54 protein-coding genes (1 of these 54 cut by a window edge) are annotated in these 56,685 nt (G+C 67.8%); 19 read left to right on the plus strand and 35 right to left on the minus strand.

Annotation, left to right across the window (positions count from 1 at the left end):
* Positions 1-356 precede the first annotated feature (356 nt).
* Together H512_RS0110625 and H512_RS0110630 are read left to right on the plus strand one after the other, a co-directional pair.
* The gene (locus H512_RS0110625) at positions 357-3,068 is read left to right on the plus strand and encodes an Rne/Rng family ribonuclease (RefSeq protein ID WP_026783436.1); all 2,712 of its coding nucleotides are present in this window, start codon (positions 357-359) and stop codon (positions 3,066-3,068) included.
* 103 nt (positions 3,069-3,171) lie between these two features.
* On the plus strand, positions 3,172-3,513 hold the full coding sequence (locus tag H512_RS0110630) for a gamma-glutamylcyclotransferase family protein (protein WP_026783437.1): 342 nt from the start codon (positions 3,172-3,174) through the stop codon (positions 3,511-3,513).
* 4 nt (positions 3,514-3,517) lie between these two features.
* On the opposite strand, the gene H512_RS0110640 is transcribed toward H512_RS0110630, so the two are convergent.
* Positions 3,518-4,666, minus strand: a complete 1,149-nt coding sequence (locus H512_RS0110640) for an aminotransferase class I/II-fold pyridoxal phosphate-dependent enzyme (RefSeq protein ID WP_210162679.1) — start codon at positions 4,664-4,666, stop codon at positions 3,518-3,520.
* Between the two features lie 135 nt (positions 4,667-4,801).
* On the opposite strand from H512_RS0110640, the gene H512_RS0110645 reads away from it, so the two are divergent.
* From H512_RS0110645 to accC, 5 genes are all read left to right on the plus strand, one after another.
* Positions 4,802-6,175: a M48 family metalloprotease gene (locus tag H512_RS0110645; protein ID WP_245585389.1), complete on the plus strand. Its 1,374-nt coding sequence runs from the start codon at positions 4,802-4,804 to the stop codon at positions 6,173-6,175.
* A gap of 35 nt (positions 6,176-6,210) precedes the next feature.
* Positions 6,211-6,975: a DsbA family protein gene (locus tag H512_RS0110650; RefSeq protein WP_026783439.1), complete on the plus strand. Its 765-nt coding sequence runs from the start codon at positions 6,211-6,213 to the stop codon at positions 6,973-6,975.
* Positions 6,976-7,133: 158 nt separating this feature from the next.
* On the plus strand, positions 7,134-7,577 hold the full coding sequence (aroQ, locus tag H512_RS0110655; protein WP_026783440.1) for a type II 3-dehydroquinate dehydratase: 444 nt from the start codon (positions 7,134-7,136) through the stop codon (positions 7,575-7,577).
* A 26-nt stretch (positions 7,578-7,603) separates the two neighbouring features.
* The gene (gene accB / locus H512_RS0110660) at positions 7,604-8,080 is read left to right on the plus strand and encodes an acetyl-CoA carboxylase biotin carboxyl carrier protein (protein WP_026783441.1); all 477 of its coding nucleotides are present in this window, start codon (positions 7,604-7,606) and stop codon (positions 8,078-8,080) included.
* An 8-nt stretch (positions 8,081-8,088) separates the two neighbouring features.
* Positions 8,089-9,441: an acetyl-CoA carboxylase biotin carboxylase subunit gene (accC, locus tag H512_RS0110665; protein ID WP_026783442.1), complete on the plus strand. Its 1,353-nt coding sequence runs from the start codon at positions 8,089-8,091 to the stop codon at positions 9,439-9,441.
* Between the two features lie 293 nt (positions 9,442-9,734).
* Here accC and pncB read toward each other — a convergent pair whose 3' ends face one another.
* The 6 genes from pncB to H512_RS23535 all read right to left on the minus strand — a co-directional run bounded on the left by pncB (position 9,735) and on the right by H512_RS23535 (position 16,797).
* Complete coding sequence (pncB, locus tag H512_RS0110670; RefSeq protein ID WP_026783443.1) at positions 9,735-11,039, minus strand: nicotinate phosphoribosyltransferase; 1,305 nt, start codon at positions 11,037-11,039, stop codon at positions 9,735-9,737.
* A gap of 230 nt (positions 11,040-11,269) precedes the next feature.
* Complete coding sequence (locus tag H512_RS0110675; protein WP_026783444.1) at positions 11,270-11,992, minus strand: TerC family protein; 723 nt, start codon at positions 11,990-11,992, stop codon at positions 11,270-11,272.
* A 65-nt stretch (positions 11,993-12,057) separates the two neighbouring features.
* Positions 12,058-12,783, minus strand: coding sequence for a CDP-alcohol phosphatidyltransferase family protein (locus tag H512_RS23520; RefSeq protein ID WP_169507146.1), 726 nt, complete (start codon positions 12,781-12,783; stop codon positions 12,058-12,060).
* A gap of 158 nt (positions 12,784-12,941) precedes the next feature.
* Positions 12,942-13,682, minus strand: a complete 741-nt coding sequence (locus tag H512_RS23525) for a DUF2182 domain-containing protein (RefSeq protein ID WP_053239759.1) — start codon at positions 13,680-13,682, stop codon at positions 12,942-12,944.
* A gap of 116 nt (positions 13,683-13,798) precedes the next feature.
* Positions 13,799-15,670, minus strand: coding sequence for an OmpA family protein (locus H512_RS23530; RefSeq protein WP_053239760.1), 1,872 nt, complete (start codon positions 15,668-15,670; stop codon positions 13,799-13,801).
* 224 nt (positions 15,671-15,894) lie between these two features.
* The gene (locus tag H512_RS23535; RefSeq protein WP_036791230.1) at positions 15,895-16,797 is read right to left on the minus strand and encodes an LpxL/LpxP family acyltransferase; all 903 of its coding nucleotides are present in this window, start codon (positions 16,795-16,797) and stop codon (positions 15,895-15,897) included.
* Positions 16,798-17,031: 234 nt separating this feature from the next.
* On the opposite strand from H512_RS23535, the gene H512_RS0110700 reads away from it, so the two are divergent.
* Positions 17,032-17,991: an AEC family transporter gene (locus H512_RS0110700; protein WP_026783445.1), complete on the plus strand. Its 960-nt coding sequence runs from the start codon at positions 17,032-17,034 to the stop codon at positions 17,989-17,991.
* A gap of 6 nt (positions 17,992-17,997) precedes the next feature.
* Here H512_RS0110700 and H512_RS0110705 read toward each other — a convergent pair whose 3' ends face one another.
* From H512_RS0110705 to H512_RS0110790, 18 genes are all read right to left on the minus strand, one after another.
* Complete coding sequence (locus H512_RS0110705) at positions 17,998-19,221, minus strand: pilus assembly protein TadG-related protein (RefSeq protein ID WP_245585391.1); 1,224 nt, start codon at positions 19,219-19,221, stop codon at positions 17,998-18,000.
* A gap of 157 nt (positions 19,222-19,378) precedes the next feature.
* Complete coding sequence (locus H512_RS0110710) at positions 19,379-20,995, minus strand: ribonuclease J (RefSeq protein WP_053239769.1); 1,617 nt, start codon at positions 20,993-20,995, stop codon at positions 19,379-19,381.
* A gap of 220 nt (positions 20,996-21,215) precedes the next feature.
* Positions 21,216-21,977, minus strand: a complete 762-nt coding sequence (locus H512_RS0110715; RefSeq protein WP_026783448.1) for a biotin--[acetyl-CoA-carboxylase] ligase — start codon at positions 21,975-21,977, stop codon at positions 21,216-21,218.
* Positions 21,978-21,984: 7 nt separating this feature from the next.
* A complete protein-coding gene (nuoN, locus tag H512_RS0110720; protein ID WP_156899460.1) occupies positions 21,985-23,412 on the minus strand; it encodes an NADH-quinone oxidoreductase subunit NuoN in 1,428 nt (475 codons plus the stop codon).
* Positions 23,413-23,423: 11 nt separating this feature from the next.
* Complete coding sequence (locus H512_RS0110725; protein WP_026783450.1) at positions 23,424-24,950, minus strand: NADH-quinone oxidoreductase subunit M; 1,527 nt, start codon at positions 24,948-24,950, stop codon at positions 23,424-23,426.
* Positions 24,951-24,952: 2 nt separating this feature from the next.
* Positions 24,953-27,049, minus strand: a complete 2,097-nt coding sequence (nuoL, locus tag H512_RS0110730) for an NADH-quinone oxidoreductase subunit L (protein WP_026783451.1) — start codon at positions 27,047-27,049, stop codon at positions 24,953-24,955.
* Position 27,050: 1 nt separating this feature from the next.
* Positions 27,051-27,359, minus strand: coding sequence for an NADH-quinone oxidoreductase subunit NuoK (gene nuoK, locus H512_RS0110735; RefSeq protein ID WP_026783452.1), 309 nt, complete (start codon positions 27,357-27,359; stop codon positions 27,051-27,053).
* A 46-nt stretch (positions 27,360-27,405) separates the two neighbouring features.
* Positions 27,406-28,017 carry an NADH-quinone oxidoreductase subunit J gene (locus tag H512_RS0110740; protein WP_026783453.1) on the minus strand — a complete coding sequence of 204 codons (612 nt, stop codon included), beginning with the start codon at positions 28,015-28,017 and terminating at the stop codon, positions 27,406-27,408.
* Between the two features lie 57 nt (positions 28,018-28,074).
* Positions 28,075-28,563 (minus strand): NADH-quinone oxidoreductase subunit NuoI, encoded by a 489-nt coding sequence (gene nuoI, locus H512_RS0110745; protein WP_026783454.1) that lies wholly within the window; start codon positions 28,561-28,563, stop codon positions 28,075-28,077.
* 76 nt (positions 28,564-28,639) lie between these two features.
* Complete coding sequence (locus tag H512_RS0110750) at positions 28,640-28,882, minus strand: hypothetical protein (RefSeq protein ID WP_026783455.1); 243 nt, start codon at positions 28,880-28,882, stop codon at positions 28,640-28,642.
* 11 nt (positions 28,883-28,893) lie between these two features.
* Positions 28,894-29,940 (minus strand): NADH-quinone oxidoreductase subunit NuoH, encoded by a 1,047-nt coding sequence (gene nuoH, locus H512_RS0110755; RefSeq protein ID WP_026783456.1) that lies wholly within the window; start codon positions 29,938-29,940, stop codon positions 28,894-28,896.
* Positions 29,941-29,950: 10 nt separating this feature from the next.
* Complete coding sequence (gene nuoG / locus H512_RS0110760; RefSeq protein WP_026783457.1) at positions 29,951-32,047, minus strand: NADH-quinone oxidoreductase subunit NuoG; 2,097 nt, start codon at positions 32,045-32,047, stop codon at positions 29,951-29,953.
* 73 nt (positions 32,048-32,120) lie between these two features.
* Positions 32,121-33,410 (minus strand): NADH-quinone oxidoreductase subunit NuoF, encoded by a 1,290-nt coding sequence (gene nuoF, locus H512_RS0110765; RefSeq protein WP_026783458.1) that lies wholly within the window; start codon positions 33,408-33,410, stop codon positions 32,121-32,123.
* Positions 33,411-33,440: 30 nt separating this feature from the next.
* Entirely contained in the window at positions 33,441-34,520 is a 1,080-nt protein-coding gene (nuoE, locus tag H512_RS0110770) for an NADH-quinone oxidoreductase subunit NuoE (RefSeq protein ID WP_026783459.1), read from the minus strand.
* On the minus strand, positions 34,520-35,704 hold the full coding sequence (locus H512_RS0110775) for an NADH-quinone oxidoreductase subunit D (RefSeq protein ID WP_026783460.1): 1,185 nt from the start codon (positions 35,702-35,704) through the stop codon (positions 34,520-34,522). The genes nuoE and H512_RS0110775 overlap by 1 nt, the downstream gene beginning before the upstream one ends.
* 12 nt (positions 35,705-35,716) lie before the next feature.
* Complete coding sequence (locus H512_RS0110780) at positions 35,717-36,370, minus strand: NADH-quinone oxidoreductase subunit C (RefSeq protein ID WP_084798415.1); 654 nt, start codon at positions 36,368-36,370, stop codon at positions 35,717-35,719.
* 21 nt (positions 36,371-36,391) lie between these two features.
* Positions 36,392-36,991, minus strand: coding sequence for a NuoB/complex I 20 kDa subunit family protein (locus tag H512_RS0110785; RefSeq protein WP_156899453.1), 600 nt, complete (start codon positions 36,989-36,991; stop codon positions 36,392-36,394).
* The gene (locus H512_RS0110790; protein ID WP_026783463.1) at positions 36,961-37,326 is read right to left on the minus strand and encodes an NADH-quinone oxidoreductase subunit A; all 366 of its coding nucleotides are present in this window, start codon (positions 37,324-37,326) and stop codon (positions 36,961-36,963) included. The genes H512_RS0110785 and H512_RS0110790 overlap by 31 nt, the downstream gene beginning before the upstream one ends.
* A gap of 269 nt (positions 37,327-37,595) precedes the next feature.
* On the opposite strand from H512_RS0110790, the gene H512_RS0110795 reads away from it, so the two are divergent.
* From H512_RS0110795 to sseA, 6 genes are all read left to right on the plus strand, one after another.
* Positions 37,596-38,822 (plus strand): threonine ammonia-lyase, encoded by a 1,227-nt coding sequence (locus H512_RS0110795; protein ID WP_026783464.1) that lies wholly within the window; start codon positions 37,596-37,598, stop codon positions 38,820-38,822.
* An 80-nt stretch (positions 38,823-38,902) separates the two neighbouring features.
* On the plus strand, positions 38,903-39,376 hold the full coding sequence (locus H512_RS0110800; RefSeq protein WP_026783465.1) for an RDD family protein: 474 nt from the start codon (positions 38,903-38,905) through the stop codon (positions 39,374-39,376).
* A gap of 115 nt (positions 39,377-39,491) precedes the next feature.
* Complete coding sequence (locus tag H512_RS0110805) at positions 39,492-40,268, plus strand: arginyltransferase (RefSeq protein WP_026783466.1); 777 nt, start codon at positions 39,492-39,494, stop codon at positions 40,266-40,268.
* 58 nt (positions 40,269-40,326) lie between these two features.
* Positions 40,327-41,358, plus strand: a complete 1,032-nt coding sequence (locus H512_RS0110810; protein WP_026783467.1) for a cysteine synthase A — start codon at positions 40,327-40,329, stop codon at positions 41,356-41,358.
* 13 nt (positions 41,359-41,371) lie between these two features.
* Positions 41,372-42,106: an alanyl-tRNA editing protein gene (locus tag H512_RS0110815; protein ID WP_026783468.1), complete on the plus strand. Its 735-nt coding sequence runs from the start codon at positions 41,372-41,374 to the stop codon at positions 42,104-42,106.
* A 23-nt stretch (positions 42,107-42,129) separates the two neighbouring features.
* The gene (sseA, locus tag H512_RS0110820) at positions 42,130-42,990 is read left to right on the plus strand and encodes a 3-mercaptopyruvate sulfurtransferase (protein ID WP_026783469.1); all 861 of its coding nucleotides are present in this window, start codon (positions 42,130-42,132) and stop codon (positions 42,988-42,990) included.
* Here sseA and H512_RS23540 read toward each other — a convergent pair.
* Positions 42,915-43,646, minus strand: a complete 732-nt coding sequence (locus H512_RS23540; RefSeq protein WP_169507148.1) for a DUF502 domain-containing protein — start codon at positions 43,644-43,646, stop codon at positions 42,915-42,917. The genes sseA and H512_RS23540 overlap by 76 nt on opposite strands.
* Positions 43,647-43,892: 246 nt before the next feature.
* Between H512_RS23540 and H512_RS0110830 the strand changes: the two genes are divergently transcribed.
* Positions 43,893-44,663, plus strand: a complete 771-nt coding sequence (locus H512_RS0110830; RefSeq protein WP_026783470.1) for a hypothetical protein — start codon at positions 43,893-43,895, stop codon at positions 44,661-44,663.
* Between the two features lie 21 nt (positions 44,664-44,684).
* On the opposite strand, the gene H512_RS0110835 is transcribed toward H512_RS0110830, so the two are convergent.
* Entirely contained in the window at positions 44,685-45,074 is a 390-nt protein-coding gene (locus H512_RS0110835) for a hypothetical protein (RefSeq protein WP_026783471.1), read from the minus strand.
* 213 nt (positions 45,075-45,287) lie between these two features.
* Between H512_RS0110835 and rimO the strand changes: the two genes are divergently transcribed.
* Complete coding sequence (gene rimO / locus H512_RS0110840) at positions 45,288-46,622, plus strand: 30S ribosomal protein S12 methylthiotransferase RimO (protein WP_026783472.1); 1,335 nt, start codon at positions 45,288-45,290, stop codon at positions 46,620-46,622.
* 52 nt (positions 46,623-46,674) lie between these two features.
* Here rimO and H512_RS0110845 read toward each other — a convergent pair whose 3' ends face one another.
* The 5 genes from H512_RS0110845 to nrdR are packed head-to-tail and all read right to left on the minus strand — an operon-like array spanning position 46,675 to position 51,364.
* Positions 46,675-47,889, minus strand: coding sequence for an ArgE/DapE family deacylase (locus tag H512_RS0110845; RefSeq protein ID WP_026783473.1), 1,215 nt, complete (start codon positions 47,887-47,889; stop codon positions 46,675-46,677).
* Entirely contained in the window at positions 47,886-49,145 is a 1,260-nt protein-coding gene (locus H512_RS0110850; protein ID WP_026783474.1) for an allantoate amidohydrolase, read from the minus strand. The genes H512_RS0110845 and H512_RS0110850 overlap by 4 nt, the downstream gene beginning before the upstream one ends.
* Positions 49,142-49,651 carry a 2-oxo-4-hydroxy-4-carboxy-5-ureidoimidazoline decarboxylase gene (uraD, locus tag H512_RS0110855; protein ID WP_026783475.1) on the minus strand — a complete coding sequence of 170 codons (510 nt, stop codon included), beginning with the start codon at positions 49,649-49,651 and terminating at the stop codon, positions 49,142-49,144. Before uraD ends, H512_RS0110850 begins: the two co-directional genes overlap by 4 nt.
* 52 nt (positions 49,652-49,703) lie before the next feature.
* Positions 49,704-50,909, minus strand: coding sequence for a bifunctional diaminohydroxyphosphoribosylaminopyrimidine deaminase/5-amino-6-(5-phosphoribosylamino)uracil reductase RibD (ribD, locus tag H512_RS23545; protein ID WP_156899454.1), 1,206 nt, complete (start codon positions 50,907-50,909; stop codon positions 49,704-49,706).
* The gene (gene nrdR / locus H512_RS0110865; protein ID WP_026783476.1) at positions 50,906-51,364 is read right to left on the minus strand and encodes a transcriptional regulator NrdR; all 459 of its coding nucleotides are present in this window, start codon (positions 51,362-51,364) and stop codon (positions 50,906-50,908) included. The genes ribD and nrdR overlap by 4 nt, the downstream gene beginning before the upstream one ends.
* 57 nt (positions 51,365-51,421) lie before the next feature.
* Between nrdR and H512_RS23550 the strand changes: the two genes are divergently transcribed.
* The gene (locus tag H512_RS23550) at positions 51,422-51,976 is read left to right on the plus strand and encodes a GNAT family N-acetyltransferase (protein ID WP_036791154.1); all 555 of its coding nucleotides are present in this window, start codon (positions 51,422-51,424) and stop codon (positions 51,974-51,976) included.
* Positions 51,977-52,038: 62 nt separating this feature from the next.
* Here H512_RS23550 and wrbA read toward each other — a convergent pair whose 3' ends face one another.
* Positions 52,039-52,638, minus strand: coding sequence for an NAD(P)H:quinone oxidoreductase (wrbA, locus tag H512_RS0110875; protein ID WP_026783477.1), 600 nt, complete (start codon positions 52,636-52,638; stop codon positions 52,039-52,041).
* 199 nt (positions 52,639-52,837) lie between these two features.
* On the opposite strand from wrbA, the gene H512_RS0110880 reads away from it, so the two are divergent.
* Together H512_RS0110880 and H512_RS0110885 are read left to right on the plus strand one after the other, a co-directional pair.
* Positions 52,838-53,866: an LLM class flavin-dependent oxidoreductase gene (locus H512_RS0110880; protein WP_026783478.1), complete on the plus strand. Its 1,029-nt coding sequence runs from the start codon at positions 52,838-52,840 to the stop codon at positions 53,864-53,866.
* A 144-nt stretch (positions 53,867-54,010) separates the two neighbouring features.
* The gene (locus tag H512_RS0110885) at positions 54,011-54,199 is read left to right on the plus strand and encodes a hypothetical protein (RefSeq protein WP_026783479.1); all 189 of its coding nucleotides are present in this window, start codon (positions 54,011-54,013) and stop codon (positions 54,197-54,199) included.
* Between the two features lie 91 nt (positions 54,200-54,290).
* Here H512_RS0110885 and H512_RS0110890 read toward each other — a convergent pair whose 3' ends face one another.
* On the minus strand, positions 54,291-55,469 hold the full coding sequence (locus H512_RS0110890; RefSeq protein ID WP_026783480.1) for an NAD(P)/FAD-dependent oxidoreductase: 1,179 nt from the start codon (positions 55,467-55,469) through the stop codon (positions 54,291-54,293).
* Positions 55,470-55,683: 214 nt separating this feature from the next.
* A protein-coding gene (gene metG / locus H512_RS0110895) for a methionine--tRNA ligase (RefSeq protein WP_026783481.1) crosses the window boundary here: on the minus strand, positions 55,684-56,685 show its 3' portion. Its footprint extends 543 nt past the window's final position; only the last 1,002 of its 1,545 coding nucleotides appear in the window; the start codon falls outside the window, past its right edge — the gene reads right to left on this strand; its stop codon occupies positions 55,684-55,686.

The following is a 56,685-nucleotide window of genomic DNA, read 5'->3' on the forward strand; positions in this document are numbered from 1 at the left end:
CGGGGCTCCGGCGCGCGGCCGCAAGGCCGCCCGACACACGCATTCGTCGCCGTTCCCCCGTACTGGCTGTGGCCGGGCGGGTCTTTTCGGAACGACGGTGTTGAAAAGAAAGAACGTGCCGGACGTGAAAGTCATGGGGCCACAGAAAATCGGCGAGGGGGCAGGATCGCGTCAAGCGTCGGCCCTTCTCCGGTTTGCGGTCTTGGTCGGTCCGGCGCTTTTCCCCATTCCCTTCCCCCTTATCGACGGCCGATCCCGATCCTTCCCGCCTGCGGCGACCCCACGGAGGGCTCCACGGAGCTTCCTGCCAGGGTTGCGGCGGTGCCGGAGGCGGATACGGCCGGGAGTCAGTCTTTATGGCCAACAAGATGCTGATCGATGCCACCCACCCGGAGGAGACCCGGGTGGTTGTGGTGCGTGGACACCGCGTTGAGGAGTTCGATTTCGAGTCGGCGACAAGGAAGCAGCTCAGAGGCAACATCTATCTCGCCAAGGTGACGCGCGTCGAGCCGTCGCTGCAGGCGGCCTTCGTCGAGTATGGCGGCAATCGCCACGGCTTCCTCGCCTTTTCCGAGATCCATCCCGACTACTACCAGATCCCCCAGGCCGACCGGCAGGCGCTGATCGAGGCCGAGGAGGCCGAGGAGCGCGAGGAGGCCGAACGGCGTGCCCGCGCCCACCGCGACCGGCAGGCCCGCGCCCAGGCGTCGAGGGCGGCCGCCCGGCCGGCCGACAGCGTCAGCGAGGCGCCCGCCGAAGGTGAGGCGACCGAGGGCGAGGCGCCGCAGCCGGCCTTCGAGGCTACGGCCGGCGAAGCCCCCTTCTTCAGCGAGCATTCCGACGACGAGGTGCCGACCCCCGAGACCGGCGGCGTCATCGACATCCACGACGACCAGTCGGTCGAGACCATCAACGACGATGGCGAGGACCAGGGCGGCGACGACGAGGAAGAGCACGTCGAGAGCGTCGGCGCCGAGGACGCGCTGGAAGAGGTGCCGGAGCGCCGGTCGCGCCGGGCCCGCCAGTATCGCATCCAGGAAGTGATCAAGCGCCGGCAGGTGCTGCTGGTCCAGGTCGTCAAGGAGGAGCGCGGCACCAAGGGCGCGGCGCTGACCACCTATCTGTCGCTGGCCGGCCGCTATTCGGTGCTGATGCCCAACTCCGGCCGGGGCGGCGGCATCTCGCGCAAGATCACCAACGTGCAGGACCGCAAGCGCCTCAAGGAGATCGCCCACGAACTGGACGTGCCGGAAGGCATGGGCGTCATCCTCAGGACGGCCGGCGCCGCCCGCACCAAGACCGAGATCAAGCGCGACTTCGAGTATCTGCTGCGCCTGTGGGAGAACGTGCGTGAACTGACGCTGCGCTCCACGGCGCCAAGCCTCGTCTATGAGGAGGGCTCGCTGGTCAAACGGTCGATCCGCGACCTCTACAACAAGGACATCGACGAGGTTCTGGTGGCCGGCGACGAGTCCTACCGCGAAGCCAAGGACTTCATGCGCATGCTCATGCCGAGCCATGCCAAGAACGTCCAGCCCTACCGCGATCCGATTCCGATCTTCGGCCGCTTCGGCGTCGAGCCGCAGCTCGACGCGATGTTCTCGCCGCAGGTGACGCTGAAGTCGGGCGGCTATCTGGTCATCAACCAGACCGAGGCGCTGGTCGCCATCGACGTCAACTCCGGCCGTTCGACGCGCGAGCACAACATCGAGGACACGGCGCTCGCCACCAACCTCGAAGCCGCCGAGGAAGTGGCCCGCCAGCTGCGCCTGCGCGACCTTGCCGGCCTCATCGTGATCGACTTCATCGACATGGAGGAGGCCAAGAACAACAAGTCGGTGGAGCGCAAGCTCAAGGATTGCCTGAAGAACGATCGCGCCCGCATCCAGGTTGGCCGCATCTCGCACTTCGGCCTGATGGAGATGAGCCGCCAGCGCATCCGCACCGGCGTCTTGGAAGGCTCGACCGAGCTGTGCCCGCACTGCCTCGGCGCCGGCATCGTCCGTTCCACCGAAAGCGTGGCGCTGCACGTGCTGCGCTCGCTGGAAGACCTGCTGATCAAGGGCGTGACGCACCACCTCACCGTCCGCACCCGGTCGTCGGTGGCGCTCTACATCCTCAACCAGAAGCGCAAGCACCTGTCCGACCTCGAGGCGCGCTTCGGGCTGACCATCACCATTTCCGCCGACGAGCACCTCGGCTCCCAGCATTTCGTCGTCGAGCGCGGCGAAATCATCCTCAATCCTGCCCCGCCGCCGCCCGCGCCGACGCTGACGCCCGAGAGCGTGCAGCCCTACGACCTGGAGATCGACGAGGAGATCGAGGAAGAGGACGAGGAAGACGAGGAGATCGAGAAGCCGCGGTCGACGCGCGACGAGCGCAACGGCGACAGCGACAGCCGCCGCAAGCGTCGCCGGCGCCGTCGCCGGCGGACCGAGAATGGCGAGGGTGCCAACGGCGAGGGCCAGGACGAGGTGGCCGCCGAGGGCGGCGAGCCGTCGGTGATCGAAGGCGCTGACGCCGACGACGAAGGCGCCGACGACAATGGCGAGGCGCGCGCCGAAGGCGAGAGCGAAGCCGAAAGCGAGCGTCGCCGTTCGCGCCGTCGCGGCCGCCGTGGCGGACGCCGCCGGCACCAGCTCGAGGAGGACATCGGTTCCGAATCGACCGCCGGAGCGGAAGCCGCCGTGACGGAAGAAGGCGAGGCGTCCACCGAGACCGACGATGAACCGGTGGCTGACGCCGGCGATGCCGGAGCGAGCGCCGGAACGTCGAGCGAGCTGCTCGACGAGCCGGTGGAAACGCAGGCGGCAGCGGCCGAAGAGGCTGCCGAGGCACCGGAGGAGATGACCGAAGACTCCACCGAGGACGCCGGGACGCCGGACGAGACCGTCGAAGTGTCCGAGGAGCCGGTCTTCCATCCGCCGCTGGAAAGCGTCGCCGAACTGGTCGAGAAATCGGTGGAAGCCAACGAGCCGGCGTCGCAGCCGGAACCCGAGCCGGAGCCGGAACCCGACGACAACCGTCCGAAGAAGTCCGGCTGGTGGCAGCGCCGCTCGTTCTTCTGAGGAACGACCGGGCAGATATCGATCGAGGCCGCCCCGGAACCCCTGGGGCGGCCTCGTCGCATCGGGCGCTGCGGCGCCGGCACCGGCAACGAGGAGACCCGCCATGTCCGAGTCCGTGCTGCTGTTTTCCTACGGAACGCTGCAACTCAAATCGGTGCAGCTCGCCAATTTCGGGCGTGAGCTGAAGGGCCGGCCCGACGCCATGGTCGGCTGGCGGCGCGATCTCGTCGAGATCACCGATCCCGAGGTGCTCAGGCAATCGGGCGAGACGCATCATCCGATCGTCTCGGAGAGCGGCGATGCCGCCGACGAGGTGCCGGGCGTGGTCTTCGAGATCACGCCGGACGAGTTGGTCGCCGCCGACGGCTACGAGGTCGCCGATTACAAGCGCGTGTTGGTGACGCTGAAATCAGGCGCCGTGGCCTGGGTCTACGTCAAGGCGTGAGGGCCTATTTCAGCCAGCGGCCGAGCCGGTCGCAGGCCTCGGCGATCGCCTCGGTGCGGCCGGCGAAGGAGAAGCGCACGTAGGAGGCGCCGCGGCCGGTGTCGAAGTCGAGGCCCGGCGTGGCGGCGATGCCCGCCTCGTTGAGCATACGGCGGCAGAAGTCGAGGCTGTCGTTGGTGTAGCGGCTGACATCGGCATAGAAATAGAAAGCGCCGTCGACCGGCAGGAAGCGGTCGAGGCCGATCCGGGGCATTCTCTCCAAGAGAAGACGACGGCTCGCCGCGTAGCCGGCCTTCACCGCTTCCAGTTCCTCGCCCGCCTCGAAGGCGCCCAGGGCGGCGCGCTGCGACAATTCGGACGGCGAGATGAACAGGTTCTGGGCGAGGCGCTCCACCGGCCGCACCAGCCGCTCCGGCAGCACCATCCAGCCGACGCGCCAGCCGGTCATGCAGAAGTATTTCGAGAAGGAATTGACCACCACGACGTCGTCGGAGAATTCCAGCGCCGTCACCTCGTCGCCGTCATGGACGAGGCCGTGGTAGATCTCGTCCATGACCAGCGCGATCTTCATGTCGCGGCAGGCGTCGACCAGCGAGACGAGACCGGCGCGGGTCAGCATGGTGCCGGAGGGATTGTTGGGGCTGGCGACGACGACGCCGGCCAGCGGCTTCTCGGCATGCGCCGCTTCGATGGCGGCGGCGCTCGCCTGCCAGCGGGCGTCGGCGGTGGTGGGGATCTCCACCACGTCGAGGCCGAGCGCCGTCAGGATGTTGCGATAGGCCGGATAGCCGGGGGTCGGCAGGCCGACGCGGTCGCCGACGTCGAACATGGCGAGGAAAGCCAGGTTGAAGGCGCCGGACGAGCCGCCGGTGACCGCCACCCGCGACGCCGGCACGTCGACGCCGTAGCGGTCGGCATAAAGGCGGGCGATGCGGGCGCGCAGTTCGGGAATTCCGAGGGCCTCGGTATAGCCGACGCGGCCGCGGGCGAGCGCTGCCTCGGCGGCGGCGCGCACGGCGGCTGGTACCGGCGCGCCGGGCTCGCCAAGCTCCATGTGGACGATGTCGCGGCCCTGACGGGCCAGGCGGTTGGCGTCCGACAGCACGTCCATGGCCAGGAAGGGCGCCACGTCACTCCGCCGCGAAACCAGCATGTCCCCTTCCCTCCACGATTTCGCCCGAGATGGCCGGCAGTCTGGGGCCCAATCCAGCTGACTGGGGATTTTTCCGTTGCGCCGGCCCCGCGTTCTGCCCTTTATCAGGCCAAGGGCACCCTGACGAGACTTCCGATGGTGAATCGCGCCATGATGAAGAGCTTCTGCCGTACCTCCGTCGCCGTCCTCACGGCGGCGGCAATTGCCGTCTCGTCCTCGCTGCCGGCCTTAGCTGCCGAGCGTGGCCGCAGCATCTCGCTGTTGCGCGACGCCGAGGCGGAGGCGCTGATCACCGACTACACGCGGCCGCTGCTCAAGGCGGCCGGCCTCGGCGCGGCCACGGTCGAGGTCAAGCTGGTCAACGACGACACCTTCAACGCCTTCGTCGCCGACAGCCGGCACATCTTCGTCAACGCCGGCGCCATCATCGATTCCACCACGCCCAACGAGTTGATCGGCGTGCTGGCGCACGAGATCGGTCATCTCGCCGCCAACCACCTCTCCCAGCTTCGCGCGGAGATCCGGCGGATGCAGATCCTGTCGGCGCTGGCGGTGATCGGCGGCGTCGCGGCCGGCGCGGCCGGCGGCGGCGGCGCGGCGGCCGGGGCGCTCGCCACCGGCGGCCTGCAGTTCGGCCAGCGCGGCCTGCTGATGTATGCGCGCGAGAACGAGACGGCGGCCGACCAGCTGGCGCTGAAGTATCTCGCCGCCACCGGCCAGTCGGCCAAGGGCATGCTGGACACCTTCAAGCGCTTCGCCGACCAGCAGATGTTCATGTCGGCGCATATCGATCCCTATATCCAGAGCCATCCGCTGGCCGCCGACCGCATCGCCATGATCGAGGAGCAGGCGCGGAAGTCGAAGTTCTTCGACAAGCCCGACGATCCCGCGCTGAAGGCGCGGCACGACCTGGTGCGCGCCAAGTTCGCCGCCTTCACCCGCAACGCCCAGAGCGTGATGCGGCTCTATCCGCCATCCGATACCAGCCTTGCCGCCGATTACGCCCGCGCCATCGTCGCCTATCGCTTCGCAGATCCGAAGTCGGCGCTCGCCCGGCTCGACGCGCTGATCAAGCGGTCGCCGGGCGACGCCTATTTCTGGGAGCTGAAGGGCCAGATCATGCTGGAAACCGGCGATCCGCGCGGCGCCATAGCGCCGCTCCGCAAGGCGGTGTCGCTCGCCCCCAATGCCGGCCTCATCCGTGTCATGCTCGGTCAGGCGCTGGTCGGCACGGGCGACGGGAAGCTCACCGACGAAGCGATCGCCGCGCTCACCAAGGGCATCGGCGACGATCCCGACCAGCCGCTCGGCTACCGCCAGCTGGCCATCGCCTATGCCCGCAAGAACAATATCCCGCTGGCCGACCTCGCCTCGGCGCAGGGCAGCTTTGCCGCCGGCGACATCGACACCGCCAAGAAATACGCCATCCGCGCCCAGGAGAAGCTGAAGACCGGCTCGCCGGCCTGGCTGCGCGCCGACGACATCATCACCTACAAGGCATCGAAATGACCGGCCGCGCCGCGCCCGGCACAAGGAGCAGACGCATGTTCGCCCACTTCAGGAAAACGCTGTCGGCCGCGCTGGCCGCGACGGCCCTCTTCACCGCCGCCGCCGTGGCCGACGAGTTCACCGACAGCCAGAAGGCGGCGATCGGCGACGTGGTCAAGGCCTATCTCATGGATCATCCGGAGGTGATCACCGAGGCGTTGCAGGCGCTCGACGCCAAAAGCAAGGCGGCCGAAGAACAGGGGCGGACCGACGCCATCAAGGCCAATCAGGCGGCCATCTTCTCCTCGCCCCACCAGGCGGTGCTCGGCGACCCCAACGCCAAGATCGCCCTGGTCGAGTTCTTCGACTACAACTGCGGTTACTGCAAGAAGGCCCTCTCCGACACGCGCGCCATCCTCGACAAGGAGAAGGACGTCAAGATCGTCCTGAAGGAGTTCCCGATCCTCAGCCAGGGCTCGGTCGAGGCGGCCAAAGTGGCGGCCGCCGTCAACATCCTCGACCCAAGCGCCTACGAAGCCTTCCACTTCGAGCTGATGGGGATCCGCGGCCAGGCCGATGGCGACCGCGCGCTGGCGGCGGCGGTCAAGGCCGGCCTCGACGCGGCCAAGGTGAAGGAGACGGCCGATACGCCGGAGGTGGCCGAGGTGATCACCCATTCCTACGACCTTGCCCACAAGCTCGGCATCAACGGCACGCCGGCCTATGTCATCGGCGACGAACTGGTCTACGGTGCCGTCGGCTTTGCCGAGCTGAACCGCAAGATCGAGGCGATGCGCACCTGCGGCAAGACCGCCTGCTGATCTTTGGTCGGAGCCGCCGGCCCTCCGGCGCCGACGGACGGGGATGAATTGGCGCTGCCTCTTTTTTTCGGCGCGGCATGTGCCTATAAGGAAGCCGGTCGCGGCCCGCCATGCGGGTGCGGCCACTCCTGTCCCCGGCCTGAAAGGGAACCGACCGATTGCCCATTGAAGCGTTCATCCTCAACGGACCGAACCTCAATCTTCTCGGAACGCGGGAACCGGGCATCTACGGATCGCTGACCCTCGCCGACATCGAGGCAAATTGCCGCGAGAAGGCCATCGCGCTGGGTTTTTCCACCGTCGAGTTCCGCCAGTCCAACCATGAAGGCGTGCTCGTCGACTGGATCCAGGAGGCCGCTCGGCGCGGCGCCGGCGTGGTGATGAACCCCGGCGCCTACACGCACACGTCGATCGCCCTCCACGACGCGATCAAGGGAACCGGCGTTCCCCTGATCGAGGTCCACATCTCCAACGTCCATGCCCGCGAGAGTTTCCGGCATCGGTCCTTTGTGTCGCCCGTGGCGGCCGGAGTGATCGTCGGCCTCGGCCCCCTCGGCTACACGCTCGCGCTCGAAGCCCTCGCCGGTCTCCTGAAAGGGTGACCGCCGTCCCAATCCGGTGAGAACCGATGCCCCAGACCTTTGACTACGAACTGATCCGCCAGCTTGCCAACATCCTCGACGAGACCAATCTCACCGAGATCGAGGTGGAGCAGGAGAAGCTGAAGATCCGCGTGGCTCGGACGGCGGCGCCGGTCACCATCACCCAGGGCGGCGGCTGGGCTGCGCCGTCGATGCCCGCCATGGCCGCCCCTGCCGCGGCGGTCGCTGCCTCGGCCGAGGCGCCGAAGGCGGCCGATCCGGCCGCCAACCCCGGCGCCGTGCCCTCCCCGATGGTCGGCACCGCCTATGTGGCGCCCGAGCCCGGCTCGCGCGCCTTCGTCGAGGTCGGCGACACGGTGAAGGAAGGCCAGACGGTGATGATCATCGAGGCGATGAAACACCTCAACCACATTCCGGCGCCGCGCGCCGGCCGCGTCACCGCCGTGCTCGTCGAAAACGGCCAGCCGGTCGAATTCGGCGAACCGCTGCTGATCATCGAGTGACCGGACCCATGTTCGAGAAGATCCTCATCGCCAATCGCGGCGAAATCGCCCTCCGGGTGCTGCGCGCCTGCAAGGAGCTGGGCATCGGCACCGTCGCCGTCCATTCGACGGCCGACGCCAATGCCATGCACGTCCGGCTCGCCGACGAAAGCGTGTGCATCGGCCCGGCGCCGGTGCGCGACAGCTACCTCAACATCCCCAACATCGTCGCCGCCTGCGAGATCACCGGCGCCGAGGCGGTGCATCCGGGCTACGGCTTCCTCAGCGAGAACGCCCGCTTCGCCGACATTCTGGCCGCCCACAACATCGCCTTCATCGGCCCCTCGGCCGACCACATCCGCATTATGGGCGACAAGATCGAGGCCAAGGCGACGGCCCGGCGCCTCGGCATCCCCGTGGTGCCGGGCTCGGACGGTGCCGTCGAATCCGAGGAGGACGCGCTCCGCATCGCCGCCGAGATCGGCTATCCGGTGCTGGTCAAGGCGTCGGCCGGCGGCGGCGGCCGTGGCATGCGCGTCGCCATGACCGAGGCTGAACTGCCGTCGGCCATGTCGGCCGCCAAGACCGAGGCCAAGAACGCCTTCGGCGACGACGCGGTCTACATCGAGAAGTATCTCCTGAAGCCGCGCCATATCGAATTGCAGGTGCTGGGCGACGGCCAGGGCAACGCCGTCCACCTCGGCGAACGCGATTGCTCGCTTCAGCGCCGCCACCAGAAGGTGATGGAGGAGGCCCGCTCGCCGGCCCTCAACGACGACGAGCGGGCGAGAATCGGCGCCATCGTCGCCAACGCCATGGCCGAGCTGAACTACTCGGGCGCCGGCACCATCGAGTTCCTCTACGAGAACGGCGAGTTCTATTTCATCGAAATGAACACCCGCCTGCAGGTGGAGCATCCGGTGACCGAGATGATCACCGGCATCGACCTCGTCAACGAGCAGATCAAGGTGGCCTCGGGGCAGGCGCTGAGCTTCCGCCAGTCGGACGTGCACTTCAACGGCCACGCCATCGAGTGCCGCATCAACGCCGAGAACGCCGCCACCTTCGCGCCGTCGCCGGGCAAGATCACCTACTGGCATCCGCCGGGCGGCCTCGGGGTGCGTGTCGACAGCGGCGTCTATCAGGGCTACACGATCCCGCCCTACTACGACAGCATGATCGGCAAGCTGATCGTCCACGGCCGCAACCGCGTCGAGTGCCTGATGCGGCTGCGCCGCTGCCTCGACGAATTCGTCGTGGACGGCATCGACTCGACGATCCCGCTGTTCAACAACATGCTGAAGAACGCCGACATCATCGACGGCGCCTACGACATCCACTGGCTGGAGAAGTGGCTCGCCACCAAGCCGTTCGAGGCTTGACCAGTAAAGTAAGTAAATACTTACTTATTTTTGGCGCGCCGCCCTTCGGGCGGCGCTGCCGTTTCCAGGATTGCTTTGAATAGGCCCCTCACTTGCGAGAGGCCCGATATCTGCCTCTTGCCCGACCTGCCCGACCTGCCCGAGATCCTCCGCCTTCGCGGAGGAGGACAAGTTATGTATATGTTTTATATATATAATTCTCCGCCATGGTCCGCGAAAGCGGACCATCTCGTACAGGAAGGGGCGCCTCGGCGAATATCCTGCCCATCGGCATGTACTGGATGCCCTGCCGCCTACACCAGCACCGGCCGCTTGATCCGCCCGGCCTCGCCGAAGACGCGCAGGTAGCGGGCGATCTCGGCCGGGTCGCCGGTCGCCTTCTCCGGGTTGTCGGAGAGTTTCACCGCCGGCCGGCCGTTCACCTGCGTCACCTTGCAGACCAGCGATATCGCGTCGAAGTCGTCGGTCGGCTGCGGCGCGCAGTCCTGGAAGTCGTTGGTGAGGTTGGTGCCCCAGCCGAAGCTCATGTGCACGCGGCCGCGGAAGTGGGTGTAGACGCGCTCGATCTCCTCGACGTCGAGGCCATCGGAGAAGACGATCAGCTTGTCGCGCGGATCGCGGCCCTTCGACTTCCACCAGGCGATGATCTCCTCGCCACCTTCCACCGGCTCGGCGCTGTCGGGGCGGAAGCCCTTCCAGTCGGCCACCCAGTCCGGCGCGTCGCGCAGGAAGGAGGCGGTGCCGAAGGCGTCGGGCAGCACGACCAGCAGGTTGCCGTCGTAAAGCTCCTGCCAGTCGAGCAGCACCCGGTAGGGCGCCTGGCGCATCTCGTCCTCGGTGTCGGCCAGCGCCGCCATGGCCATCGGCAGCTCGTGGGCGTTGGTGCCGATCGCCTCGAGATCGCTCTTCATGGCCATCAGCACGTTGGAGGTGCCGATGAAGGCCGGTCCGAGCCCTTCCTTCAGCGCGTTGACACACCAGTCCTGCCAGAGATGCGAGTGGCGGCGGCGGGTACCGAAATCGGCGATCTTGATGTCCGGGAAGGCGCGCAGCCGCTCCACCTTGCTCCACAGCTTGGCCTTGGCGCGAGCATACAGAACGTCCAGCTCGAAGCGGCGCATGGTCTTCATCACCGAGCGCGACCGCAGCTCGTTGATGATGGCGAGAGCCGGGATTTCCCACATGGTGGTGTGGGTCCAGGGACCGTGGAATTCGAGCTGATACTGGCCCTCGGCCTTGGACAACTCATAGGGCGGCAGCTGGAAGTCGCGCAGGAATTCCAGATATCCCGGCTCGAAGATCTGCCGCTTGCCGTAGAAGGTGTTACCGGCCAGCCATATCCACTCCTTGTTGCCGAGCTTCAGCGAGCGGGCGTAGTCGAGTTGCGCCCGAAGCTCATCCTCGTCGATATCGTCGGCGAGGCGGATGCGGTTCGCCCGGTTGATCAGCGAGAAGGTGACGTCGACGTCGCGATAGCGCTTCCAGATCAGCTGCTGCATCAGGAACTTGTAGATGTCCGTGTCGAGCAGGCTGCGGATGATCGGGTCGAGTTTCCAATTGTGGTCGTGAACGCGTTTGGCGATATCGGTGGTGCTCATCGGTCCAGCTATCCGTGATGAAGCGAGGCGACCCATGGACGTCGAAAAACGCGGACGAGGCGCCACCTGTCAGAGGTGGTAGCCTGAAACGATCTATATCCCAAGCGAAATCCGTAGAAACACCGATGGCGCGGATCAAGTTTTGGCGACCGTTCGCATATGCAAAGAGAGCGGCGGATCGCCTCCGCCGCCCTCTTCCCGGCCCACTGGGCAATCGGTCGTTTACCGGTTCATTCCTTGGCCTTGCGCCGCCGGCGGCTGGCCATGATGTTGACCGCCTCGACGCCGGCCGAGAAGGCCATGGCAAAGTAGATGTAGGCTCGCGGCACGTGGAAGCCGACGCCGTCGGCGACCAGCGACACGCCGATCAGCAGCAGGAAGGACAGCGCCAGCATCTTGGTGGTCGGGTGGTTGTGGATGAAGCGCGAGATCGGCTCCGACGCCACGAACATGATGATCATGGCGATGACCACGGCGAGAATCATCACCGGCACGTGCTCGGCCATGCCAATCGCCGTGATGATGCTGTCGATCGAGAAAACGATGTCGATGGCGATGATCTGCGCCACCGTGGCGCCGAAGGCGGCGTGCACGACATTGCCGCTCGCGTCCTCCTCGCCCTCGATGCCCTTGTGGATCTCGTGCGTCGCCTTGTAGAGCAGGAACAGGCCGCCGGCCAGGAGGATCAGGTCGCGCCAGGAAAAGCCGTGGCCGAACAGCGTGAACAGCGGCGCCGTCAGCCCGATCAGCCAGGACAGGGCGACCAGCAGCAGGATGCGGAAGATCAGCGCCAGCGAGAGGCCGACGGCGCGGGCCTTACGGGCCTGATCGATCGGCAGGCGGCTGGTCAGCACTGAAATGAAGACGAGATTGTCGATGCCGAGCACGATCTCCATCACCGTCAGGGTAAGGAGGCTGGCCCAGGCATTGGCATTGAAAATGAGATCGAGCATGAATACGGCATCCCCCAGATGCGATCGTCAGATAACGTCCGAATCTGGAGTGTTCCGTCAACCGTTCAACCCGTCAGGCGGGCCTTGCGCGAAAGAAATATGTCGATGAGCTGCTGCACGGCGGCCACCAGTGCCAGATAGGCGGTGGCGAGCGCCAGACCGATCTTGATGGTGAGCGGCGGGTTGAGGTCCCAGGCGAGCGCCGCGCCGGCGAGCAGGAACCAGGCGAGCGTCACGACGAGGGTCAGCGGCCGCCACTTCACCACCCGCGTCGGATGGACGAAGGCGATCGGCGCGAAGGTCAGCACCGACAGGGCAAGGGTGATGCCGATGACGGCGAACTGATTGAGTTCGAACACGAAATAGAGGAACACCACGCCGTTCCAGACGACGGGGAAGCCGCGGAAGGCGTTGTTCTTCATCTTCATGCGCGTGTCGCCGTAATACATCGCCGATGTGAAGACGATGATGCCGGCCAGCGCGAGCGCGATGGGGATGGAGGTAAAGCCGGCCGTCGCCACGGCCAGAGCCGGCAGGAAGACGTAGGTGACGTAGTCGACCACGAAATCGAGCGCCGCGCCGGAGAAGGTCGGCAGGCGGCTTTCGACGCCGACCTTGCGGGCGATCGGGCCGTCGACGCCGTCGACCACCAGCGCCAGCCCCAGCCACATGAAGAAGGCCGGCCAGTTGAGACTGTAGGCAGCGAAGGCGGCGAGCATGGCCAGAACGATACCGCTCGCCGTGAAGGCGTGCACGGCAAGGGCGATCAACGCATTCTGATGTCTGCTCACAAGCGTCAGTTCCGTCATCACGCGCCGCTCCTCTCGTCCGAACCGACGGCCGGGCCGCAAGCCATCATGAACGGACGCGACACGCCGTCCGACGGAGTTCCAGAGATCATCGCCCAAAACCTTACCAATCCTGCCGGATGGTTACATCTGGCGACAATCTACCCGATGACAAGGCCGCTCGCCAAGATGACACCGGCAAGAATGAGCGAAACCCCGAGGAAATACGTCAGCCCGAGGCCGGAAACCAGCTTCTCGACGCCCATCAGCACGCCGAGGAAGGCCATGGCGGCGAGATTCATCAGGCCGGCGGCGAACATCACCGCCATCATCGCCCAGCAGCAGCCAAGGCAGGCGAGCCCTTCCTCGACGCCGATGCGGAAGGCGGCGATGGCTTCGCCGTCCAGATCGGCGACGCGCGGGTTGCGGCAACGCACCAGGCAGGCCCATTTCAGCGGCGTGAACTGGTAGATGCCGGCAGCGAGCAGGATCGAAGCCGACAGCGCCGTACCGGCCGGCGCCATATGCGGCGACAGCGCGCCGAGGCGGACGAGCCAGGCCTGCCCGGCAGCGGCAACGACGGCGACGGCCAGCCAGACGGCGGTGTAGCCGGCGACCAGCGCCAGCGTGGCGGCACCCGCCCGGCCGGCATAGGCGCGGAAGGTCGGCGCCGCCGTCGGCAGCATCATGGCGAACACCATGGCCGCCCACATGCCGAACACCAGGGCGATGTCGCCGGCGTCCCAGTCGGCGGCCATCGACGGCATCAGCGCGCCCTGCATGTCGTCGTCAAGGGCGGCGAGGACCAGCCACAGCCAGCCGATGGCGGCCATCACCAGGACGGCGGCCATGACCAGCCGACGCGGGTGATTGCCGACGGCAAGGGCGAAGCGGTTCAGCAAAACGGTGATCCCGAAACGAAAGCCCCGTCCGCGAGGGGACGGGGCTTCTTTCTAGCGGAGAAGCATGGCGATCCGCAATCGCCGCCGGCGATTGCTTTTCGGATGCCTCAATCGCCTCACTGCTGGCTGCTGGTGGAGAGCAGCGGCGTGATGCGACGCACGGTGACGCGACGGTTGGCACGCTCCGGCCCGTCCGTCTGCACCTTGAGGTAGCTCTCGCCGTAGCCCTGGGTGACCAGATTCTCCGGCGGGATGTCGTAGTGGTCGGTCAGCACATTCGCCACCGCCTCGGCGCGACGGTCGGACAGCGACAGGTTGTCGACCACCGAACCGACGGCGTCGGTGTAGCCCTCGACCAGGAACACCTCGTTGGGGTTGCGTCGCAGCGCCGCATCGATGCCGCGCGCCACGGCCTCGAGGCTGGGGATCTCGCTACCCTCGATCGTCCAGGCACCGGTCGAGAAGGTGATGCTGTCGAGATCGACCGACCGCACCCGCGCCCTCAGATCCGGGCTGTAGATCACCTGATCGAGCGTGTACTGCGGCTGCACCTCGACCAGCGGCGGCGCGGTCAACGCCTCCTCGACGTAGCGCGGCGGTGCCGACCGCATCTCGACGCGGTAGCGATCGCGCGGCATGTCGATCCGCGGCGGCGGCAAGCGGACGATCGGCTGCCAGCCCGGCTCGTCGACCGGCCCCGGCCCATAGCCGCGGTTGTCGAACAGCACGTAGCTGCGGCCGTCGTCGTCGAGACGCTCGCGCAGCACCATCATGCCGTTACGGTCATAGAGCGTCCGCACGCGACCGCCATCGCGGGTATCGACGATCACCTCGCGGCCGCCGTCACGGGTCGGACGGTCGGAGACGTCACGGCCGTGGCGGTCGAAGCGGGCGCGGTCGTCGTGGCGGATCACCGCCTCATCGCCGCTCTGGACGATGATGCGGCCGCCCGGCTCCACCGTGACGCGCAGGCCGTTGTCGTTGCTGATCACCCGGCGCTCGCGCTGGATATCGCGGATGTTGCCGGCCTTCTGGTCGACGCTCCGGTCGATCGCCTCGGCGGCACCGGCGCCGGGATTGCCGAGCTTCTCGATGAGGGCCGGCGGCGGCGGGGCTTCGGGGCCGGCGCCAGCGGCGGGCGGCGGAGGTGGCTCGCCGCCCGGCTGGGCCGGCGGCATCGGCGGACGACCGTCAGGCTGGGCCGGCGGCCGGGGAGGCTCGCCCTGCGGCCGCCGGTTGCCATCGTCAGGCCGGCCTTCCGGCTGCGGCGCCGGACGTTCAGGCTGAGCTTCGGGCTTGGGCGGCGCCGGCGGCTCGGGCTGAGCTTCGGGCTTGGGCGGCGCCGGCGGCTCGGGCTGGGCTTCGGGCTTGGGTGCCGGCGGCTCGGGCTGGGCTTCGGGCTTGGGCGCCGGACGTTCAGGCTGAGCCTCGGGTTGCGGCATCGGCCGCTCGGGCTGCGCCTCAGGCTGAGGAGCGGGACGCTCCGGCCGGGTCTTGGGCTTCGATTCACGAGCCGGCGGCTCGGCTTCCTGCTTCGGAGCCGGCGCTTCAGGCTGAGCCTCGGGCTGGGGAGCGGGACGCTCGGGCTGCATCTCCGGCTCGGGCGCGCGGCGCTCCGGTCGGGCCTTGCGCTCGGATTCGCGCGGCGGCGGCGCGGTTTCCTGCTTGGGAGCGGGCGCCTCGGGCTGGGCCTGGGGCTGCGGAGCGGGACGCTCGGGCTGCGCCTCCGGCTCAGGCTGGCGCGGCGGCGGCGCGGCTTCTTCCTTCGGGGGTGGCGGCGGTGCGGCCTCCTCCTTCGGCGGCTGCGCCTCGGGCTCCTTCTGACGCGGGGCCACCTTTTCGGGCGGCACGCAATTGGGATCGTCCGGCTGGCAGGCCGGATCCGCCTGAGCGAGGAGGAGTCCCTCAGCGCTCGCAGCAGTCGGCAGCGCCATCTGCGACAACGGTACGATGGCGCAGGCCAACAACAGTGTCTTCAATCGGTTCATGAAAATTCCTCCGCCTTCGTCTGCGCCGCGACGCGGCATTGTGCCCGAACGGGCGGCCCGAGGCCGCAAGTGTTCGCCGGCCAAGTCCGCCGTAGAAACAGACACCGGCGGCCTTCGGTTCCGAACCTTGCCCGGCCAATGCGGCATCAATCGGAAAAAGTGCGGCGAAACCCCGTCATTTCAACGATTTGACATGAATGCTGGATGAACGGCCGTCGGCCCGGTCACATCCCCTTGGGGTCGACCTCTCCCCACTTGCGCGTCGCCCACATCCACTGTCCCGGCTCGCTGCGGATCCAGCTCTCGAAGAGGTCATGCAGGGCGCGCGTTCCCTTGTCGACGTCGGCATCGACGTCCGAGGTCTGCGGCAGGTCGATGCGGCCGCCCTCGATGCAGAAATACGCCCCGTCCGTCCGGCGGCAGCGCGCCGCCAGCAGGGGCAGGCCGAGATGACGGGCCAGCGTGACCGGCAGCTTCGACAAGGACGAGGGATGGCCGAAGAATGGCGCCAGGATGCCGGTGCCGTCGGGCAAGTCGGCCATCATGGCGACGCCGGCACCGCCGCGGGCGATCGAGCGCAGGCGCAGCACGGCGGCGGGGCCGGCCACCACCAGTCCCGCCGGATAGGCTTCCTGCCGCCGCGAGCGGAAATAGGCTTCCGTCAGCGGATTGTTGAGGCGGCGGTAGACGCCGGCCAGCGGCTTGCCCTGGGCGGCGCTGCCGATCGCCAGCAGTTCCCAGTTGCCCTGATGCAGCGAGCAGAAGATGGCGCCGCCGTCGCCCAATGCCCGGATGTCGGCGGCGAGCCCGTCGCTCACCACGACCCGCTCCGGCCGGCGGGACACCTCGGGCAGCAGCAGCCCCTCGGCAAAGGTGCGGCCGAGGTTCTCCCACATATCCGACAGGATTGCCGACCGCTGGGATTCCGTCAGCTCGGGCATGGCAAAGGCAAGATGCCGCCCGGCCCGACGATGACGCGGGTTGAAGGGCGCGAACCATCGCCAGAGCCGGCCCATCAGCGCCGACGCGGCATCAACGCCAAGGAGGCACAGGAGGGCAACCACGGCACGCAGCGCCGCGTATTCGAGCCAGAACCGGGCCGCCCTCGCGGCCTTTCGTTGCTTCAACGCGCCAAGCCTCTCTGTCGACGGCTGCGACATGTCGGTATCCGCCGCGCCGCCTGAAATCGTGCGACGAGCAGTTATCGCATTTCGCGGCTTCGCTCCACCCCCGTCTCGGACGAACCACCACGGGCGATGCGGCGTTTACCGGAGTATTCCGGAGGCGCCGCCGGAGCTATTCGGAAGACGCCCGACGGCTTCTCCCTTGCCGCCCCGGGCGGGGAGCCCATTGGGTCATACATGATCGAGGTCATCACCCTCGCGCTGCCGTTCTTCGGCATCATCTTTCTCGGCTTCCTGTCGGGAAAGCTCGCCCGCCTGCCGCGCACAGGCCTCGCCTGGCTCGACTTCTATTTGATCTATGTCGCCCTGCCGGCCCTGTTTTTCGACATCCTGTCCAGGACGCCGCTTCACGAGCTGATGCGCGGCTCGTTCGCGCTTGCCACCACCACCTCGACCTTCCTCACCTTCCTCATCGCCGTGGCCGTCGGCCGGGCGCTGACCGGCGCGCACTTCCGCACCGCCACCTTGCAGGGCCTGATCGGCTCCTATGCCAATGTCGGCTACATGGGGCCGGCGCTGACGCTCTCCGCCCTCGGCAGCGCCGCCGCCGCGCCGACGGCGCTGATCTTCTGCTTCGACGTGGTGCTGATCTTCACGCTGCTGCCAACGCTGATGGCGGTGTTCGGCGACGGGGATCAGCCGGTCGGCGCCACGGTGGCGCTCGTCTTGCGCCGCATCCTGACGCATCCGTTCATTCTCGGCAGCCTCGCCGGCGTGCTGGGCTCGGCGTCGGGCGTCGAACTGCCCCAGGGCATCGCCACCACCATCGGCATGCTGCGCGCCTCGGCGGCGCCGGCCGCCCTGTTCTCGATCGGCGTCACCGTGGCGCTGCAACCGGTCGACCGGCCCTATCGCGAACTGCCGGCGCTGGTCGCCGTCAAGCTCGTGGTGCATCCGCTGATGGCCTGGACGATGGTGACGCTGGTCGGCGGCTTTCCGCCGGTATGGCTCCACGCGGCGGTGCTGATGGCCTGCCTGCCGCCGGCCGCCACCTGCTACGCCGCCGCCCAGCAATACCGCCTCTATGTCGACGAGACGGCCACCGGCATCCTGATCGGAACAGCCGCCTCGATAATGACGGTGACCGCGACGCTCTATCTGGTGACGCACGGCCTCGTGCCGGTGCTCAATCCCTGAGGCGACCTACTGGGCGATGCGCAGCGCCGACAGCTTGTCGCCGATGGCGCCGAAGCTGGTGATGATCTGGTCGGCCGACGAGGCGTTGAAATAGTTGTCGGCCGAGCTGGCGCAGTTCTTCAGGACGGATTCCGTGCCTTCGATCACCAGCACGGTGTAGACGATCACGCCGTCGGCCTTGGCCGCCGCGCAAACCTTCGACATGCGATCGTCCACCGCCGTTGTGTGGGAGGTTCCGTCGCCGGCAAAGCGGTTCATGGTGTTCTCGCCGTCGGACAGCAGGATGATCACATCCTGATAGTCGTAGTTGGCTTCCTTGGCGGGCGCGTTGAGCGGCGAGGTCGACTTCAGCGACTGCCACGCCCAGACGAGACCGATCGTCTGGTTGGTGGCGCCGGTCGGCGTCATGGCGTCAACCGCCGTAGTCAGCATCGTCCAGTCGTTGGTCATCGGGGTGAGCGCCTTGCCGCAGTCGGCATAGTTTTCAGCCGGGTAGTAGTTCGACAAGGCGGTCGGAACGGAAACCGAAATATCGTATTCCTGAGTCCTGTCGGCGACACATCCCTGCCAGGTGGACTTGGCCTTGCCCTGCGTCCAGAGATAACCGTCGGCGCAGTCATAGCGCCCCCGCCAGCTGTTCCATGAGCATAGCCGGCCGGTCTGGCCCCAGTCCACGTAAGACGACAGGTTCGTGCCGATATTGACATCCTTGTTGAAGGGAACAATGGAGACGTAGATATCGCCGGCCGTGCTCGACTGTCCCTTCAGCTTGTCGATGAGGTTCTTGGTCGCCGTCTTGAGCGCGGTCATCTTGCCGGAGTAGGCCATCGACCCCGTATTATCGAGCGCCAGCGCCACGCGCAGCCGCTTCGACGACCAGGCGGATTTCGAGGTCACCGAGATGTCCTTGGAGGTGATGCCGACGAGATTCATGAAGGTCATCGGCACGCTGCCGCTGGCGGACGCGGAGATCACGGCGCCGCTGGTCTTCGTATAGGTGGCGGCAACGGTAACGCCGGTGGCGGTGCTGGCCGGAAAATTGACGTTGAACACCTGCCCGGCGCGGGTGTTGAGCGCTGCCGCGGTGAGCTTCGGCGCCTCGGAGGAAAGGGCGAGCACGGTGGCGTCCAGCGAGTGCTGCATGGTCTCGCGCGCATCGGCCAGCCGCGAATAATCGACCGCTGCCCCGATGCCGACCAGAAGCGGCACCAGACAGACGGCGAAGATCATCGCCACGTTGCCATCCCGATCGTGCAAAAACCGACGAATGCCCATGGTCCCTCCAGGGGGCAGAGCATATCGCCGGTGGCACTAACAACAGATTGCCGCGATACCGCGTTTTTTCGACCATCTGCCGATTCCGCGCGTCGTCCGTCGCGGATGGGTCTCAGTCCACCCTGAGTACCGTCACCTCGGTGATCGGCTTCTTGCCCCAGCGCTGGTTGGCGGCGGCGCGGATCGACCGCCGCACCGCCTCGGCCACCAGGTCCTCGTCTTTGCGGCGGGCCTTGGGGATGGAGACCAGGCAACCATCGACGGCGGCGGCCAGCACGTCCTCGAAGTCCTCGCCCTTGTCGTCGGTCTCCGGCAGACCGAAGCAGTTGAGGCCGTATTCGCCGAGGATTTCGCCGCGGCCATTCATCAGCAACGTGCAGACAATGACGCCGGCAAAGCTCATCTTGCGCCGCTCGACGACGCCCGATCCCTCGGGATCGCGAACCAGAGTGCCGTCCTTGACCAGCACCCCGAATGGCACGTGGCCGACCGCCTGCGGCTCGTCGCCGGGCAGCAGGCGCAGCATCTCGCCGTTCCTGGTGCGGGCGACGCGCGGCACGCCTGCCTCGCGGGCCAGCGTTTCGTGGGCGGCGAGGTGGACGGCTTCGCCGTGCACCGGCACCGCCACCTTCGGCTTGACCAGCCGGTAGAGTTCCATCATCTCGTCGCGGCGCGGGTGACCGGAGGTGTGGACCAGCGCGTCGCCGTCGGAGACGATCTCGACGCCCTGCTCCACCAGCTTGTTCTTGATGGCGCCGACCGCCTTCTCGTTGCCGGGAATGGTGCGCGAGGAGAAGATCACCATGTCGCCGCGATCGAGCGTGATGTTGCGATGGTCGCCGGCGGCGATCTTAGCCATGGCGGCGCGCGCCTCGCCCTGGCTGCCGGTGACGATGGCCACCACCTTGTCGGGCGGCAGGTAGCCGTAGGCTTCCTCGTCGCGGAAAGGCGGCAGACCCTCCAGCATGCCGAGTTCGCCGGCCACGTCGAGCACGCGGCGGATGGCCCGGCCGACCACCACCACCTCGCGGTCGTTCTTGGCGGCGGCCTCGGCGATCGAGCGGATGCGGCCGAGGTTGGAAGCGAAGATGGTGACGGCAACGCGCTTCTTGGCGCGCGCCACCACCTCCGACAGGCCGCGCGCCACCTCGCCCTCCGAGGGGCTGCGGCCGGCGCGCACGGCATTGGTGGAATCGCAGACCATGGCGTCGACGCCCTCGCCGCCGATCTCGGCCAGGCGGACCATATCGATCGGTCGGCCGACGCGCGGGTCGTGGTCGATCTTCCAGTCGCCGGTGTGCAGCACGTTGCCGAGCGGCGTGCGTATCAGCACCGCCGTCGGCTCGGGCAGCGAATGCGACATGGCAATCAGTTCAAGGTCGAACGGGCCGATGGAAAAGCGCTGGCCCTGCTGGACGACGCTGGTCGGCACGCGCGGCGCGCCCGGCTCCATCTCGCGCTTGGCGGCGTGCAGCGCGGCGGCGAAGGGCGTCATGTAGACCGGCACGCCTAGGCGCGGCCACAGGTCGTAGACGGCGCCGTAATGGTCCTCGTGGGCGTGGGTGATCAGGATGCCGACGAGGTCGTCCTTGTAGGCTTCGATATAGGAAATGTCGGGCAGCAAGAGGTCGACGCCCGGCAGATCCGGGCCGGCGAAGGATACGCCGCAGTCGACCATCAGCCACTTGCGGTCGGCCTCGGAACCGAGGCCGTAGAGGGCGAGATTCATGCCGATTTCGCCAACGCCGCCCAGCGGCAGGAAAATGACCTCGTCGGCCCCGCTCTTCTTTTTCGTCACGTAAAGTCTCCAGTCGCCGGCCCCTGCCGGCGCGCATTCGTACATCTTTGTTCGATGGGTTCTACGTGGACGCGAAAGGCGGCCGCGTCAAGAAAACTCTCGGAAAGAAGACGTCGAGACCGGAGCATGCACGTCAGTGTGACCGAAGGCGTCAGGAGCGGGCGAAGAACACGTCGCCGGCCGAGATCGTCTCGAGGCCGCCGTCATGGCGCAGCAGGAGGCGGCCGTCCTCGTCGAGGCCGGTGAAGACGCCGGAAACCTCGCGGGCCGGCAGGCGGACGGTGATCGCCTCGCCGATGCCGCGGGCGCGGGCCAGCCAGGCGTCGCGCAAGCCGGAGAAGTCGCGCGTCCGCCATTCGGCGAGGCGGCGGGCCATCGCGGCGGCCAGCAGCGCGAACAGCGCCTCGGGATCGGTGGGATAGCCGGCCTCCCCGAGATCGGTGGCGCGATAGAGCGTGTCGGCCGGGTGATGGGCGCAGTTGATACCGATGCCGGCCACCACCACCCTGCCCCCGGCCTGGCTCGCCGCCTCGATCAGGATGCCGCAAAGCTTGGCACCGCCGTAGAGGACGTCGTTCGGCCACTTGATGGCGAGATCGCCGCGCGTGAACGGCGGCAGCGCCGCCGCCACGGCGTCGTGTACGGCGAGCGCCACGACCAGCGGCAGCTCGCCGAGCCGCGCCTCCTCGATGGGATCGCGCAGCAGCAGCGAGGCATAGAGGTTGCCCGGTTCCGACGTCCAGAGGCGGCCGCGCCGGCCGCGACCGGCCGTCTGGCGGCGGGCGACCACCCAGAGGCCGGAGGCGGCGCCCTGCCCGGCCCGCGCGAAAGCCTCGGCATTGGTGGAGCCGACCGCGTCGAGATGGACGGCCGCGTATCCCTCAGGGCAGACGAGCCCCGCACCCTCGCTCATCGGCGCCTCAGAACAGCGTCTTGGCGGCGGCCAGCGCCGCGTCGCCCAGCGGCCCCAGCACCAGCGCGAAGGCGGCGACGAACAGGCCGGTGACGCCGAGCACCGCCTTCATCTCGCCGCCCATCGGCTCGAAGGCGGCGGCCGGCTCGTCGAGGAACATGATCTTGACGATGCGCAGATAGTAGTAGGCGCCGACCACCGAGGACAGGATGCCGATCACCGCCAGCCAGTAGAGGCCGGCATTGATCGCCGCCGCGAAGACGAAGTACTTGCCGAAGAAGCCGGCGAACGGCGGGATGCCGGCCAGCGAGAACAGGATGATGCCGAGCAGGTAGGCGACGGCGGGATTGGTGCGGGAGAGGCCGGCGAGGCTGTCGATGTCCTCGGTCATCACGCCGTCGCGCCGCATCGACAGGATCACCGCGAAGGCGCCGGCCGTCATGGCGAGATAGGTGACGAGGTAGATCAGGATGCCGTAGACGCCCGCCTCCGAGCCGGCGGCGAGGCCGACCAGCGCGAAGCCCATGTGGCCGATCGACGAATAGGCCATCAGTCGCTTGATGTTGCGCTGGCCGATGGCGGCAAAGGCGCCGAGCACCATCGAGGCCAGCGACATGAAGGCGACGATCTGTTGCCATTCGACGTGGGCCGGCCCCAGGGCCTCCAGCACGACGCGGACGAACATCGCCATGGCGGCGATCTTCGGGGCGGCGGCGAAGAAGGCGGTGACCGGCGTCGGCGCGCCCTCGTAGACGTCGGGCGTCCACATATGGAAGGGCACGGCCGACACCTTGAAGGCGATGCCGGCGGCGACGAAGACAATGCCGAAGGTGAGACCCAGCGACGAGCCGCCGGCTGTGGCGGCGGCGGCGATGCCGGCAAAGCCGGTGTGGCCGGTGAAGCCGTAGAGCAGCGAGGCGCCGTAAAGCAGCATGCCCGATGACAGCGCGCCCAGCACGAAATACTTGAGGCCGGCCTCGGTCGAGCGGCCGTCGTCGCGGTGGAAGGCGGCGACGACGTAGAGCGCCAGCGATTGCAATTCGAGGCCGAGGTAGACACCGATCAGGTCATTGGCCGAGATCATCAGCATCATGCCGATGGTGGCGATGACGATCAGCACCGGCAGCTCGAAATTGAAGAACTTCTCGGCGACGGCGAAGCGTTGCGTCATCACCACGGCCAGCGCCGAGCCGATCAGCACCAGTACCTTGACGAAGCGGGCGAAGCCGTCGACCACGAAAGCGCCGTCGAAGGTGGTACCCTCGCGGCCGAGCATCACCGCCACGGCAGCGACGACGAGCAGCAACGCGGACAGGCCGGAGACGAGGCCGGCCCGCCGCTCGCCGCCGTAGGCGCCGAGCATCAGCAGCACCAGGGCGCCGGCAGCCAGCAGGATTTCCGGTCCGGCGAGGGCGAAGTCGGGAAGTGCGGTCATCATCTGTGCCCTCAGCGGATCAGCGGCAACGAACCGGCCGACGCGGTCGCGTTGGCGGCATCGATCGCCGCATGGACGGAACGGAGAAGCGCCTCGACCGACGCGGCCGTGGCGTCGAGCACCGGCAGCGGATAGACGCCGAACAGGATCACCAGCACGACGAGCGGCGCCAGGATGGCCACCTCACGCGGGGAGAGATCCATCATCGCCTTGAGGTTCGCCTTGGTCAGCGCGCCCCAGACGACGCGGCGGAACAGCCAGAGGGCGTAGGCCGCCGACAGGATGACGCCGAGCGCCGCGAAGGCGGCCACCCAGGTGTTGACCTGGAAGGCGGCCGACAGCGTCAGGAACTCGCCGATGAAGCCCGACGTGCCGGGCAGGCCGACGTTGGCCATGGTCATCACCATGAACACCGTGGCATAGGCCGGCATGCGGTTGACGAGGCCGCCGTAGGCAGCGATCTCGCGGGTGTGCAGGCGGTCGTAGACGACGCCGACGCAGAGGAACAGCGCGCCCGACACGAGGCCGTGGCTGAACATCTGGAACACCGCGCCCTGCAACCCTTGCGTGTTCAGCGTGAAGATGCCCATCGTCACATAGCCCATGTGGGCGACCGACGAATAGGCGATCAGCTTCTTCATGTCCTCCTGCACCAGCGCCACCAGCGAGGTGTAGACGATGGCGACGACGGACAGCGTGAAGATGAAGGGCGCGAGGTCATAGGAGGCCAGCGGGAACATCGGCAGCGAGAAGCGCAGGAAGCCGTAGCCGCCCATCTTCAGCAGGATGGCGGCGAGCAGCACCGAGCCGGCGGTCGGCGCCTCGACGTGGGCGTCCGGCAGCCAGGTATGCACCGGCCACATCGGCATCTTCACCGCGAAGGAGGCGAAGAAGGCGAACCACAGCCACCACTGCATCGAGGCCGGGAACGGATGGTTGACCAGCTCGGTGATGTCGGTGGTGCCGCTCTCCCAGTACATCGCCATCACCGCCAGCATCATCAGCACCGAGCCGGCCAGCGTGTAGAGGAAGAACTTGTAGGAGGCGTAGACGCGGCGCTGGCCGCCCCAGATGCCGATGATCAGGAACATCGGGATCAGGCCGCCCTCGAAGAACACGTAGAACAGCACCAGATCGGTGGCGCAGAACACGCCGACCATCAGCGTTTCCAGCACCAGGAAGGCGATCATGTATTCCTTGACGCGGACCTGCACCGACTCCCAGCTGGCCAGGATGCAGAAGGGCATCAGGAAGGTGGTGAGCAGCACGAACAGGATGGAGATGCCGTCGACGCCCATGCGGTAGGCGAAGAAGCTGCCCGACCAGCCCGCCGTCTCGGTGAGCTGGAAGCCGGGGTTCTTCGGGTCGAAGCCGGTCCAGATGCCGATCGACACCAGGAAGGTGGCGATGGTGGTGTAGAGCGCCACCCGGCGGATGTTGAGGATCGCGGCCTCGTCCTGCGCCCGGATCATCAGGATGAACAGGGCGCCTGCCAGCGGCAGAAACGTGGTCAGCGTCAGAAGCGGCATTCCGCTCATGCTCAGTGTCCCCCGGCGAACATGGCCCAGGTGATGAGGGCGGCAACGCCGATCACCATGGCAAAGGCATAATGGTAGACATAACCGGTCTGGAGCCGCACGACGCGGGCGGTGACGTCCTGCACGCGGGCGGCGATGCCGTTGGGGCCGAGACCGTCGATGATGGCGCCGTCGCCGGTCTTCCAGAACAGCCGGCCGATGGCGAAGGCCGGCCGCACGAAGATGAAGTCGTAAAGCTCGTCGAAGTACCACTTGTTGAGCAGGAACCTGTAGAGCCACGGCAGCGCGGCGGCGAGCTTCCTCGGCAGCGCCGGGCTCAGGATGTAGAACCAGTAGGCCACGGCAAGGCCGACCAGCATGGCGATGAACGGCGACGCCTTCACCAGGAACGACACCTCGTGCATGGCATGCAGGATGTGGTTGTCGGGGCCGTAGAACAGCGCGCCCTTCCAGAACTCGGCCTGCGCTTCGCCGACGTAGGCGCCGTAGAACACCATGCCGGCCAGGACGGCGCCGAGCGACAGCACGCCGAGCGGGATCAGCACCACCGGCGGGCTTTCCTCGGCGTGATCCCAGACGTCCTTCGGGGCGCGGCTCCTGCCGAAGAAGGTCAGGAAGATCAGGCGCCAGGAGTAGAAGCTGGTGAAGCCGGCGGCGATCACCAGCAGCACGGCGGCGAGCCCCGACACCGGATTGTGGCCGGCGAAGGCGCTCTCGATGATGGCATCCTTGGAGAGGAAGCCGGCGAAGCCGATCTCGGTGCCGGGGATGCCGACGCCGGTGATCGCCAGCGTGCCGAGCAGCATCGCCCAGAAGGTCAGCGGGATCTTGTTGCGAAGGCCGCCCATCGCCCGCATGTCCTGCTCGTGATGGCTGGCCATGATCACCGAGCCGGCGCCGAGGAACAGCAGCGCCTTGAAGAAGGCGTGGGTGAACAGGTGGAACACGCCGGCGCCATAGGCACCGACGCCGAGCGCCACGAACATGTAGCCGAGCTGCGAGCAGGTGGAATAGGCGATCACCCGCTTGATGTCGTTCTGGACCAGACCGACGGTGGCGGCGAAGAAGGCGGTGACCGCGCCGACCAGCGTCACGACGGTGAGCGCCGTCGGGCTGAGGTCGAAGAGAGGCGACAGCCGCGCCACCATGAACACGCCGGCCGTCACCATGGTGGCGGCGTGGATCAGCGCCGAGACCGGCGTCGGGCCTTCCATGGCGTCAGGCAGCCAGGTGTGCAGCAGGAACTGCGCGCTCTTTCCACACGCGCCCATGAACAGCAAGAGGCAGATGACCGTGATGGCGTCCCAGTCGCCCCAGAGGAAGTGCAGCGTCTTGCCTTGGACGGTGGCCGTGTTGGCGAAGATGTCGCTGAGGCTGATGGTGCCGAACATCACGAAGATGCCGAAGATGCCCAGCATGAAGCCGAAATCGCCGACGCGGTTGACGACGAACGCCTTGATGGCGGCCGCCGAGGCCGACGGCTTCTTGTACCAGAAGCCGATGAGGAGATAGGAGGCAAGGCCCACCCCTTCCCAGCCGAAGAACATCTGGACGAGGTTGTCGGCGGTCACCAGCATCAGCATGGCGAAGGTGAAGAGGCTGAGATAGGCGAAGAAGCGCGGCCGGTCGGGGTCGTCGGCCATGTAGCCGATCGAATAGAGGTGGACCAGCGACGACACCGTGTTGACCACCACCAGCATGACGACGGTCAGCGTGTCGACACGGAAGGCCCAGTCGACCTGCATGGCGCCGGAGGTGAACCAGGTCAGCACCCGGATCGACTGCGTCTCGTGCTCGCCGAAGCCGACCGAGATGAAGGCCACCCAGGACAGGATCGCCGACACGAACAACAGGCCGGTCGTCACCAGTTCGGCGACGCGCGAGCCCGGTGCCGCCGGTTCCACCGCGTGATGGTGGTCGTCGTGGCCGTGGTCGTCGTGATCGCCATGGGAGGCGGCGGCATGATCGTCGTGGGCCGCCTGACCATGGGCGTCGTGGCCGCCCTCGGGCGCCGGCACGGTGGCCGCCGCGCCCCAGAGCGCGATGGCGCCGGCGACCAGGAAGCCGATGAGCGGAAGGAAGACGATGAGGGAATACATCTCAGCCCTTCATCACGTTGATGTCTTCCACCGCGATGGAGCCGCGGTTGCGGAAGAAGGCGACCAGGATGGCAAGGCCGATGGCGGCCTCGGCGGCGGCGACCGTCAGCACGAACAGGGCGAACACCTGTCCGACGAGATCGCCGAGGAAGTGCGAGAAGGCGACGAGGTTGAGGTTGACCGCGAGAAGGATCAGCTCGACGCTCATCAGGATGACGATGACGTTCTTCCGGTTGAGGAAGATGCCGAGCACGCCGAGCGTGAACAGGATCGCCGCCACCGACAGGTAGTGCGCAAGACCGAGCGTCATGGGATCAACCTTCCTTGTCCGGCGGGATAGCGGTGCGAAATGGCGGTCACAGTCCCCTCCCCGGCTCGACGTGCTTGACCTCGATGGCGGTGGCGCGGGTGCGCGCCACCTGGGCGGAGATGTTCTGGCGGCGGACGGACGCGCGGTGACGTAGCGTCAGCGTGATGGCGCCGATCATGGCGACCAGCAGCACCAGGCCGGCCACCTGGAAGAAGTAGATGTAGCGCGTGTAGAGGAGCTGGCCGAGCGCCGCCGTGTTGGACACCACGGCGGGATCGGGGATCGGCGCCGAGGCCGTCGCCGTCGCCTCGGGCGCGAACACCCAGGCGCCGGCCACCATCAGGAGTTCGGCGAGGAAGATCAGGCCGATCAGGACGCCGATCGGCAGGTACTGCATGAAGCCCTGGCGCAGCTCGACGAAATCGACGTCGAGCATCATCACCACGAACAGGAACAGCACGGCGACGGCGCCGACGTAGACGACGATCAGCAGCAGCGCCAGGAACTCGGCGCCGGCCAGCATGAACAGCCCGGCCGCGTTGACGAAGGCGAGGATCAGGAACAGCACCGAATGCACGGGGTTGCGCGAGGAGATCACCATCACCGCCGAAGCGATGGTGACCGCCGCAAACAGATAGAAGAACAAGGCCTGTATCATCTCGCTTGGTCCCCGATGCGCCTGCCGGCGCGTCCAATCCCGTCAGTTTCCGGCCGCTCAGCGGTAGGGCGCGTCCGCCGCCATGTTGCGGGCGATCTCCCGCTCCCAGCGGTCGCCGTTCTCCAGCAGCCGCTCCTTGGAGAAGTACAGCTCCTCGCGCGTCTCGGTGGCGAACTCGAAGTTCGGCCCCTCGACGATGGCGTCCACCGGGCAGGCTTCCTGGCAGAAGCCGCAGTAGATGCACTTCACCATGTCGATGTCGTAGCGCGTGGTGCGGCGGGTGCCGTCGTTGCCGCGTGGGCCCGCCTCGATGGTGATCGCCTGCGCCGGGCAGATCGCCTCGCAGAGCTTGCAGGCGATGCAGCGCTCCTCGCCGCTCGGATAGCGGCGCAGCGCGTGCTCGCCGCGGAAGCGCGGGCTGACCGCCCCTTTCTCGAAGGGGTAGTTGATGGTCGGTTTCGCCCTGAAGAAGTAGCGCATGGCGAGGACGAACCCCGTCACGAACTCCCAGAGCAGAAACGACTTTGCCACCTGACTGAGTTTCATCGTACCCGCTTCCTTCGTTCCCGTCCGGAGGACGCCCGATGGCGCCGCCCGTCCGAAATCATGCTCCGTCGCCCCATCAGCCCGGCGCCGGCAGCCCCGTTCCAGCCACCGTCACGCCCAGCCACCAGCCGAGGATGGCGAAGGCGACGGCATTGGCGACGAACAGCACCTTCATCAGAAGGTCCGCCCGCCGCGGGTCCAGCAATCCCGGCCGGCGCTCCAGCGCCCGCCGGATCAACGAGGCGATCAGGCCGTAGTCGATGAGACCGACCCCGATGCCGACCGCCGCTCCGATCACTCCCGCCAGCGACAGCTCCATCGCATCCCCCGTCAGGCCGCCCAGCCGGTGAACTGCAGCACGCCGGCCACCAGCACGACATAGACGAGCGACAGCGGCAGGAACACCTTCCAGCCGAGGCGCATCAATTGATCGTAGCGGTAGCGCGGCACCATCGCCTTGGCCATGGCGAAGAAGAAGAACATCAGCACGGCCTTGGCCAGGAACCAGACGATGCCCGGCACCCAGGTGAAGGGCGCGACGTCGACCGGCGGCAGCCAGCCGCCCAGGAACATCAGCGCCATCATGGCGCACATGGTGCAGATGGCGATGTATTCGCCGAGCATGAACATCATGTAGGGCGTCGAGCCGTATTCGACCATGAAGCCGGCCACCAGCTCGGATTCGGCTTCCGCCAGGTCGAACGGCGGCCGGTTGGTTTCCGCCAGAGCCGAGACGAAGAACACCACGAACATCGGCAGCAGCGGCAGCCAGTACCAGTTGAGGAAGGTCAGCCACGGCAGGCCGATCATGCCGGCGAGGCCGGTCTCCTGCGAGCGGACGATGGCCGACAGGTTCAGCGAGCCGGCGCACAGGAGCACGGTGATGATGACGAGGCCGATCGACACCTCATAGGACACCATCTGCGCCGCCGCGCGCAGCGCCGAGAGATAGGGATACTTCGAGTTCGACGCCCAGCCGGCCATGATCGTGCCGTAGACGCCGAGCGACGAGATGGCCAGGATGAACAGGACGCCGAGGTTGATGTCGGCGATCACCCAGCCGTCGTTGACCGGCACCACCACCCAGGACAGCATGGCGAGCGTCGCCGTCACCAGCGGCGCCAGCAGGAACAGGCCCTTGGCCGAACCCGAGGGAATCACCGGCTCCTTCAGCACGAACTTCAGCAGATCGGCGAAGGACTGGAACAGCCCGAACGGGCCGACCACGTTGGGGCCGCGGCGGATCTGCACCGCCGCCCAGATCTTGCGGTCGGCGAGCAGGATGAAGGCGACGATGACCAAGAGCAGCACCAGCAGCAGGATGCTCTGAGCGGCGATCACCACAACGGGCCAGACGATATCGGACCAGAAGCTCATGGGGCGTCTCTCATTCCGCTGCGATGCTGCGCCCGGAGCGGGCAAGCGCCGAGCACTCGGCCATCACCTTGGAGGCGCGGGCGATCGGATTGGTGAGGTAGAAGTCGGCGACCACCGGCAGGAAGGGCTCGGGCCGCACGATGCCGCCGAGCGCCGCAAGGCCGGCCACCGCCGACGGGTCGGCCGCCGGGATCGTGTCGATCGCCGCGAACGCCGGATGCGCGGCATAGAGTTTCGCCCGGAGCTGGGCGAGGCTGTCGAACGGCAGCCGGCGGCCGAGCACCTCCGACAGCGCCCTCAGGATCGCCCAATCCTCGCGGGCCTCGCCCGGCGGGAAGGCGGCGCGATTGCCCATCTGCACCCGGCCCTCGGTGTTGACGAAGGTGCCGGATTTCTCGGTGTAGGCGGCGCCCGGCAGGATGACGTCGGCGCGGTGGGCACCGGTGTCGCCGTGGCTGCCGATGTAGACGACGAAGGTGTCCGGCCCGAGATGCTGGGCGCCGAACTCGTCGGCGCCGAGCAGGAACAGCACGTCGAGTTCGCCCTTCTCGGAGGCGTCGATCATGCCGGCGACGTCGCGGCCGCCCTCGCCCGGCACGAGGCCGAGGTCGAGCGCGCCGACGCGCGAGGCGGCGGTGTGCAGCACCGAGAAGCCGTTCCAGCCGTCGGTGACGGCGCCGACCTCGGTGGCGACCTTGGCGGCGAGCGACAGCAGCGCCAGGCCGTCGCGGCGGACCAGCGCGCCCTGCCCGACGATGATCAGCGGCTTCTGAGCCGCCTTCAGCGCGTCGAGCGCGGCGGCGTCGAGCTGCTGGAGCGCCGCCGGGTCGTTGCCGAGGTGGACGTGCGGATAGGTGAGATCGACCGGCGCGCCGATGGTGAAAATCGGCAGCTTGCCGCCGGCCGCCCGCCAGCGCTTGCGGATGCGGGCGTTCATCACCGACGCCTCGTGGCGCGGATCGGCGCCGATCATCAGGATGGCGTCCGCCTCCTCGATGCCGGCGATGCTGGCGTTGAAGACGTAGGAGGCGCGGCCGAACTTCGGATGCAGCGCGGTGCCGTCCTGCCGGCCGTCGACCGAGGCGACGCCGAGCGCCGCCATCAGCTCGCGCAGCGCGAACATCTCCTCCACCGAGGCGAGGTCGCCGGCGATGGCGCCGATGCGGTCGGGCGCCGTCGACGAGACGCGGGTGGCGATCGCCGTGAAGGCGTCCTGCCAGGACGCGGCCCGGAAGCGGCCGTCGACCTTGACGTAGGGCCGGTCAAGGCGCTGCGTGCGGAGGCCGTCCCAGATGAAGCGGGTCTTGTCGGAAATCCACTCCTCGTTGACCGCCTCGTTGAGGCGCGGCAGCACGCGCATCACCTCGCGGCCGCGCGCGTCGACGCGGACGGCCGAACCGACGGCATCCATCACGTCGATGGATTCGGTCTTGGTCAGCTCCCACGGCCGGGCCTGGAAGGCATAGGGCTTGGAGGTCAGCGCACCGACCGGGCAGAGGTCGATGACGTTGCCCTGCAACTCCGACGACAGCGCCTTTTCGAGATAGCTGGTGATCTCGGCGTCCTCGCCGCGCGAGATCAGGCCCATCTCGGCGATGCCGGCCACTTCCGTGGTGAAACGGACGCAGCGCGTGCAATGGATGCAGCGGTTCATCGACGTCTTGATCAGCGGCCCGAGATACTTGTCCTCGACGGCGCGCTTGTTCTCGAAGAAGCGCGAGCCGGAGACGCCGTAGGCCATCGCCTGGTCCTGGAGATCGCACTCGCCGCCCTGGTCGCAGATCGGGCAGTCGAGCGGATGGTTGATCAGCAGGAACTCCATCACGCCCTCGCGGGCCTTCTTGACCATCGGCGAGTTGGTCAGCACCACCGGCGGCTCGCCGTTGGGGCCGGGCCTGAGGTCGCGCACGTTCATGCCGCAGGAAGCGGTCGGCTTCGGCGGGCCGCCCTTCACCTCAACGAGGCACATGCGACAGTTGCCGGCGACCGACAGGCGTTCGTGGAAACAGAAGCGCGGGATCTCGGCGCCGGCCGCTTCGCAGGCCTGCAAGAGCGTCAGCTCCGGAGCCACATCGACCTCGATCCCGTCGACGATCAGTTTTGCCATGTCGACCCAACCCTTGCTGGAGCGGCGCCATTCCTGCGGCGGCCGCCCGTCAATCCCGTTCAAACCCGGCCGCTCACTCCGCGGCGATGCCCTGCGCCGCCACGTAGTCGTCGATCCGCGCCTCGATCACCGGCCGGAAGTTGCGGATCAGCGCCTGCACCGGCCAGGCGGCGGCGTCGCCGAGGGCGCAGATGGTGTGCCCCTCGATCTGCTTGCTCACCTGGAACAGCATGTCGATTTCCTCGCGGCGGGCGTTGCCCTGGCGCATCCGCTCCATCACCCGCCACATCCAGCCGGTGCCTTCGCGGCAGGGCGTGCACTGGCCGCAGCTCTCGTGCCGGAAGAAGTAGGAGATGCGGGCGATCGCCGCGATCACGTCGGTGGACTTGTCCATGACGATCAGGCCGCCGGTGCCGAAGCTCGACCCGATGCCGCGCATGCCGTCGAAGTCCATCTGCGCGTCCATGATCTGGTCGGCGCGGACGATCGGGCAGGAGGCGCCGCCCGGAATCACCGCCAGGAGATTGTCCCAGCCGCCGCGCACGCCGCCGGCGTGCTTCTCGATCAGCTCCTTGAAGGGGATGCCCATCTCCTCCTCGACCACGCAGGGCGTGTTGACGTGGCCGGAGATCATGAACAGCTTGGTGCCGGTGTTGTTCGGCCGGCCGAAGGCCGAGAACCAGGCGGCGCCGCGCCGCATGATGGTCGGCGTGACGGCGATCGACTCGACGTTGTTCACCGTGGTCGGGCAGCCGTAGAGGCCGACGTTGGCCGGGAACGGCGGCTTCATGCGCGGCTGGCCCTTTTTGCCTTCCAGGCTTTCGAGGAGAGCCGTCTCCTCGCCGCAGATATAGGCGCCGGCGCCGTGGTGGACGTAGACGTCCATGTCCCAGCCCGAGCCGCAGGCGTTGGGGCCAAGCAGGCCGGCGTCGTAGGCCTGATCGACGGCGGCCTGCAAATGCTCGCGCTCGCGGACGAACTCGCCGCGCACGTAGATATAGGCCGCATGCGCGCCCATGGCGAAGCCGGCGACGAGGCAGCCCTCGATCAGCGTGTGCGGATCGTGGCGCAGGATCTCGCGGTCCTTGCAGGTGCCGGGCTCGGACTCGTCGGCGTTGACGACGAGATAGTGCGGCCGGCCGTCCGACTGCTTAGGCATGAACGACCACTTGAGGCCGGTCGGGAAGCCTGCGCCGCCGCGGCCGCGCAGGCCGGACGCCTGGATTTCCTTGATGATGAAGTCGCGGCCCTTGGCGAGGATGTCCTTGGTGCCGTCCCACTGGCCGCGCTTCAGCGCGCCCTGAAGACCCCAGTCTTGGCGACCGTAGATGTTGGTGAAGATGCGGTCCTTGTCCTGCAGCATGACTGAGGTTCCCAGGTCTTCAGTTCAATCTCAGACGGGCTTGTCGCCGCCCTTGTCGGACGGCCGCCAGCCGGTCGACAGCTTGGCGCACTGGTCGATCCACTTGTCGCGGAGAGCGCGGCCACGGAAGCTGCCGAGATGCTGGTCGACCCATCTGAGGTTCATTTCGTTCCAGCCGGCGATCTGGTCGAAGTGGTAGACGCCGAGCTTGTGCAGAAGCTCTTCGAGCTTCGAGCCGACGCCCCAGATCAGCTTGAGGTCGTCGGGCCTGCCGTCGCGCGCCGCTTCGAGCAGCGTCGGCTTGTACTGGTCCGGCACCTTCTCGGCGTCGGCCTGCCCCTGCGCCTCTACCACCTTGGGGATCGGCTTTTCGGCCGCCGGCTTGGCGTCGGCGGCCGGCGCGGCAGCTGGGGCCGGCGCGGCAGCTGGGGCCGGAGCGGCGGCGGGTGCCGGCGTCAGCTCCTCGCGGTCGAAGGCGCGATACTTGCCGATCACCGAGCCATCATAGAGGGCGAGGTCGGTGAGCGCCGTATCGCCGCCCTCGGGCGCCGAGAAGAAGCGGCCGTTCTGCGGGCCGGGCGGCGGCGGATTGCCGGCGGCGAGGCCGTCGATCAGCGCGTTGAAGGTCTCGGCGGTCAGGTCCTCGTAGGTGTCCTTGCCGACGGTGACCATCGGCGCGTTGACGCAGGCGCCGGCGCACTCGACCTCCTCCCAGGAGAAGGCGCCGTCCTCGGACAGCTCGAAGGGATGGGCGGCGAGGCGGTTCTTGCAGATGGCGATGATGTCGCCGGCGCCGCGCAGCCGGCAGGGCGTGGTGCCGCAGACCTGGATATGCGCCTTGCGGCCGACCGGGGAAAGCTGGAACTGCGTGTAGAAGGTGGCGACCTCCAGCACGCGGATCTCGGGCATGTCCAGGAGCCTGGCCACCGCCTCGATGCAGGGCTGGGTGATCCAGCCTTCCTGATCCTGGGCGACCATCAGCACCGGGATCACCGCCGAGGCCTGACGGCCCTCGGGATAGCGGGCGATCACCTTCCGCACATAGGCGGCGTTGTCCTCGGTGAAGGCGAAGCTTTCCGGCTGTTCGGGATGAAGACGACGGACGGACATCAGCGATCCACCTCACCAAACACGATGTCGATCGAGCCGAGCACCGCCGACACGTCGGCCAGGAGGTGGCCGCGACAGAGGAAATCCATGGCCTGGAGATGGGCGAAGCCGGGGGCGCGGATCTTGACGCGATAGGGCTTGTTGGTGCCGTCCGACACCAGGTAGACGCCGAACTCGCCCTTCGGCGCCTCGACGGCGGCGTAGACCTCGCCCTCCGGCACGCGGAAGCCCTCGGTGTAGAGCTTGAAGTGATGGATCAGCGCTTCCATCGAGCGCTTCATCTCGGCCCGGCGCGGCGGCGCGTACTTGCCCTGCAAGGTCATCACCGGCCCCTTCTCGACCTTCAGGAGGTCGATGCACTGGCGCATGATCCGGATCGACTGCCGCATCTCCTCCATGCGGATGTGATAGCGGTCGTAGCAGTCGCCGTTCTTGCCGACGGGGATGTCGAAGTCGAGTTCGCCGTAGATCTCGTAGGGCTGCGACTTCCGGAGGTCCCAGGCGGCGCCGGAGCCGCGCACCATCACGCCGGAGAAGCCCCACTTCCAGGCGTCTTCCAGGCTGACGATGCCAATGTCGACGTTGCGCTGCTTGAAGATGCGGTTCTCGGAGAGAAGCGCATCGAGGTCGGCGACGGTCTTCAGGAAGGGATCACACCACGCCTCGATGTCGGCGACGAGCTGGTCCGGCAGGTCCTGGTGGACGCCGCCCGGACGGAAATAGGCGGCGTGCATCCGCGAGCCGGAGGCGCGCTCGTAGAAGATCATCAGCTTCTCGCGCTCCTCGAAGCCCCAGAGCGGCGGCGTCAGGGCGCCGACGTCCATCGCCTGGGTCGTCACGTTGAGCATGTGCGACAGGATGCGGCCGATCTCCGAATAGAGCACGCGGATGATCTGCGCCCGGCGTGGCACGACGATGCCGGCCAGCCGCTCGACGGCCAGGCAATAGGCGTGCTCCTGGTTCATCGGCGCGACATAGTCGAGGCGGTCGAAATACGGCAGGCCCTGCAAGTAGGTGCGGGCCTCGATCAGCTTCTCGGTGCCGCGGTGCAGCAGGCCGATGTGCGGATCGACGCGCTCGACCACCTCGCCGTCCAGCTCCAGCACCAGGCGTAGCACGCCGTGCGCCGACGGATGCTCCGGGCCGAAGTTGATGTTGAAGTTTCTGACCTGGGCTTCAGCCATCGATCACGCGCCTCAGCTCGTCTTGGCCTTCTCGTCGCCCGGCAGCACGTAGGTCGTGCCTTCCCAGGGCGACAGGAAGTCGAAATTGCGGAATTCCTGATTGAGCCGGACCGGCTCGTAGACGACGCGCTTCTGGGCGTCGTCGTAACGCACCTCGACGTAGCCGGTCATCGGGAAGTCCTTGCGGAGCGGGTGGCCGTCGAAGCCGTAGTCGGTCAAGAGGCGACGCAGCTCCGGATGGCCGGTGAACAGGATGCCGAGCATGTCGTAGGCCTCGCGCTCGAACCACTGCGCGCCGGGGAAGACGCCGGAGATCGACGGCACCGGCGTATCCTCGTCGGTGGTCACCTTGAGGCGCAGCCGGGCGTTCCGGCTCGGCGACAGCAGGTGGTAGACGACGTCGAAGCGCTCGGCCCGCTCGGGATAGTCGACGCCGCAGACGTCGACGATATTGATGAAAGCGAGTTCCGGCGCGTCGCGCAGCCGCTTCATCACCTCGACGATGGCGTCGCGCGGCACGACGGCCGTCACCTCGCCATAGGCGACCGCGACTTCCAGCGCGTCGGGGCCGAGGACGGCGGCGACGGCGGCGGCCAGGGCGTCGATCGGCGTGACGACCGGCTCAGCGGCCGGTTCGGCGGTCGGTTGGTTCGGGGCTTCGCTCATGTCTCACCCAGCCTCGTTCACTCAGCGCTCGATGGTGCCGGTGCGCCGGATCTTCTTCTGGAGAAGCAGCACGCCATAGAGCAGCGCCTCGGCGGTCGGCGGACAGCCGGGCACGTAGATGTCGACCGGCACCACGCGGTCGCAGCCGCGCACCACCGCGTAGGAATAGTGGTAGTAGCCGCCGCCGTTGGCGCAGGAGCCCATGGAGATGACGTAGCGCGGCTCCGGCATCTGGTCGTAGACCTTGCGCAAGGCCGGCGCCATCTTGTTGGTCAGCGTGCCGGCGACGATCATCACGTCCGACTGGCGCGGCGAGGCGCGCGGGGCGAAGCCGAAACGCTCCATGTCGTAGCGCGGCATCGACGCCTGCATCATCTCGACGGCGCAGCAGGCGAGGCCGAACTGCATCCACATCAGCGAGCCGGTGCGCGCCCAGTGGATCAGCTCCTCGGCGGAGGTGAGCAGCCAGCCCTTGTCGGCCAGCTCGTCGTTGACGCCGGTGAAGAAGCCGTCATCCGCTCCCACCGGCTTGCCGGTGCGCGGATCGACGATGCCCTTGGGAGCGGGCGACACCAGCGTCTCTCTCGGGCTCAATCCCATTCCAGCGCCCCCTTCTTCCATTCGTAGGCGAAACCGATGGTCAGCACGGCGAGGAACACCATCATCGACCAGAAGCCGAATAGCCCGACGTGCTTGAAGGCGACCGCCCAGGGAAACAGGAAGGCGACTTCCAGATCGAAGATCACGAACAGGATCGACACCAGATAGAAACGCACGTCGAACTTCATGCGGGCGTCGTCGAAGGCGTTGAAGCCGCACTCATAAGCCGACAATTTCTCCGGATCGGGATTCTTGAAGGCGATGAGGAACGGCGAGACCAGAAGCGCCAGACCGATGACCAGCGCCACGCCGAGGAAAATGATCACCGGCAGGTAGTCCCGAAGGAGTTCGTCCATTGTGACCTCGTTCATTCGGACGCAACCCATTTGCGCATCGCGACAATTTGTCGTGGAGTCGCGCCGGGCCGACGAATTGCTTGTGGCACGGTTAGCGGATAGACCTTCCTTTCGCAAGGGCGTCGAAGGTCCCTTTCTAAGGTTTATTACGCTCAGGGGTTACCCAGAGAACGACCGTAAATCCTGATTTGGAAACGCATGTTTTCTCGAGATGTTCCCCCGCCCTGCTCCCTTTGGCCGGGATGGCGCCGAAAGACGTGGAAAAACAAATGCAAGCAGCCGACAAGCCCATCACCCTCGACCGCATCCGCGCCGCCCGCGAAGCGATCTCCGGTCAGGTGATGCACACTCCATTCCTGCCGGCGCCGCGTCTCAGCCGGCTGACCGGAGCGGAGGTGCTGGTCAAATACGAGAACCTTCAGGTGACCTCGGCCTTCAAGGAGCGCGGCGCGCTGAACCGCCTGCTCACGCTGTCCGGCGACGAGCGGCGGCGCGGCGTCATCGCCATGTCGGCCGGCAACCATGCCCAGGCCGTCGCCTACCACGCGGTGCGACTCGGCATCGCGCCGACCATCGTCATGCCGGTGACCACGCCGCACGTGAAGGTATCGGCGACGGCCGGCTACGGCGCCCGCGTCGTGCTGGAAGGCGAGACGGTGGCCGAGGCGCAGCTTGCCGCCGAGCGCATCGGCGCCGGGGAAAACCTCGTCTTCATCCACCCCTATGACGACGAGGACGTCATCGCCGGCCAGGGCACGCTGGCCATCGAAATGCTGGAAGAGCAGCCCGATCTCGACGTCATCGCCGTGCCGGTGGGCGGCGGCGGCCTGATCGCCGGCATGGCGACGGCCGCCAAGGCGCTGAAGCCGTCAATCCGTATCGTCGGCGTCGAGACGCGCATGTATCCGTCGATGTGGGCGGCGGTGAAGGGCATCGACGCCATGGCTGGCGGCGCAACGCTGGCCGAGGGCATCGCCGTCAAGCTGGCGGGCAGGAAGACGCTGCCGGTGGTGCGCGACCTCGTCGACACCATCGTCCTCGTCGACGAGAGCCACCTCGAACGGGCGGTCAACGCCTACCTGACGCTGCAGAAGACCATGGCAGAGGGCGCCGGCGCCGCCGGCCTCGCGGCGATGTTCGCCGAGCCCGACCTGTTCCGCGGCCGGAAGGTCGGGCTGGTGCTGTCGGGCGGCAACATCGACCCGCGCATCCTCGCCTCGATCATGATGCGCGAACTGGCCCGCGAGGAGAAGATCGTCGCCATTCGCCTCGCCATTCCCGACCGGCCGGGCACGCTCGGCGCCATCACCACGCTGATCGGCGACGCCGGCGGCAACATCCTGGAGGTGTCGCACCGGCGCACGGTGCTGGAGATCCCGGCCAAGGGCGCCTCGCTCGACATCACGCTCGAGGCGCGCGACGGCCACCATGCCGAGGAGATCATCGCGGCGCTGCGCGCCAAGGGCTACGGCGTCGAGCGGAAATCGGCGGAATAGCCCGGCCGGCGCGGCCATCGGCGCATTGAAGTCGGCGGCGGCGCGCCTATATGCGGCTCATCGTTCCGAGGGAGAACACCATGTCCAACCGGACCTACGACGCCGCCGACTACATCATCGACGATGGCCGCCTCGCGCCCGGCGCCGTTGCCGGCATCCGCACCCGGCGCATCATCGCCTTCCTGATCGACGCGGTGATCATCGCGATCCTGACCTTCGCGGTCGGCGTGCTGGTGTTCTTCCTCGGCATCATCACGCTCGGTCTCGGCTGGATGCTCTATCCGATCCTTTGGCCGGGCGTGGCGCTGGTCTACAGCGCCTTCTCGCTGGGCGGGCCGCATTCGGCCACCATCGGCATGCGCAGCCAGGGCATCGAAGGCCGTTTCATGGACGGCAGCCGCCTCAACCCCGGCATCGCCGCCATCCACGCCGTGCTGTTCTATTTCTCGGTATCGGTGCTGACGCCGCTGGTGCTGCTGGTGTCGCTGTTCACGAAGGACAAGCGGCTGCTGCACGACATCGTGCTCGGCATCGTCTTCGTCAACCGGTATTGATTTGTCCCGGCCTCGGACGCCGGTGGCCGCGGGTTCGCCCTTCCGTTGATCTTGGTATCTCGCCAGAGACGGCGAAAGATGCCAAGATCGGCGGAACAGACCGACACACGGCCCCATGACGCAGCATCCGACCGACGCACCGCAATTCTTCCTGACCGCGCCGTCCACCTGCCCCTACCTGCCGGGCAAGACGGAGCGGAAGGTGTTCACCCACATGGTGGGCGAGCGCGCCTCGGCGATGAACTCCATTCTCAGCCACGGCGGCTTCCGGCGCAGCCAGAACATCGCCTACCGCCCGGCCTGCGAGGACTGCCGCGCCTGCCTATCGGTGCGGGTGCGCGTCGACGACTTCCGGCCCGACAAGAGCCAGCGCCGCAACTATGCCCGCAACGGCTACCTGGTGGGCGCCGAGCTGCCGCCGGCCGCCACCGGCGAGCAGTATTCGCTGTTCCGCTCCTATCTCGACGCCCGTCACGCCGACGGCGGCATGGTCGACATGACGGTGGGCGATTATGCCGCCATGGTCGAGGAGACGCATGTCGACACTATGCTGGTGGAATACCGGCGGCGCGGCATCAACACCTTCCTGTCCGGCATGGGCGACGGCCCGCTGATCGGCGCGGCGCTGACCGACGTGCTGATCGACGGCCTCTCCATGGTCTATTCCTACTACGAGCCCGACATGCAGCGCGACGGGCTCGGCACCTTCATGATTCTCGACCATATCGAGCGGACGCGGCGGCGCGGCCTGCCCTATCTCTATCTCGGCTACTGGGTGCACGGTTCGCGCAAGATGGATTACAAGCGCCGCTACAAGCCGCTCGAATACCTGACGTCCAGCGGCTGGACGATCCTGCCCGACGAGCCATACACGGAAAATGGTATTGCTTGACGACGCGCGCGTCGTCGGCTGATGGTGCCGGCCGCAACGTCCGCGGAGGCGTCTTTTCATGACGGCCAGTATTCTCGACGCCATCGGCAATACGCCGCTGATCCGTCTCAAGCGCGCCTCCGAAGCCACCGGCTGCGACATCCTCGGCAAGGCCGAGTTCATGAATCCGGGCCAGTCAGTGAAGGATCGGGCCGCCCTCTACATCATCCGCGATGCCATGAAATCCGGCCGGCTGGCGCCCGGCGGCACCGTCGTCGAGGGCACGGCCGGCAACACCGGCATCGGCCTGACGATGGTCGGCACCGCCCTCGGCCTCAAGACGGTGATCGTCATCCCGGAGACGCAGTCGCAGGAGAAGAAGGACTATCTGCGCATGGTGGGCGCCGAGCTGGTGGAGGTGCCGGCCGTGCCCTATCGCAACCCCAACAACTACGTGAAGCTGTCGGGCCGCCTCGCCGAGCAACTGGCGCACAGCGGGCCGAACGGCGCCGTCTGGGCCAACCAGTTCGACAATGTCGCCAACCGGCAGGCCCATATCGAGACGACGGCCCGCGAGATCCACGCGCAGACGGGCGGCAGGGTCGACGGCTTCATCTGCGCCGTCGGTTCGGGCGGCACGCTGGCTGGCGTCGGCATCGGCCTCAAGGCGCTGAAGCGGGACGTCCGGATCGGCCTCGCCGATCCCCATGGCGCCGCGCTCCACAGCTACTATACGACGGGCGAGCTGAAAGCCGAGGGCTCGTCGATCACCGAGGGCATCGGCCAGGGCCGCATCACCGCCAACCTCGAAGGTGCGCCGGTCGACTTCGCCTGCCGCATCTCCGACGCCGAAGCGCTGGCCGTGCTGTTCGACCTCGTCGAGCACGAAGGTCTTTGTCTCGGCGGCTCCTCGGGCATCAATGTGGCCGGCGCCATGGCGCTGGCTCGCGAACTCGGACCGGGACACACGATCGTCACCGTGCTTTGCGACGGTGGCGCCCGCTATGCGTCGAAACTCTACAATCCGGCGTTCCTGAGAGCCAAGGGACTGCCGGTGCCGACGTGGATGGATGCGCCGGCGAGATTGGAACCGCCCTTCGAGGCGGTCTGACGGAGGACAAGCGATGACCGAGGCCCTGTACCTCGACAACCCCTATCTGGAGCTTGCCGAAGCGACGGTCACCGCCGTCGGCACCGACGGCGGCCTCTGGGTCGACCGGTCGATCTTCTATCCGCAAGGCGGCGGTCAACCCGGCGACATCGGCTCCATCGAATGGGGGACGGGCTTCGTATCCAACATCAAGAACGCCGTCTACAGCCCTGACAGATCATCAATTATCCTCGTTCCGGAGGAAGGGCACGAGTTGCCGCAGCTCGGCCAGACCATCTTGCAGCGCGTCGACTGGCCGCGCCGCCACGCGCTGATGCGCATGCACACGGCCATGCATCTCCTCTCCGTGGTGCTGCCCTATCCGGTCACCGGCGGCCAGGTGGGCGTCGAGGAGGGCCGGCTCGACTTCGACCTGTCCGATGGCGAGACGGTGGAGAAGGTGTCGGCCACCGAGGCGCTCAACGCGCTGATCCGCGCCGATCACGCCGTCACCACCGAGTGGATCACCGACGAGGAGCTGGCCGCCAATCCGGCGCTGGTCAAGACGATGAAGGTGAAGCCGCCGACCGGCGCCGGCCGGGTGCGGCTGGTCCGCATCGGCCCCGACATCGACCTTCAGCCCTGCGGCGGTACGCACGTGCGATCGACGGGCGAAATCGGCGAGGTCCACATCACCAAGATCGAGAACAAGGGCCGCATCAACCGTCGCGTCCGCCTGCGTTTCGGCCCGCCGGCCGAGGCGGCCTGACGCTCTCACCCGGAGGACTTCCGATGGCCGTGCATCCCGACCGCCATTTCGTCACCGCCGACTGGCTGTCCCGCCATATCGGCGATCCCGACGTCGCCGTCGTCGACGGCTCCTGGCACATGCCGGCGACCGGCCGCAGCGGCCGGGCCGAGTATCTGGCCGGCCACATCCCCGGCGCCGTGTTCTTCGACCTCGACGCCATCGCCGACACGACGTCGCCGCTGCCGCACATGCTGCCGACGCCGGACGCCTTCGCGGCGGCGGTGGGGGCGCTCGGCATCCGCGACGGAGCGACCATCGTCGTCTACGACAGCGTCGGCCTGTTCTCGGCGCCGCGCGTCTGGTGGAGCTTCCGCATCATGGGCGCGCACGACGTGGTGTTGCTCGACGGCGGCCTGCCGGCCTGGATCGCCGCCGGCCTGCCGCTGGAAGCGGGCGAGCCGGCACCGGCGCCGGCCACCTTCGCGGCCCGTTTCGACCCGACGCCGGTTCGCAATTTCGACGAGGTGAAGGCGGCGCTCGGCGGACCGGCCCAGATCGTCGACGCCCGCTCGCCCGGCCGCTTCTCCGGCCGCGAGCCGGAGCCGCGCGCCGGCCTGCGCTCGGGCCACATGCCCGGCGCCATCAACCTGCCCTACGGCGAGCTGATCGACGACGGCCGGCTGAAGTCGGCGGCCGATCTCAGGGCGTTGTTCGCGGCCCGCGATATCGATCCGCTGAGACCGGTGATCGCCAGTTGCGGCTCGGGCGTGTCGGCGGCGGTGATCGCGCTCGCCCTCGACGTGATCGGGGCGAGCGATGTGGCCATTTACGACGGCTCGTGGACCGAATGGGGCGGCCGCTCCGATTCGTCGGTGGAGGGCTCGTCAGTCGGCGGGGGCTGACGGTCGATGCCCTTGGCGAGGTTGCGGATCAGGCCGTCGGCGGCGTCGGCCGACTGGGCGGTGACGAGGCCGAAGGAGATGACGAACTTGGCGGCGTCCTCGACCGTCATGTCGAGGACGACGACGTCCTCCCGCCGGATGAACACCAGATAGCCGCCGGTCGGGTTGGGCGTGGTCGGCACGTAGACGGTGAGCATGTCGTCGCCGCCCGCCAGCCGCTCGGCCACCTCGCCGCGCGTCGCGCCGGCGACGAAGCCGATCGTCCACAGGCCGGTGTGCGGAAAGCGCACCAGCGCCGCCTGCTTGAAGGAGTTGCCCTTGTCGGCCAGCACCGACGAGAAGATCTGCTTCAGCCCCTTGTAGAGGTTGCGCACCAGCGGCATGCGGTCGAAGATGTTCTCGGAGAAGGAAAAGATCGAGGCGCCGACGATGTTGGCGGTCAGAAAGCCGATCAGCGTGATCACCAGGACGGCGACCACCAGGCCGTAGCCGGGAACGCGGAATGGCAGATAGGTGTCCGGATTGTAGGCTTCCGGCAGGTAGGGCTTCACCCAGCTGTCGATCCACGACACCATCGACCAGGTGATGTAGATGGTGATGCCGGCCGGGCCGGCCACCAGAAGGCCGGTCAGGAAGTAGTTCCGCAATCTCGTCACGCCCGCCGGTCCTTCCGATTCATCGCCCGACCACCCCTCCATATTGCCCGCCTGTGGCGAACAAGTGAAGTTTTCCGTTGGGAGCGGTGCGCTTTCCCGCCAGGATGCGTCGCTGGGCGCGAAACACCCGTGGGTAAGCACGGCGACCGCCACCACGGAAGCTCATTGTCCTTGAGGGAATCAACTTCGTAACCTCTTATGGAACAGACTGGCCGAAATGCGGCCTTTCGGCGTTGGGGTGTTCTCGTGAACGGCGAGCGTGACGACAGATACGGCGGCGGGAGCGGTTCGTCCGGTTCCGGCGCCTTTGCGCTGTCGATGTGGTTCGCCATGGCGGGCCTGGCGCTGCTGTTCGCCATCGTCGCCCTCGTCTACGGCAACCCGACCCGCGACGCTGCCGCGGCGTTCGGCCGGCCGGCGATCGAGACCGGCTCCTCCGCTGCTGCCACCGGCGGCCGCAGCGACATGGTCGGCGCGCCGGCACGCGACGGCGATGTCGCCGCCGAACTGGCGAAGGTTCGCATCGAGAACGCCGCGCTGCGGCAGGCCACCGAGCGGCTGGGTGGCCAGATCGAGTCCCTGTCGGAACGGCTCGATCGCATCGAAAGCCGCTTCTCTGAGATGACCGGCAGCATCGGCTCGCCGTCGGCGGCAACGCCCGGCGCCGCCGCCGGCCGGCCGACGGCCTCGCTCGACTTCGACGGACTGATGCCGACCAACGCCGCGCCGGACAGCGGCGCCGCCTATACCCAGTTCGGCATGGAGCTTGGCACCTACGGCGACCTCACCACGCTGAAAAGGGCGTGGTCGGACCTCGTCCGGCAGCATCCGGCACTGTTCGAAGGGCTGGACGGCCTTGCCACCATCCGCGACCGTGGCGGCCGCACCGATCTGCTGCTGATCGCCGGGCCGTTCCGCAACGCCGCCGACGCGGCAGCGCAATGCGGCAAGGCCGAGGCGGCCGGCATCAGGTGCCTGCCGGCCTTCTATCTCGGCCAGCAGCTGTCGATGCACTGATTTGGCGGAGCGAATGCGGCGTCAGGGGGCCTTCGACGCGCCAGGGGCCGGGCAGGCCGCCGCCGGATCGACCGAATAGGGGTCGCAGGCCGGCGTCTTGGCGGGCTGGAAGGCGACCTCGGTCTCGCGCAACAGCGCCTGCGCTTCCTCGGTCTGCTGCTGGCGCGCCACCGACAGCGCCATCATGGTCGAAGCGTCGTCGGAGGGCATGCGATCGCCCCGGCTCTGGGCGGCGAGCGCGGCGGCCAGCGCCGCCTGCTGGCTGGGGTCGCGCACCATCGATTTCTGCGGCGCGTCGTTGGATGCCACAGGCAGAAAGTCGGACGGTCCGCTGGCGCAGCCGGCAAGGAAAACGGCAGCCAGAACGGCGGCGGTGAGCGGCCTCAGGGCACGGGACGTCGGGAAGCGCATGAAGCCTCGTTATTGTCGTTGTTGCCGGGACCATACACTAGCACCCAAGTCTTTGCGATTTCCTTTTCGTTGCGCCGCAAAAGGTGATCGTCGCGTGACGCTCCGCAGGGGTACGAGAACCGGCCGATTCCGGCCAATCGTCGTCGGTCCTCTTGACGGCGCGGGAAAAGCTCTCCATCCATCTCGGCCGCCAAACTCAGGATTTCGCCGAAAATGACCCTCGATGCCCGCCCCGACACCGCTCCGAAGATTTCCTTCGTCAGCCTCGGCTGCCCGAAGGCGCTGGTCGACAGCGAGCGCATCGTCACCCATCTCCGTTCGGAGGGCTACGAGATCGCCCGCCGCCACGACGGCGCCGACGTGGTGATCGTCAATACCTGCGGCTTCCTCGACAGCGCCAAGGCCGAAAGCCTCGACGCCATCGGCAAGGCGATGGCCGAGAACGGCAAGGTGATCGTCACCGGCTGCATGGGCGCCGAGCCCGAGCAGATTCGCGAGGCTTTCCCCGACGTGCTGGCGATCACCGGCCCGCAGGCCTACGAGAGCGTGATGGGCGCCGTGCACGCGGCGATCCCGCCGGCCCACGATCCGTTCCTCGACCTGGTGCCGCCGCAGGGCGTCAAGCTGACGCCGCGCCACTACGCCTATCTGAAGATTTCCGAGGGCTGCCACAACCGGTGCAGCTTCTGCATCATCCCCAAGCTCAGGGGCGATCTGGTGTCGCGGCCGGTGGTCGACGTGCTGCGCGAGGCGGAGAAGCTGGCCAAGGCCGGCGTCAAGGAACTGCTGGTCATCTCGCAGGACACCTCGGCCTACGGCGTCGATATCAAGTACCAGTCCGGCATCTGGAAGGACCGCGAGGTGAAGGCGCGCTTCCACGACCTCGCCGAGGCGCTGTCCGAATTCGGCATCTGGGTGCGCCTCCACTACGTCTACCCCTACCCGCACGTCGACGAGGTGATCCCGCTGATGGCCGAGGGCAAGGTATTGCCCTATCTCGACATTCCCTTCCAGCACGCCTCGCCGACGGTGCTGAGGGCGATGCGCCGGCCGGCCCATCAGGAGAAGACCGCCGACCGCATCCGCAAATGGCGCGAGGTCTGTCCCGATCTCGCCATCCGCTCCACCTTCATCGTCGGCTTCCCCGGCGAGACGGAACAGGACTTCGAGATGCTGCTCGACTGGCTCACCGAGGTGAAGCTCGAGCGTGTCGGCTGCTTCAAGTACGAGCCGGTGAAGGGCGCTGCCGCCAACGGCCTCGGCCTGCCCGCCGTGCCGCCCGAGGAGCAGGAGCGCCGCTGGCATCGCTTCATGGCGCACCAGCAGGGCATTTCGACCAAGCTGCTGCAACGGCGCGTGGGAAAACGCATCCCCGTCATCATCGACGAGGCGAACGGCACGATCGCCAAGGGCCGCTCCAAGTGGGACGCGCCGGAGATCGACGGCGCCGTCCACCTCCAGAGCCGCCGGCCGATGCGCGTCGGCGACATCGTCACGGCCAGAATCGAGCGCGCCGACGCCTACGACCTCTGGGGCACGGTGGGCTGAGCGGGCAATGGACGCCGGCCGTCCATCACGCTCGATAGCGCCGTCGCCACCCTCACGCCTTGAGCAGGTCTCTCAGCGTCAGGGCGATTACCTCGGTCGCCGCCTTGAGGTCGGAGAGGCGGACGTGCTCGTCGGCGGCGTGGGCGTTGGCTTCCAGGATGGAGCGCGGGCCGGCGCCGTAGAGCACGGTCGGGATGCCGGCGGCCGAATAGTGGCGGGCGTCGGTGTAGAGTGGCACGCCGGTCGGCTCGACGTCGACGCCGAGCACCTCCCTGGCATGGCCGGAGATGGCCGCCACCAGCCGATCGGCGCCGGGTAGTTCGCGCAAGGGCTCGGCCAGCATGATGCGCCGGCACTCGACCTCCAGCCCGTCGACCCTGGGCGCCGCCGCCGCGACCAACGCCACCAGCTTCTCCTCGACCTCGGTGCCGACCTCCTCGGGGATCAGCCGACGATCGAGGCGCAGGGCGACGCGGTCGGGCACCACGTTGGTGTTGATGCCGCCGGAGATCAGGCCGACGGTGAGCTTGGGCGAGCCGATGCCCTTCTCGGCCGATACGATGCCGCCCAGCCGGTGCCGCTCGTCGTAGAGCGCCTTCAGGATGGGAACGGCGTGCTCCAGCGCGTCGACGCCGGTCTCCGGCATTGCCGCGTGTGCCTGCCGGCCGCGCACGACGATCTCCATGTGCAGCACGCCGTTGTGGGCGGTGGTGATGGCGTAGGAGAAACCGGCGGAAATGGCGTAGTCGGGCTTCGACAGACCCTGCTCGATCAGGAAGGCCGGGCCGACGAAGCCGCCGGCCTCCTCGTCGAAGGTGAAATGCAGCTCCACCGTGCCGTCGAGTGGCAGGCCGGAGGCGATCAGCGCCTTCAGCGCGAAGGCGTAGGTGGCGAAGTCGGACTTGGAGACGGCGGCGCCGCGGCCGTAGACCGCCCCGCCCCGCTCCTCGGCGCCGTAGGGCTGCATGGTCCAGCCGGAGCCGGGCGGCACCACGTCGCCGTGGGCGTTGAGGGCAATCACCGGCCCCTTCCCCGCCCCGAACACGTGGCGGACGATCAGGTTGGTCACCGAGCGCATGCCGTTCTGGCGCACGAAGGGCTCCGGCACCGGATGCCGCTCGACGATGAAGCCGAGAGCTTCCAACCGGTCGGCGGCCACCTCGGCGATGGCGGCGCAGTCGCCGGGCGGATTGTCGCTCGGCACCCTCACCAACGCTTTCAGGAAGTCGACCTCGGCCGCGAAGGCGGCGTCGACGATGGCTTTCATGTCCGGTCCCCCGATGATGCGGCGTCCGCCGCCAGCCGCACCGCGGCCCCGACCAAGGCTTCCACGGCGAGGCCCATGTCGTCAACGGCGGCGAATTCGGCCGGGTTGTGGCTGATGCCGCCGCGACAGCGCACGAACAGCATGCCGACGTCGGTCAGATGGTGCATGGCGTGGCCGTCGTGGCCGGCGCCGGACGCGAGTCGCCGCTGCCCGAGACCGAGATCGCCGAGGGCAGCGGCGAAAGCCTCCTGCAGGCGCGCGGCGCAGGGTGTCGTCGGACTCTCGAAGAACTTCTCCATGCGGGCGGAGACCTTGCGGCCCGTCGCTATGGTCAGGAGGCGCGCTTCCAGTTCGGCGATGGCGGCATGGCGCGGTGCGTCGGCGTCGGCGCGGATATCGAGGGTGAAGGCCACTTCGGCCGGAATGACGTTGACGGCGCCGGGCCTCGCCGCGATGCGACCGACGGTGGCCACCATCTGATGGGCGGCGCCCCGGCGCGCCACGTCCTCGATGGCCAGCATCATCTCGGCGCTGGCGGCCAGCGCGTCGCGGCGCAGCGCCATCGGCACGGTGCCGGCGTGTCCCGCCTCGCCCGTCACGGTGATATTGAAACGCGACTGGCCGGCGATCGAGGTGACGACGCCGAGCGGCAGACCCTCGGCTTCCAGCACCGGCCCCTGCTCGATGTGCACTTCGAGATAGGCGACGGCCTCGTCGCGGCCATAGGCGGCTGAGGCGGCCGCCTCGGGATCGCCGCCGAAGGCGACCAGCGCCTCGCGCAGCGACACGCCCTCGGCGTCGCGCGTGTCGAGATCGGACGGCACCAGACAGCCGGCCAGCGCGGCGCTGGACACCAGCGTCGTCGGAAAGCGCACCCCCTCCTCGTCGCCGAAGGCCAGCACGTCGATGCCGAACGGCAGCGCGAGCCCGCGCGCCGCAATCTCCTCGACGGCGAGGATGCCGGCGACGACGCCGAGCATGCCGTCATAGCGGCCGGCATCGACCACCGTGTCGATGTGCGAGCCGATCAGCAGCCGGCGCTTCCGCTCCGGCTTCCACCGGCCGCGCACCGTGCCCAGCGGATCGACGGCGGTTTCGAGGCCGGCGGCGCGCATCCAGCCGGCGACATGATCGGCGGCCCGGCGGTGGGCGGGCGACAGGTAGAGGCGCGTCAGTCCGTTGTCGCCGTCGCTGAAGGCGGCGAGTTCGGCCAGCATGGCCTCGGCATGGGCGCCGAGTTGCTTCGGTGTCCTCACGGTGCGACCCGGTCCTCGATGCGGAAACGGAAGATGCGGGCGACCTCGTCGAGCGCCCGCTCGAATTCCGTCTCGGGGCTGTTGCCGAGCCGCTCCTCGAAGGACGCCAGGATGTCCGCCTTGGTGGCGCCGTGCACCGCGTAGATGAACGGGAAGCCGAAGCGTTCGCGATAGGCCTTGTTCAGCGCCTCGAAGCGGGCGAACTCCTCCGGCGACAGCGCGTCGAGCCCGGCGCCGGCCTGCTCGCGGCGCGAGTCGTCGGGGATGGAGCGCGCGCGCGTGGCAAGATCGGGATGGGCACGAATCAGCGCCAGCTTGGCGGCGCGGCCGGCGGCGCGCAGCGCCTGCTCGAAGGCGGCGACGATGGCCTCGCGATCGGGGAAGGGGCGCATTTCCTCGGCGGCCTCGGCCACCCAGGGGGAATACTCGGCAACGTCGCCGAAGGTGGCCATGAAGGCCTTGGCACCCAGGCCATTCACGGCCTGGACGGTCGTCGGAAGGGTCATCACGGTCCCCGTGCGGTCTTGCATATCCTTTACCGCCGCGAGGTTGGCAAAATCACAGAGGTTCCGCAATAGGTCTGCGGATAGGTCTTACGGGTAGACGGATGTCGTGGATCGAGGTGCGGCCGTCGATGCGGGCGAGATGCAGCAGCCGGTCGTCGCCGAACGACCGGCTGGCGACGATGCGGAAGGCGCCGGGCTCGGAAAGCTGGGTCAGCGGCAGGTCGGGTACCTCGCCGCCGGCCGCCTCTCCGGAGGTGATCACCGTCGCCTCGTCGACCATGCCGGCCTCCAGCAGCGAGCGCGACAGTCGCGCCCCGCCCTCGGCCAGCACCGAGCCGATGCCGAGCCGGCCCATCTGGAACAGCACGTCGGCGAGGTCGATGCGGCCGGACGTCTCGCGCTCGGCGGTCAGTACCAGCACGCCGCGCTGGACCAGCGCCCTCACCCGCTCCTCCGGCGCGTCGGGCGCCACGAAGATCCAGGTTGGCGAGCTGCGGGCCAAGGCCACCACATGGGCGTCCAGCGGCGTGCGTGCCTCGGCATCGATGACGACGCGCACCGGCGAGCGGGCCTCGCAGCCCGGCAGGCGGGCGGTGAGGCGCGGATCGTCGGCGACGATGGTGCCGCAGCCGACCATCACCGCGTCGTGCAAGAGGCGCATGCCGAAGCCGTGGGCACGGGCGGCAGCCGAGGCGATCGGCCGGGTGCCCTCGCCGGTGCGCTCGACGCAGCCGTCGGCGCTCAGCATCAGCCGGAGGTGGACATGCGGCCGATCGAGCCGCGACAGGGCGATATGGCCGGCGTGCAGCAGCGCCGCCTCGCCGGCGTGGACTCCGCTGGTCACCCGGATGCCGTTGCGCTCGAACACGGCGAGGCCGCGGCCGGTATAGCGCGGGTCGGGGTCCTCGATGCCGACCACCACATGGGCGATGCCGGCGTTGACGATCGACGTGACGCAGGACGGCGCCGCGCCGCCGTTGAGGCAGGGTTCCAGCGTGACGTAGAGCGTCGCCCCCCTCGCCCGCTCGCCGGCGGCGGCGAGCACCAGCGCCTCGGCATGCGGCCGGCCGCCGGGCGCCGATACGGCGCGGGCGATCACCTCGAAGCCGTCCGGCCCCTTGCGCACCAGGATGGCGCCCACCGATGGATGCGGACGAGCAAGGCCGGCGTTGCGCCAGCCGAGCGAAATGGCGGCGGCCATGAAGCGGCGGTCGAGTTCGGTCGGCTGGCCGCGCGCCGCCGTCATCGCCGCGCTCACTCGCTGTCGGCGCTGAGTTCGCCGAGCACGCTCTCGAAGTCCTTGGCCTCGCGGAAGTCGCGATAGACGGAGGCGAAACGGACATAGGCGACGTCGTCGAGGGTCTTCAGGCCCTCCATGACCAGCCGGCCGATCAGCCCGGCCTCGATCTCGCTCTCGCCCATGCTTTCGAGCTGGCGGACGATGCCGTTGATCATCCGCTCGACCCGCTCGGTCTCGACCGGCCGCTTGCGGAGGGCGATCTGCACCGAGCGCATCAGCTTGTCGCGGTCGAAGGGCACGCGCCGGCCGGATCGCTTGATGACGGTGAGTTCGCGGAGCTGCACGCGCTCGAAGGTGGTAAACCTGCCGCCGCAAGCCGTGCAGACGCGGCGGCGGCGGATGGCGGTGCCGTCTTCGGTCGGGCGGCTGTCCTTCACCTGGCTGTCGTCGTTGCCGCAATAAGGACACCGCATGAGGCTCGTTCTCCGTCGAATCTGATAAAGCGGCACTATACCGATGCGGGGTGGGCGATGCCACAGAACCGTAGGACGCGAGCGCCGGAAATCGAGACCGACCGGCTGATCCTGAGAGGACACCGGCGGGACGATTTCCCGGCGCTCGCCGCCATGTGGGCCGACCCGGAGGTGACGCGCTTCATCTCCGGCCGGCCGGCCACCGAGCATGAAAGCTGGATGCGCTACCTGCGCTATGCCGGCCACTGGATCGTCGTCGGCTACGGCTTCTGGGCGGTGGTGCGGAAGGACGACGGCGCCTTCATCGGCGAGATCGGCTTTTCTGACTTCAAACGGCCGCTCGATCTGCCGGTCAAGGGATTGCCGGAAGCCGGCTGGGCGTTCGTGCCGGCCGCCCATGGCCGGGGATATGCCTCGGAGGCGCTCGCCGCCTGCCTCGGCTGGGCCGATCGGACGGCGCGCTTTCCGCTGACCACCTGCCTGATCGAGCCGGCCAACGCCGCGTCGATCCGGCTGGCCGAAGGGGCCGGCTATGCCCGCACCTCCACGATTGTCGGCAGCGATGGCGCACCGATCGACCTCTATGCCCGGCTGCGGCCGAAGGGCAAATGAAAAGCCCCGGAAGCCGTAAGGCTCCGGGGCGATTCCAGGGGTCGTCAAGACCGGCGCGACGGTCAGCCGAACAGCTTGGCGGCGATCTTCGCCACGTGGGCGCCCTGGTAGCGGGCGGCCTCCAGCTCGATCTCGGACGGCTGGCGCGAGCCGTCGCCGTCGGTGATGGTGGAGGCGCCGTAGGGCGAGCCGCCCTTCACCGCCTCGACGCCCATCTGGCCCTGGAAGGCATAGGGCAGACCGACGTAGACCATGCCGTGATGCAGGAAGGTGGGGATCAGGCCGAGGATGGTCGATTCCTGGCCGCCGTGCTGGGTGGCCGACGAGGTGAAGGCCGAGGCGACCTTGCCGACCAGCTTGCCGGTGGCCCAGAGGGCGCCGGTCTGGTCGAGGAAGTTGCGCATCTGCGAGGCGACGGTGCCGTAGCGGGTGCCGGCGCCGACGATGATGGCGTCGTAATTCTCCAGCTCCTCCGGCCTGGCGACCGGCGCCGCCTGGTCCACCTTGTAGTAGGAGGCGCGGGCGACGTCCTCGGGAACCAGCTCGGGCACGCGCTTGACGTCGACGCTGGCGCCGGCCGAACGGACGCCCTCGGCGACGGCGTTCGCCATCGTCTCGATGTGACCGTAGGCGGAGTAGTAGAGAACGAGAACCTTAGCCATCTAGGATTTTCCTCAACGAAAGCCGGCCTTGCCGGCGGAATGGATGACTTGAACTTAGTCGTCCCAGCCGTTACGCAAAGTCACGTAATGGACGACACATCTTTCACCCAGACTGAACGATCGCCCCCTTTTGCGGTTGCGCGGTAACGTCCAAATTGATTGGAAACCCGCCCCTTCTTCTCATTCGGGATATTCGACCATGGAATTCGGCATCGACAGCTTCGTCTCGACCACCTGGACCCCGGCCAGCAAGACCGGCGACGCCGAGCGCATGGCGCGGCTTCTCGAGGAGATCGAGACGGCGGATGCGGCCGGTCTCGACGTGTTCGCCATCGGCGAGCACCATCGCGAGGAATATCTCGCGTCGTCGCCGGCGGTGATTCTGGCCGCCGCCGCCGCCCGCACCAAGACCATCCGCCTCGCCAGCGCCGTGACGGTGCTGAGTTCCGACGATCCGGTGCGCGTGTTCCAGCAGTTCGCGACGCTTGACCTGATCTCCAACGGCCGGGCCGAGATCATCGTCGGCCGCGGTTCGTTCATCGAATCCTACCCGCTGTTCGGCTACGATCTCCGCGACTATGACGAGCTGTTCTCGGAAAAGCTCGACCTGCTGCTGGCGGTGCGCGACAACGTCAACGTCAACTGGTCGGGCAAGCACCGCGCGCCGCTGACCGGCCAGGGCGTCTATCCGCGGCCGGTGCAGAACCCGCTGCCGGTGCGCATCGGCGTCGGCGGCACGCCGGCTTCCTTCGTGCGCGCCGGCCTCCTGGGCCTGCCGCTGGTGGTGGCGATCATCGGCGGCGAGCCGCACCGCTTCCGGCCGCTGATCGACCTCTACCGCAAGGCCGGCGCCGAGGCCGGCCATCCGCCGGAGAAGCTGAGCGTCGGCATCCACGCCGTTGGCTTCCTCGCCGACACGTTGGAGGAAGCGGCCGACATCTACTGGCCCGGCTACGAGCGCACCTTCTCCAAGATCGGCCGCGAGCGCGGCTGGGGACCGACGACGCGCGCCCAATACGACGCGCTGCGCGGGCCGACCGGCGCGCTGATGATCGGCGGGCCGAAGGAGATCATCGCCAAGGTCCGCCACGTCAATGAGTCGCTCGGCGGCATCGACCGCATCACCCTGCTCCTTCAGGGTCAGGAGCTGCCGCACGCGGCGGCGCTCAATTCGATCGAGCTTCTGGGCAACAAGGTGAAGCCGGCCGTCAACGGCGGTACCGCCTGAGGCATGGGCGCCGGACGGCCGCCTTTCTTGGAGGCGGCCGTCCGGGTCGTTCAATCCTGAAAGACGCCTTGCGAAAACGGGCAATATGAATCGTTTTTTGTGGCGCCTATATCCGTCTCCGGATCAAGACAGCCGGAGGCGATCATGCAAGACATCCTGACCTTCATCATCACGCGGGAGGGCTTCCGCCGCCCGGCGCCGACGCATACCGCCGAGGCCGACCAGCAGTTCTACGACACGGCCGCGCCGCTGGCCCGCAAGGTCCACGCCGTGCGGCAGCGGTTCGCCCGCTGGCGGCATCGCCTGCCCCGGCAGGAGACGGCAGGCGGCTGAGCCGGGATCAAGTCCATCCCGCGCGGCCCGCCACCCGGCCGACTGAGGGGTGGAACGAAGGCCGGCGGCGCGATTCCGCCGGCCTTTTTCGTCAGACGATGTTCTTCTCGCGCAGCATGCGGCCGTCGCGGATGCGGATAGGCGACAGCTCCGTGAGGTCGAGGCTGCGGTAGCCGCCGTAGGCGACGAGTTCGGAAAGGCCGCGGCCGACCGCCGGCGCCTGTTGCAGGCCGTGGCCGGAGAAGCCATTTGCAAGCAGGAGGTTGGGGATCTCCGGCAGGGCGCCGAGCAACACGTTGTCATCCCAGGCGCACATGTCGTAGTGGCCGGCCCAGGCGGCGCCCGGTCGGATGCGCTCGAAGGCCGGCACGCGGGCGGCGATGGTCGGCCAGATGTGCTCCTCGAACAGGCTCCAGTCGACATCGAAGTCGCCGGGCGCCTCGGGGTCCTGCCCGGCCGGCGGCACGGAGCCGCAGATGAAGCCGTCGCCGTCGCCGCGCACATAGGTGCCGTTGGGGTCGATCAGGAGCGGACAACGCTCGATGCGGTCCTCGGCCTTGAAGGTGAAGATCATCCGCTTTTTCACTTCGATCGGGATGTCGAGCCCGGCCGTGGCGGCCAGCCGGCGGCCGTCGGCACCGGCCGCGTTGATCACCGTGCCGGCGCCGATCACCTCGCCGTCGTCGAGGCGGACGCCGGTCGCCCGGCCGTCGTCGACGACGATGGCGGCGGCGCGGGCCGGCCGGTAGTCGACGCCCAGCGATCGGGCCTTGCGGCGGAACGCCTGCATCAGGCCGTAGCCGTCGAACCAGCCCTCGCCCGAGCGGCCGAAGCAGCCGGCGGCGAGATCGTCGACCGCGAGCCACGGGAATGTCGCGGCCAGCGCGTGCGGCTCCAGGAAGGCGATGTCGGCGCCGAGCGCCGCCTGGAGCGCGTGGTTGTCGGCCAGCGTGTCGCGGCCGGCCGCTGTGGCGAGGAAGAGATAGCCGTCCTCGTGGAAGCCGATGTCGGGGCAGTCGCCGTCCACGTCGAGCCAATCGCCGATATGACGAATAAAATCAATTCCGTAGAGAGATATCTTGATGTTGACGGCGGTTGAGAACTGTTGGCGGATCGACGCCGCCGACAGGGCGGAGGCGCATGTCCGGTAGGACGGGTCCTTCTCCAGCACCAGCACCTTGCCGGCGAAATCGGGATTGGCGGCAAGGTGATAGGCGGCCGACGAGCCGGTCACGGCGCCGCCGACGATCACGACATCATAGCTCGACATGCGAAGAGACCCGATGGGCGCGGGACGCCGGAGGCGCCCTCTGGCCTCGCATCAGAAAAGCCGGGCGGCCGGCTGTCAAGACGACGAAGCCGGCAGCGGGCGACGCAAATGCACTATTTTTAGGCCGGCACGATTTCAGGCAGAGTCCGGATGCAAAAACGTCCCGGACGGCCTCGGCCATCCGGGACGCTCCGGCATTCTGCAAGCGCGGCCGTCAGTCGGCCGTCTTCTCGACATAGCGCGGGAAGATGCCGACCGGCGCCGGCAGCGCGACGCCGCCCGCCAGCTTGCCGCCCTCGCCGAGATCGACGAAAGCGCGCTTGTCGGCCGGCACGGCCAGGAGGTCGAGCAGCTTCTCCATCGACGCGGGCATCACCGGCTGGATCAGGATGGCGACGTTCCTCAGCAGTTCGGCCGTCACCCACATGATGGTGGCAAAGCGCGCCTCGTCGATCTTGCGCACCGTCCACGGCGCCTCGGCGTCGAAGTAGCGGTTGGCCTCGCCGAGCACGCCCCAGATGGCGTTGAGCGCCTGATGGATCTGCTGGCCGGCGATCGCCTCGCGGCAGACCGGCAGCAGGGCGTAGACGCTCTGGAGTATCGCCTTGTCGGCGTCGGAGAGCGGGCCGGGGGCCGGCAGCACGCCACCGAGGTTCTTGGCGATCATCGACAGCGAGCGCTGGGCGAGGTTGCCGAGATTGTTGGCGAGGTCGGCGTTCATGCGGCCGACGATCGCCTCGTGGCTGTAGTTGCCGTCCTGGCCGAAAGACACCTCGCGCAGGAAGAAATAGCGCACCGGATCAAGGCCGTAGGCGTCGACCATCTCCTGCGGGCCGACAACGTTGCCGACCGACTTCGACATCTTCTCGCCGCGGTTGAACAGGAAGCCGTGGGCGAAGACGCGCTTGGGCAGCGGCACGCCGGCGCTCATCAGGAAGGCCGGCCAGTAGACGGTGTGGAAGCGGACGATGTCCTTGCCGATGATGTGCAGCGCCGGCCAGAATTTCCTGAACAGCTCGCTCTCCATGTCCGGATAGCCGAGCGCGGTGATGTAGTTGGTCAGCGCGTCGACCCAGACGTACATCACGTGCTTGTCGTTGCCCGGCACCGGGATGCCCCAGTCGAAGGTGGTGCGGGAGATCGACAGGTCCTTGAGCCCGCCCTTCACGAAACTCATCACCTCGTTCCGCCGCTCATCGGGGCCGATGAAGTCCGG

It is taken from the genome of Pleomorphomonas koreensis DSM 23070, assembly GCF_000425185.1.
Lineage (GTDB): Bacteria > Pseudomonadota > Alphaproteobacteria > Rhizobiales > Pleomorphomonadaceae > Pleomorphomonas > Pleomorphomonas koreensis.

Coding starts and splice junctions, on each gene's coding strand:
- H512_RS0110740 (WP_026783453.1), bottom strand. CDS start 28,017: ATGATACAGGCCTTGTTCTTCTATCTGTTTGCGGCGGTCACCATCGCT.
- nuoL (WP_026783451.1), bottom strand. CDS start 27,049: ATGTATTCCCTCATCGTCTTCCTTCCGCTCATCGGCTTCCTGGTCGCC.
- H512_RS0110640 (WP_210162679.1), bottom strand. CDS start 4,666: ATGCTGGTTTCGCGGCGGAGTGACGTGGCGCCCTTCCTGGCCATGGAC.
- H512_RS0110800 (WP_026783465.1), top strand. CDS start 38,903: ATGTCCAACCGGACCTACGACGCCGCCGACTACATCATCGACGATGGC.
- H512_RS0110775 (WP_026783460.1), bottom strand. CDS start 35,704: ATGGCTGAAGCCCAGGTCAGAAACTTCAACATCAACTTCGGCCCGGAG.
- H512_RS0110810 (WP_026783467.1), top strand. CDS start 40,327: ATGACGGCCAGTATTCTCGACGCCATCGGCAATACGCCGCTGATCCGT.
- sseA (WP_026783469.1), top strand. CDS start 42,130: ATGGCCGTGCATCCCGACCGCCATTTCGTCACCGCCGACTGGCTGTCC.
- H512_RS0110645 (WP_245585389.1), top strand. CDS start 4,802: ATGGTGAATCGCGCCATGATGAAGAGCTTCTGCCGTACCTCCGTCGCC.
- H512_RS0110780 (WP_084798415.1), bottom strand. CDS start 36,370: ATGAGCGAAGCCCCGAACCAACCGACCGCCGAACCGGCCGCTGAGCCG.
- nuoE (WP_026783459.1), bottom strand. CDS start 34,520: ATGTCCGTCCGTCGTCTTCATCCCGAACAGCCGGAAAGCTTCGCCTTC.
- H512_RS0110815 (WP_026783468.1), top strand. CDS start 41,372: ATGACCGAGGCCCTGTACCTCGACAACCCCTATCTGGAGCTTGCCGAA.
- nuoG (WP_026783457.1), bottom strand. CDS start 32,047: ATGGCAAAACTGATCGTCGACGGGATCGAGGTCGATGTGGCTCCGGAG.
- accB (WP_026783441.1), top strand. CDS start 7,604: ATGCCCCAGACCTTTGACTACGAACTGATCCGCCAGCTTGCCAACATC.
- pncB (WP_026783443.1), bottom strand. CDS start 11,039: ATGAGCACCACCGATATCGCCAAACGCGTTCACGACCACAATTGGAAA.
- nrdR (WP_026783476.1), bottom strand. CDS start 51,364: ATGCGGTGTCCTTATTGCGGCAACGACGACAGCCAGGTGAAGGACAGC.
- nuoH (WP_026783456.1), bottom strand. CDS start 29,940: ATGAGCTTCTGGTCCGATATCGTCTGGCCCGTTGTGGTGATCGCCGCT.
- H512_RS0110700 (WP_026783445.1), top strand. CDS start 17,032: ATGATCGAGGTCATCACCCTCGCGCTGCCGTTCTTCGGCATCATCTTT.
- H512_RS0110835 (WP_026783471.1), bottom strand. CDS start 45,074: ATGCGCTTCCCGACGTCCCGTGCCCTGAGGCCGCTCACCGCCGCCGTT.
- uraD (WP_026783475.1), bottom strand. CDS start 49,651: ATGACCCTTCCGACGACCGTCCAGGCCGTGAATGGCCTGGGTGCCAAG.
- H512_RS0110805 (WP_026783466.1), top strand. CDS start 39,492: ATGACGCAGCATCCGACCGACGCACCGCAATTCTTCCTGACCGCGCCG.
- H512_RS0110750 (WP_026783455.1), bottom strand. CDS start 28,882: ATGGAGCTGTCGCTGGCGGGAGTGATCGGAGCGGCGGTCGGCATCGGG.
- H512_RS23550 (WP_036791154.1), top strand. CDS start 51,422: ATGCCACAGAACCGTAGGACGCGAGCGCCGGAAATCGAGACCGACCGG.
- H512_RS0110795 (WP_026783464.1), top strand. CDS start 37,596: ATGCAAGCAGCCGACAAGCCCATCACCCTCGACCGCATCCGCGCCGCC.
- nuoN (WP_156899460.1), bottom strand. CDS start 23,412: ATGACCGCACTTCCCGACTTCGCCCTCGCCGGACCGGAAATCCTGCTG.
- H512_RS0110790 (WP_026783463.1), bottom strand. CDS start 37,326: ATGGACGAACTCCTTCGGGACTACCTGCCGGTGATCATTTTCCTCGGC.
- nuoI (WP_026783454.1), bottom strand. CDS start 28,563: ATGAAACTCAGTCAGGTGGCAAAGTCGTTTCTGCTCTGGGAGTTCGTG.
- H512_RS0110890 (WP_026783480.1), bottom strand. CDS start 55,469: ATGTCGAGCTATGATGTCGTGATCGTCGGCGGCGCCGTGACCGGCTCG.
- accC (WP_026783442.1), top strand. CDS start 8,089: ATGTTCGAGAAGATCCTCATCGCCAATCGCGGCGAAATCGCCCTCCGG.
- H512_RS0110650 (WP_026783439.1), top strand. CDS start 6,211: ATGTTCGCCCACTTCAGGAAAACGCTGTCGGCCGCGCTGGCCGCGACG.
- wrbA (WP_026783477.1), bottom strand. CDS start 52,638: ATGGCTAAGGTTCTCGTTCTCTACTACTCCGCCTACGGTCACATCGAG.
- H512_RS23530 (WP_053239760.1), bottom strand. CDS start 15,670: ATGAACCGATTGAAGACACTGTTGTTGGCCTGCGCCATCGTACCGTTG.
- H512_RS0110705 (WP_245585391.1), bottom strand. CDS start 19,221: ATGATCTTCGCCGTCTGTCTGGTGCCGCTTCTGGTCGGCATCGGGGCA.
- H512_RS0110715 (WP_026783448.1), bottom strand. CDS start 21,977: ATGAGCGAGGGTGCGGGGCTCGTCTGCCCTGAGGGATACGCGGCCGTC.
- H512_RS0110625 (WP_026783436.1), top strand. CDS start 357: ATGGCCAACAAGATGCTGATCGATGCCACCCACCCGGAGGAGACCCGG.
- H512_RS0110675 (WP_026783444.1), bottom strand. CDS start 11,992: ATGCTCGATCTCATTTTCAATGCCAATGCCTGGGCCAGCCTCCTTACC.
- H512_RS0110725 (WP_026783450.1), bottom strand. CDS start 24,950: ATGAGCGGAATGCCGCTTCTGACGCTGACCACGTTTCTGCCGCTGGCA.
- H512_RS0110785 (WP_156899453.1), bottom strand. CDS start 36,991: ATGGAAGAAGGGGGCGCTGGAATGGGATTGAGCCCGAGAGAGACGCTG.
- H512_RS0110880 (WP_026783478.1), top strand. CDS start 52,838: ATGGAATTCGGCATCGACAGCTTCGTCTCGACCACCTGGACCCCGGCC.
- H512_RS0110710 (WP_053239769.1), bottom strand. CDS start 20,995: ATGAATCTCGCCCTCTACGGCCTCGGTTCCGAGGCCGACCGCAAGTGG.
- H512_RS0110885 (WP_026783479.1), top strand. CDS start 54,011: ATGCAAGACATCCTGACCTTCATCATCACGCGGGAGGGCTTCCGCCGC.
- nuoF (WP_026783458.1), bottom strand. CDS start 33,410: ATGCTGCAGGACAAGGACCGCATCTTCACCAACATCTACGGTCGCCAA.
- H512_RS0110630 (WP_026783437.1), top strand. CDS start 3,172: ATGTCCGAGTCCGTGCTGCTGTTTTCCTACGGAACGCTGCAACTCAAA.
- nuoK (WP_026783452.1), bottom strand. CDS start 27,359: ATGACGCTCGGTCTTGCGCACTACCTGTCGGTGGCGGCGATCCTGTTC.
- H512_RS0110845 (WP_026783473.1), bottom strand. CDS start 47,889: ATGAAAGCCATCGTCGACGCCGCCTTCGCGGCCGAGGTCGACTTCCTG.
- rimO (WP_026783472.1), top strand. CDS start 45,288: ATGACCCTCGATGCCCGCCCCGACACCGCTCCGAAGATTTCCTTCGTC.